At 59.7% G+C, this 40,932-nt stretch carries 39 protein-coding genes and 6 pseudogenes; 26 read left to right on the top strand and 19 right to left on the bottom strand.

Features of this window, described 5'->3' with window-relative positions; translation table 11 throughout:
* The first annotated feature begins 9 nt into the window (after positions 1 to 9).
* A complete protein-coding gene (gene tnpB, locus BN77_RS35990; protein ID WP_007538614.1) occupies positions 10 to 153 on the top strand; it encodes an IS66 family insertion sequence element accessory protein TnpB in 144 nt (47 codons plus the stop codon).
* 73 nt (positions 154 to 226) lie between these two features.
* Positions 227 to 1,662, top strand: a pseudogene (locus BN77_RS27925) (IS66-like element ISRel15 family transposase); the annotation flags it as partial.
* A gap of 28 nt (positions 1,663 to 1,690) precedes the next feature.
* On the opposite strand, the gene BN77_RS27920 reads toward BN77_RS27925, so the two are convergent.
* The 4 genes and pseudogenes from BN77_RS27920 to BN77_RS35210 form a co-directional block, all read right to left on the bottom strand.
* Positions 1,691 to 3,337 carry a recombinase family protein gene (locus BN77_RS27920; RefSeq protein WP_244426268.1) on the bottom strand — a complete coding sequence of 549 codons (1,647 nt, stop codon included), beginning with the start codon at positions 3,335 to 3,337 and terminating at the stop codon, positions 1,691 to 1,693.
* A 29-nt stretch (positions 3,338 to 3,366) separates the two neighbouring features.
* Positions 3,367 to 3,768 (bottom strand): recombinase family protein, encoded by a 402-nt coding sequence (locus BN77_RS35220; RefSeq protein ID WP_007538612.1) that lies wholly within the window; start codon positions 3,766 to 3,768, stop codon positions 3,367 to 3,369.
* On the bottom strand, positions 3,761 to 3,937 hold the full coding sequence (locus tag BN77_RS35215) for a hypothetical protein (RefSeq protein ID WP_155951253.1): 177 nt from the start codon (positions 3,935 to 3,937) through the stop codon (positions 3,761 to 3,763). Before BN77_RS35215 ends, BN77_RS35220 begins: the two co-directional genes overlap by 8 nt.
* A gap of 103 nt (positions 3,938 to 4,040) precedes the next feature.
* A pseudogene (locus tag BN77_RS35210) lies at positions 4,041 to 4,160 on the bottom strand (hypothetical protein); the annotation flags it as partial.
* Between the two features lie 77 nt (positions 4,161 to 4,237).
* Between BN77_RS35210 and BN77_RS32700 the strand changes: the two are divergent.
* Positions 4,238 to 4,423 (top strand): annotated as a pseudogene (locus BN77_RS32700) (transposase domain-containing protein); the annotation flags it as partial.
* Positions 4,424 to 5,034: 611 nt separating this feature from the next.
* On the top strand, positions 5,035 to 5,952 hold the full coding sequence (locus BN77_RS27900) for a recombinase family protein (protein ID WP_040678955.1): 918 nt from the start codon (positions 5,035 to 5,037) through the stop codon (positions 5,950 to 5,952).
* Between the two features lie 238 nt (positions 5,953 to 6,190).
* Here BN77_RS27900 and BN77_RS27895 read toward each other — a convergent pair whose 3' ends face one another.
* On the bottom strand, positions 6,191 to 7,096 hold the full coding sequence (locus BN77_RS27895; RefSeq protein ID WP_007538607.1) for a LysR substrate-binding domain-containing protein: 906 nt from the start codon (positions 7,094 to 7,096) through the stop codon (positions 6,191 to 6,193).
* 179 nt (positions 7,097 to 7,275) lie between these two features.
* Here BN77_RS27895 and BN77_RS27890 point away from each other — a divergent pair, with 179 nt between their 5' ends.
* Positions 7,276 to 8,196, top strand: coding sequence for an alpha/beta hydrolase (locus BN77_RS27890; RefSeq protein WP_157224549.1), 921 nt, complete (start codon positions 7,276 to 7,278; stop codon positions 8,194 to 8,196).
* A 54-nt stretch (positions 8,197 to 8,250) separates the two neighbouring features.
* Here BN77_RS27890 and BN77_RS27885 read toward each other — a convergent pair whose 3' ends face one another.
* Complete coding sequence (locus BN77_RS27885) at positions 8,251 to 8,748, bottom strand: hypothetical protein (protein ID WP_040678953.1); 498 nt, start codon at positions 8,746 to 8,748, stop codon at positions 8,251 to 8,253.
* 132 nt (positions 8,749 to 8,880) lie between these two features.
* Here BN77_RS27885 and BN77_RS32690 point away from each other — a divergent pair.
* Positions 8,881 to 9,299: pseudogene (locus tag BN77_RS32690) on the top strand (integrase); the annotation flags it as partial.
* Positions 9,300 to 9,303: 4 nt separating this feature from the next.
* Positions 9,304 to 9,551, top strand: a pseudogene (locus BN77_RS35205) (recombinase family protein); the annotation flags it as partial.
* A gap of 336 nt (positions 9,552 to 9,887) precedes the next feature.
* Here BN77_RS35205 and repC read toward each other — a convergent pair.
* The 3 genes from repC to repA all read right to left on the bottom strand — a co-directional run bounded on the left by repC (position 9,888) and on the right by repA (position 13,558).
* Positions 9,888 to 11,138: a plasmid replication protein RepC gene (repC, locus tag BN77_RS27875; protein WP_040678950.1), complete on the bottom strand. Its 1,251-nt coding sequence runs from the start codon at positions 11,136 to 11,138 to the stop codon at positions 9,888 to 9,890.
* A gap of 173 nt (positions 11,139 to 11,311) precedes the next feature.
* Positions 11,312 to 12,292, bottom strand: a complete 981-nt coding sequence (repB, locus tag BN77_RS27870) for a plasmid partitioning protein RepB (protein ID WP_007538604.1) — start codon at positions 12,290 to 12,292, stop codon at positions 11,312 to 11,314.
* 75 nt (positions 12,293 to 12,367) lie between these two features.
* On the bottom strand, positions 12,368 to 13,558 hold the full coding sequence (gene repA, locus BN77_RS27865) for a plasmid partitioning protein RepA (RefSeq protein ID WP_007538603.1): 1,191 nt from the start codon (positions 13,556 to 13,558) through the stop codon (positions 12,368 to 12,370).
* 388 nt (positions 13,559 to 13,946) lie between these two features.
* Between repA and traI the strand changes: the two genes are divergently transcribed.
* The 13 genes and pseudogenes from traI (at position 13,947) to BN77_RS27800 (ending at position 25,124) form a co-directional block, all read left to right on the top strand.
* The gene (gene traI, locus BN77_RS27860) at positions 13,947 to 14,573 is read left to right on the top strand and encodes an acyl-homoserine-lactone synthase (RefSeq protein ID WP_007538601.1); all 627 of its coding nucleotides are present in this window, start codon (positions 13,947 to 13,949) and stop codon (positions 14,571 to 14,573) included.
* Positions 14,574 to 14,583: 10 nt separating this feature from the next.
* On the top strand, positions 14,584 to 15,561 hold the full coding sequence (gene trbB / locus BN77_RS27855; RefSeq protein ID WP_040678948.1) for a P-type conjugative transfer ATPase TrbB: 978 nt from the start codon (positions 14,584 to 14,586) through the stop codon (positions 15,559 to 15,561).
* Positions 15,551 to 15,934 carry a TrbC/VirB2 family protein gene (locus BN77_RS27850; RefSeq protein WP_007538597.1) on the top strand — a complete coding sequence of 128 codons (384 nt, stop codon included), beginning with the start codon at positions 15,551 to 15,553 and terminating at the stop codon, positions 15,932 to 15,934. The genes trbB and BN77_RS27850 overlap by 11 nt, the downstream gene beginning before the upstream one ends.
* Positions 15,927 to 16,226 carry a conjugal transfer protein TrbD gene (locus tag BN77_RS27845; RefSeq protein WP_040678945.1) on the top strand — a complete coding sequence of 100 codons (300 nt, stop codon included), beginning with the start codon at positions 15,927 to 15,929 and terminating at the stop codon, positions 16,224 to 16,226. The genes BN77_RS27850 and BN77_RS27845 overlap by 8 nt, the downstream gene beginning before the upstream one ends.
* A gap of 9 nt (positions 16,227 to 16,235) precedes the next feature.
* Positions 16,236 to 18,685, top strand: a pseudogene (locus tag BN77_RS27840) (conjugal transfer protein TrbE).
* The gene (trbJ, locus tag BN77_RS27835) at positions 18,657 to 19,460 is read left to right on the top strand and encodes a P-type conjugative transfer protein TrbJ (RefSeq protein WP_040678942.1); all 804 of its coding nucleotides are present in this window, start codon (positions 18,657 to 18,659) and stop codon (positions 19,458 to 19,460) included. The pseudogene BN77_RS27840 and the gene trbJ overlap by 29 nt, the downstream one beginning before the upstream one ends.
* The gene (gene trbK, locus BN77_RS27830) at positions 19,454 to 19,630 is read left to right on the top strand and encodes an entry exclusion protein TrbK (protein WP_040678940.1); all 177 of its coding nucleotides are present in this window, start codon (positions 19,454 to 19,456) and stop codon (positions 19,628 to 19,630) included. Before trbJ ends, trbK begins: the two co-directional genes overlap by 7 nt.
* Before the next feature lie 4 nt (positions 19,631 to 19,634).
* Complete coding sequence (gene trbL / locus BN77_RS27825; protein ID WP_040678938.1) at positions 19,635 to 20,813, top strand: P-type conjugative transfer protein TrbL; 1,179 nt, start codon at positions 19,635 to 19,637, stop codon at positions 20,811 to 20,813.
* Positions 20,814 to 20,837: 24 nt separating this feature from the next.
* Complete coding sequence (locus tag BN77_RS27820) at positions 20,838 to 21,500, top strand: conjugal transfer protein TrbF (protein ID WP_007538587.1); 663 nt, start codon at positions 20,838 to 20,840, stop codon at positions 21,498 to 21,500.
* Between the two features lie 19 nt (positions 21,501 to 21,519).
* On the top strand, positions 21,520 to 22,332 hold the full coding sequence (trbG, locus tag BN77_RS27815) for a P-type conjugative transfer protein TrbG (protein WP_007538585.1): 813 nt from the start codon (positions 21,520 to 21,522) through the stop codon (positions 22,330 to 22,332).
* A 3-nt stretch (positions 22,333 to 22,335) separates the two neighbouring features.
* Entirely contained in the window at positions 22,336 to 22,776 is a 441-nt protein-coding gene (trbH, locus tag BN77_RS27810; RefSeq protein ID WP_007538583.1) for a conjugal transfer protein TrbH, read from the top strand.
* 13 nt (positions 22,777 to 22,789) lie between these two features.
* Complete coding sequence (trbI, locus tag BN77_RS27805) at positions 22,790 to 24,085, top strand: IncP-type conjugal transfer protein TrbI (protein ID WP_007538582.1); 1,296 nt, start codon at positions 22,790 to 22,792, stop codon at positions 24,083 to 24,085.
* 325 nt (positions 24,086 to 24,410) lie between these two features.
* Positions 24,411 to 25,124, top strand: coding sequence for an autoinducer binding domain-containing protein (locus tag BN77_RS27800; protein ID WP_007538580.1), 714 nt, complete (start codon positions 24,411 to 24,413; stop codon positions 25,122 to 25,124).
* On the opposite strand, the gene BN77_RS27795 is transcribed toward BN77_RS27800, so the two are convergent.
* Positions 25,117 to 25,437 (bottom strand): transcriptional repressor TraM, encoded by a 321-nt coding sequence (locus tag BN77_RS27795; RefSeq protein ID WP_007538579.1) that lies wholly within the window; start codon positions 25,435 to 25,437, stop codon positions 25,117 to 25,119. The two genes, BN77_RS27800 and BN77_RS27795, sit on opposite strands and share 8 nt — an antisense overlap.
* A gap of 185 nt (positions 25,438 to 25,622) precedes the next feature.
* On the opposite strand from BN77_RS27795, the gene BN77_RS27790 reads away from it, so the two are divergent.
* Entirely contained in the window at positions 25,623 to 25,841 is a 219-nt protein-coding gene (locus BN77_RS27790) for a helix-turn-helix domain-containing protein (RefSeq protein WP_007538577.1), read from the top strand.
* Between the two features lie 15 nt (positions 25,842 to 25,856).
* Here the strand turns inward: BN77_RS27790 and BN77_RS27785 are convergent, their stop codons facing one another.
* The 6 genes from BN77_RS27785 to traA all read right to left on the bottom strand — a co-directional run bounded on the left by BN77_RS27785 (position 25,857) and on the right by traA (position 33,401).
* On the bottom strand, positions 25,857 to 26,351 hold the full coding sequence (locus BN77_RS27785; RefSeq protein WP_007538575.1) for a DUF4411 family protein: 495 nt from the start codon (positions 26,349 to 26,351) through the stop codon (positions 25,857 to 25,859).
* 9 nt (positions 26,352 to 26,360) lie between these two features.
* Complete coding sequence (locus BN77_RS27780) at positions 26,361 to 27,554, bottom strand: XRE family transcriptional regulator (RefSeq protein ID WP_007538573.1); 1,194 nt, start codon at positions 27,552 to 27,554, stop codon at positions 26,361 to 26,363.
* Positions 27,555 to 27,739: 185 nt separating this feature from the next.
* Positions 27,740 to 28,357 (bottom strand): TraH family protein, encoded by a 618-nt coding sequence (locus BN77_RS27775; RefSeq protein ID WP_007538570.1) that lies wholly within the window; start codon positions 28,355 to 28,357, stop codon positions 27,740 to 27,742.
* 16 nt (positions 28,358 to 28,373) lie between these two features.
* Positions 28,374 to 29,537, bottom strand: a complete 1,164-nt coding sequence (locus tag BN77_RS27770) for a conjugal transfer protein TraB (RefSeq protein WP_007538567.1) — start codon at positions 29,535 to 29,537, stop codon at positions 28,374 to 28,376.
* A complete protein-coding gene (gene traF, locus BN77_RS27765) occupies positions 29,527 to 30,093 on the bottom strand; it encodes a conjugative transfer signal peptidase TraF (protein ID WP_051177298.1) in 567 nt (188 codons plus the stop codon). Before traF ends, BN77_RS27770 begins: the two co-directional genes overlap by 11 nt.
* Positions 30,090 to 33,401, bottom strand: coding sequence for a Ti-type conjugative transfer relaxase TraA (gene traA, locus BN77_RS27760; RefSeq protein ID WP_007538564.1), 3,312 nt, complete (start codon positions 33,399 to 33,401; stop codon positions 30,090 to 30,092). The genes traF and traA overlap by 4 nt, the downstream gene beginning before the upstream one ends.
* A gap of 255 nt (positions 33,402 to 33,656) precedes the next feature.
* On the opposite strand from traA, the gene traC reads away from it, so the two are divergent.
* From traC to BN77_RS27735, 5 genes are all read left to right on the top strand, one after another.
* A complete protein-coding gene (gene traC, locus BN77_RS27755) occupies positions 33,657 to 33,953 on the top strand; it encodes a conjugal transfer protein TraC (RefSeq protein ID WP_007538562.1) in 297 nt (98 codons plus the stop codon).
* A 4-nt stretch (positions 33,954 to 33,957) separates the two neighbouring features.
* Positions 33,958 to 34,173, top strand: a complete 216-nt coding sequence (traD, locus tag BN77_RS27750) for a type IV conjugative transfer system coupling protein TraD (RefSeq protein ID WP_007538560.1) — start codon at positions 33,958 to 33,960, stop codon at positions 34,171 to 34,173.
* Positions 34,174 to 34,204: 31 nt separating this feature from the next.
* On the top strand, positions 34,205 to 36,079 hold the full coding sequence (gene traG / locus BN77_RS27745; RefSeq protein ID WP_007538557.1) for a Ti-type conjugative transfer system protein TraG: 1,875 nt from the start codon (positions 34,205 to 34,207) through the stop codon (positions 36,077 to 36,079).
* 442 nt (positions 36,080 to 36,521) lie between these two features.
* Entirely contained in the window at positions 36,522 to 36,965 is a 444-nt protein-coding gene (locus BN77_RS27740; RefSeq protein ID WP_007538552.1) for a thermonuclease family protein, read from the top strand.
* A gap of 201 nt (positions 36,966 to 37,166) precedes the next feature.
* The gene (locus BN77_RS27735; RefSeq protein ID WP_040678987.1) at positions 37,167 to 37,427 is read left to right on the top strand and encodes a WGR domain-containing protein; all 261 of its coding nucleotides are present in this window, start codon (positions 37,167 to 37,169) and stop codon (positions 37,425 to 37,427) included.
* A 28-nt stretch (positions 37,428 to 37,455) separates the two neighbouring features.
* On the opposite strand, the gene BN77_RS34300 is transcribed toward BN77_RS27735, so the two are convergent.
* From BN77_RS34300 to BN77_RS27720, 3 genes are all read right to left on the bottom strand, one after another.
* The gene (locus BN77_RS34300; protein WP_167540388.1) at positions 37,456 to 37,629 is read right to left on the bottom strand and encodes a hypothetical protein; all 174 of its coding nucleotides are present in this window, start codon (positions 37,627 to 37,629) and stop codon (positions 37,456 to 37,458) included.
* 300 nt (positions 37,630 to 37,929) lie between these two features.
* Positions 37,930 to 38,421 carry a hypothetical protein gene (locus tag BN77_RS27725; RefSeq protein WP_007538546.1) on the bottom strand — a complete coding sequence of 164 codons (492 nt, stop codon included), beginning with the start codon at positions 38,419 to 38,421 and terminating at the stop codon, positions 37,930 to 37,932.
* 467 nt (positions 38,422 to 38,888) lie between these two features.
* On the bottom strand, positions 38,889 to 40,932 hold a 2,044-nt coding region (locus BN77_RS27720), incomplete at its 5' end, for a Tn3 family transposase (protein ID WP_040678986.1).

The raw sequence follows: 40,932 nt of genomic DNA, 5'->3' as shown, positions 1-40,932 counted from the left end.
TACAAGCGGTTGGAGAAGGCGCAGTTCTGCTGGCCGCGGATCGGCCACAACCGGGTGCAGCTCAATCACGCTCAGCTCATGGCGCTCGTTGACGGCATGGACTGGAAACGGGTGCGCTCAGTGGCGGTGAAGCCGCGGGAGATTGTTGGGTAAAGGGCTGCGGCGAAGTGAATCAACCGCCTGAAAAGGCAGGAAAACCGGAGCAAATTGTGCTCTGGTAGGCCTCATGACGCCGCCCGATCTACAGCTCCCGGATGATGTAGAGACCCTGAAAGCCATGGTCCTTGCCATGGCCGAGAAGGCAGCGCGCACCGATGCTCTCGAGAGCGAGGTCGCAGACCTGAAAGCCAGAAACGCCGATGCCGACGAACGCATCGAGCGACTGACCCAGATCCTGAAAGCCTTCGATCGCGCCCGCTTCGGCCGGCAATCGGAAAAGCTCGGCTCTCCGGGCATCGATGATGAGCAGCAGGCTTTTGTCTTCTAGGAAATCGAGACCGGTATCTCGGCAATCCGAGCCAAGGTAAACAAGGTGCCGCTGATCCCGATGCGAAACGTGCACCCCGGCCGCGCAAGGGCTTTGCACCTCATCTGGAACGAGTCGAAGTGGTGATCGAGCCGGATGAACTGCACGAACACATCGGCAAACAGAAGGTGCTGATCGGAGAAGACGTCTCGGAGCGACTGGACGTCGTGCCGGCGAAGTTCCGCGTCATCGTCACCCGGCGGCCGAAGTATGCCTTCAAGAACGAAGACGGCGTCATCCAGGCAGCCGCGCCCGCGCACATCATCGAGGGTGGCATTCCAACGGAAGCGCTTCTCGCCCAGATCGCTGTCTCGAAATATGCAGATGGCCTTCCGCTCTATCGACAGGAGGCAATCTATGCACGCGACAAGGTTGAGCTTGACCGGAAGCTGATGGCCCAATGGATGGGCAAGCTCGGCTACGAGCTCGATATCCTGGCCGACTACATCCTCGCCGAGATCAAGAAGGCTGAGCGCATCTTTGCGGACGAGACGACATTGCCAACGCTCGCGCCCGGATCCGGATCGGCAAAGACAGCCTGGCTATGGGCTTATGCGAGGGATGATAGACCCTTTGGCGGTAGTGGCCCGCCGATGGTCGCCTATCGCTTCGAAGATAGCCGCGCTGGCGATCGCGTCGCCCGGCATCTGAATGGCTATCGCGGTATCCTTCAGGTGGACGGGCATGGTGCCTACAACAAGCTTGCCCGATCTGACGGCGGCAGTGACGGCGTGATGCTGGCCGGCTGCTGGTCCCATAGCAGGCGCAAGTTCTACGAACTCCACGCCTCGGACAGCTCCAAGATAGCCAGCGAGACGGTGGAATTGATGGCAAAGCTCTGGGAGGTGGAAGCGGCGGCCCGGGGGCAGAGCCCTGACGCGCGTGTCGCGGCACGTCAGGCGACATCTGCTGCAGTTGTCACTGAGCTCTTCGCCCTGTGGCAAAAGACCCTGCCGCGGATCTCCGGCAAGTCGAAGCTCGCAGAAGCGATCCGCTATGCCACCTCGCGTCGCTCCATCTTCGAACGCTTCCTTACCGACGGCCGCATCGAGCTCGACAGCAACATCGTTGAGCGTGCCATCAGGCCCCAGACGATCACGAGAAAGAACAGTCTCTTCGCCGGCAGCGACGGCGGCGCGTCATACTGCTCATCTGATGATCTCCTTATAATAAAAGGGGATTTTGAACCAGATCCTGAGATCTCGGGCGCCGCGATCGCCTGGCATCGGCTTCGTGGCGCACGGCGTCGTGCTGGAGGTCGGAAATTCGGACGATCCAGGGCGCTCCGGTGCATAGCTGGCGCGCCGGAAGGACGCCGCTGCTGACCATCCGATAGGCCGTAGCTCGACTTACCTTCAGAATGTCCGCGGCCTCATCGAGGGTTCTCTCACCGCGTTCGACCCGCTCACCTTCTCGATAGACGGAGATACCATGGATGTTGCGAAGACTGCAGACGTGGCTTCGCGTCCAACTGGCGCCGTGCCCGGTCCGCTTGCCGGAACGGTTCAGGATCGCTGCGATTGACAAATCAGGTAATTGCCTGGCCAAAGCGCGCACGAGATCAACGACATCAGCCTCAACTGCCCAGCGGGTCTGGCCGATCTTGTTCTTCCTCACTGTCATCCGGGTATGATCGCCACCTTGCCAATGAATGATGATCGCCAATGTGTCGTCGACGATATCGACGATAATTTCCGTGATCAGTAACCGAATGATCTTTTTGCGCGTCTCGGTGGATACACTGGGGTTGTCCCATGCCTGCCCCAGGTCGCTGCCCAACTTCATCAGTCTTGCACGGTCATCTGTCGATAGTGCGGGCATGTCACGGTCGGTCGAGAGCGTCTCAAGCTCGATCTCTAGGTCACGCAATTGGATCAGCTTCTCATTCCAGCGCCTTTCCAACTCGCCCGCGACCAACCGATTGTCGGGATCGACAGCGTCATACTGGCGACGCGCCCGGGCAGCCTCGTATTGTGCTTGCTTGATTGAGTTCTCGAGTTGGTGATGCTTGTCGCTGTGACGCTGAGTGTGCGCCTCCATTGCTCGCAAGGCCGCCTCAATTCCGAGAGGTTGCAACCGTTCGAGAACCTCCTGCGCGACGGCCCTATCGACCCGCATGCCACCGAAGCCGATACAGTTGCCGACCGCCAGGTCGCCGAACGTGCCGCGACAAACATATCGCTGCGTATTGCCGCCTTTCCCAGAGTATTGAATATGCAGTCGGCGACCGCAGCGACCGCAGCGGAATAGTCCGGGCAATAAAGCTTCGCCACGTCTTATCGAACCTCGTCCCATGTAGCTTTTTCCATTCGCATTCTCGGCGATCAGATGCTGATTCCTTTCAAACTCGGCCCAGCTAATATAGCCTTCATGATGGTCGTGGATCAAAACCTCCCAGTCCTTCGAATTACGCCGCAACGTATCACGGGTGACCCGTTTGCGCCCATCCTTGATCATCACACGTGTTGCACGCCGGCCATAGGCGTAGGAGCCGGCGTAGACCGGGTTTGTCAGTATGTGATGAAGGGTGTGATAAACCGGAGCTTTCCACTCGATCGGCCGTTTGCCCCGCCCTTGAATGACAGACGGGACCAAGACATTCTCTTGCCTGAACCAGAGCAACACCTGGCGGACGGTCTGCAGTTCGGCGAATTTGCGAAAGACGAGCAGAATGCCCTCCTGAACGCGCCGATCTGGATCCTTCTCGACACGGGCATCATCCGTCTTCACGTATCCGACGGCAACGGTGAGATGAAGGTCGCCGCGCCGCGCCTTTTGGCGCATGGCCTCGACGGATCGTTGCCGAAACACGGATAACTCCATCTCGCTCATAGTGCCCTTCATGCCAAGAAGGAGACGATCGTTAGGCGAGCGCGGATCGTAAATAGAGCCTCCTCATCGACGATCAGAGTGCCGACCAGACCACAAAATTCCAGCAAGGTGTGCCAATCACGGCCATTACGCGCCAGACGTGAAGCCTCAAGCGATACCACTGCTCCCACCCGGCCCTCACATATCGCCGCCAACAGCTTCTCGAACCCCGGGCGGGCCGTGCCACCTCCGGATCGTCCAAGGTCATCGTCCACGATCTCGACGGTCTCCCAACCCAACTGTCGAGCACGCTCGACTAAGCTGTACTGCCGTCTTTGGCTTTCCAGATTATTGGCAACCTGGTAGGCCGTCGACTGCCGGACGTAGACGAAGGCGCTAAGGCTAAGATGGTCGGCGGTGATCTTACTCATTGCCCGCCTCCTTTCCGCCGTCGGCGCCCCGCTTGCCGGTCAGCTTTGACGCCGCTTCTGTCAACAGCAGTTGCAGGAGTGTTAAGGCTTCCCGGCGCTGGGTGTCGCTCATGTCTATCGGCCGGGCTGTCACGAACAGATCCAATTGCATGCGAAATTGCTTTCTCATGGCGTATCCCTTCGGCTTCTTGCACCGAGCGACAGGGTACGAGAGAATCAATGAAAGCCCGCAGTTCAATAAGCTTCGTTGCCGAAAGGCGCGGCTCGGCTACGATCTCGATCGAACTTGCCGCAGGATCAAACATCCATGCGGGGATTTGAAATGAGCCACCATGGACTTGTCGAATCAGCAGATAATGAACACCTTCGTGCTCATGGCTGCCGGTTACCAATACGGTTTGGTCAACCAGTGGATGAAAGGGATAAGCGACCTTGGATTTGAATGCCAGAAACCCGGCATTATGAACCCGGCTTCGATGGCGGGGCCGAGACGTGGGCCATTTTGGGTTCGTTGCTAACCACCGCAAAGTTGAACGGCCTCGATCCCTATACGTGGCTCAACGACGTGCTTGAACGCACCGTGTCGGGCGAGATAAAGTCGACCTCCTTGGAGCGTTGCCTGCCTTGGCACTGGAAACAAGAACATGCCGATATGGGGTCGGAACAGATCTTGTTCCGACCCCCGTTAGTGCCAACTTGCCAACTTGGTGGAGTACGTGATGTTTCCATCGCTTTAACCATTTGAATTACCGCTGTTATTTTCCGTTTTAGAAGCAATTACCACGTTAGCTTCCGTTGCCCATGACGGTGCTTTGCGCGAGGCTTCACTTCCGATAAGTGACGCTTATCGGACGTGATTGATTTCAAGCCGCAAAACAGCGATGTCGGTCGTCCCGGATCACTGGAAACAACGGGTTTTCCGGGCTTTCCGCGCGATTTCGACCGGGATGACCGGATTCCCATCGCAAAAATCGACGGCCGCCGTCGGCGCATATGGCCTACACTCTTTTCCGAAATAGAGCGCCGGCGGCTCTCAGCCGGCCCCCTGCTCTCACAGCCATCTCCAAAACCGCTGTTTTTCCGCAGTTTCCGCCACAGAAGCCCGCTGATGCGCATTTGCCTATGCCGACGCTCGGTTGCTCGTTCGCAACGGCATTCCGAGTCTGGCGGGCCGCTATTTCATGTCTAAAACACGCTTGCAAAGGACCATTTTCTCACGCATTGCTTATCTGTACAAAGCACCGAAATGGGGCAATTAAAAGCGCGATGGCGAAGCGACAAATAGCTAACGTACAACGACCTCCCAAGCGGATGATCGGTTATGCCCGCGTGTCGACGGATGACCAGGTGCACGATGCCCAGTTGGACGAATTGCGGGCCGCTGGCTGCGATCGGATCTACCAGGAACACGGCTCCGGGGCATCGCGCGCTCGACCGGTGTTGACGCGGCTGCTCGGCGAACTCACCACGGGCGACGTGCTCGTCGTCGTCCGCCTCGATCGGCTGGCCAGATCGGTGAGTCATCTCTTGTCCGTGATCGAGGACCTCGAGGAGCACGGCGTGCATTTTAGGTCACTACGTGACCCAATCGATACCTCGACGCCACAGGGAATGTTTTCCCTTCAGGTCCTTGGCGCCGTCGCGCAGCTCGAGCGCGCTCTGATCGCCGAACGCACCAAAGCCGGAATCAAGGCGGCGAGGGCACGCGGCAAACTTCCTGGCAACCCGGGCCTGCGAGAGCGGCGACCGGAGGCAATCAAGGCAGTCTCGCAAGCGCGGGAGAAACTCTATCTCGATGAACTCATTGCGTCGGCGCAGACGTGGCTGCCGGTAGTGCGACAACTTCGGCCGCAACATAGCTGGGACAATGTCGTGCGGGTGCTCAATCGCCGCGGTCACGACTGGACCATCGAGCGTCTCCGCCGCGCCGTTCATCGTATGGTCCGTGAGAAACTGGCCGAACCCGAGCTCCTGGCTCGCTCGCCTCGCCGCGCGCCGGAAGATCACCTGATGAAGCTCGTGGCGGCTATTGCTATTGCCGATCCCGATCTATCGCTTCGCGATATTGCCGCCCAGCTAGATCAGATGGGAGAGCGGCCGGCGCGCGGTGGTCGAAAATGGCAACCGTCCTCTGTTCGCCATCTGCTGGATGAAGCGCATCGGTTCGGTCTCATCCGTCATTGAGGGCGGAGAGCATCATCTGGCCCGTGCCGCGATTTCTTACCCGCCCTGATTTCGGCGGGAGGCGAGCTGTCGGTATGCGGTTTCTGGGCGAAGCTCCAAGAAGGACGTCACCTGTATCGGCAGAAGGGCATGAGACTTTGGGGCAGTTGGTTCAAGCTCGAACAACGCTTGGTGACGGACTTGGGGCCGATGTGGCGTTGCCGTTTCACAGGGTCCTGGGCGATAGGGCTTCTTAGAGCTACTGGTGATCATGTTTCCAAAAGTCCACGAACGCGCGGAGCTTGGGCAACATCTGTTTCCTGTTGGGGAAGTAGCTAAAGAACCCGGGACTTTCAGGCATGAAGCCTTCCAGGCACGGCTCCAGCAGTCCCTGCCGGACCAGGGGCTCAACAATCGAGGCAATGTTATAAGTGAGGCCGACGCCCGCCACGGCGGCGGACGTGCATGTCGCCGGCCCGTTGACAGTCAGCGGGCCCTTTACGTGCATAGTAAAAGTTCGCGGTTCACCGCGTCCGGATCGCTCCGTGAACATCCACCGGTAGAGTGCGCCCCCGAACAGCCGGACGTTGATGCAGGCATGCTCGCTGAGGTGTTCCGGACGTAGCGGTTTACCTCTCCGGGCGAAATATGCAGGAGATCCGACGACCGTCAGCGGCGATGGCTTCGTGAGCCTTACCGCGATCATGTCCTGTGCGATCATCTCGCCGATCCGAATGCCCGCGTCATAGCCCTCCGCCACGATATCGACGAAACGGTCATCAAACACCAGCTCCAGCTCGACGCCGGGATACGCAGCGGCAAAGCCCTCCAGCACCGGCTCGATCAGCGTCTGGGCGACATAAGGAACGCTGAGGCGTAGCAGTCCTGCGGGATTGGCACCCATTCTTTGGGCGGCTTCAATTCCCGCTTCGACATTGGCCACGCTGGCCAGCGCCTGCTCTAGGAACAGTTCACCGGCCTCGGTCAGTCCCACCGACCGCGTTGTGCGGGTCAGAAGCGTGGTGCCGACACGGGCCTCAAGTCGCTTGATGCTCCAACTCACCGCCGCCGTTGTGACCCCGAGTTCCACGGCTGCAGCGGTGAAGCTGCGCTTCTCGGCGACGCGCGTGAAAATGACAATCCCGTCTAATAGATCGGCCCGCATTATCAAATCCAGCTTAAGAGGGCGTCAAATGGATCGCCGATTGTCAAATCCAGCGCATAGCTTAAATTCTCATCAAACTCAATGAGGATGCTCTTGTGACCACGACACCAATCACGCGCCGGACGTTTGGCCTTGCCGTTGGGGCAACAGCCGTCCTCCTCAATACAGGAGCCTTTGCCATGGCAGAATCACTGACTGAACGGAGCAAGCCCAAGTCACAGAAGGTCAGCTTTCCGAGCGGCGATGGCACTGTGGTGGCGAACCTTTATCTTCCCGAAGGGCATGACCCTTCCCGGCGCTACCCTGCAGTTGCCGTCGCCGGGTCGTTGAGTTCGGTCAAGGAACAGATGGGCGGCAACTATGCGGGTGAACTGGCGCGTCGCGGAATTATTGCATTGGCGATCGACTACCGGAACTATGGCGAGAGCAGCGGCGCCGTGCGTCAATACGAGGACCAATCCTCGAAGGCCGAAGACCTCTCGGCGGCTTTACGCTTCCTGAAGGCGCGGCCAGACGTCAAGGCAACCGGCCTGCTCGGCATATGCACCAGCGGCGGCACAGCGCTTTACACAGCCGCCACGGATGCCAACGTGCAGGCACTGGCAACTGTCGCCGGGTTCTTTTCCGAACCGGACTTTGCGGCCAAAATGTTCGGTGGCCAAGAGGGGGTGGATCAGCGGATTGCGGCGAGCCGTACTGCCCGCAAGCGCTACGAGGAAACTGGCGTCATCGAAACCATACTGACTTATAATCCCGGCGATAAGACCGCCGTGAGCGCGAGCTCAAGCGAATATTACTTTGACAAGACCCGCGGCGGCGGTGTCCGTTCGTGGCGGAACGAGTTTGCGGTGATGGGCTGGGAGCCTTGGATCGCCTTCAATCCCGTAGAGCAGGCTCCAAAGGTCAAGGCGCCAGCGCTGATGATCCATTCGGATGGCGCGGCGTTTCCCGACCAGGCACGCAAGGTCTACAATGAGCTAGCGGGTCCGAAGGAACTGCATTGGGCAGTGGGTAAGCATTTCGACTTCTACGACCAGGCCGACACCGTGCGGCAGGCCGCCGACCGGGTTGCTGCCCACTTCCACAGCAAGCTGGTTTGACATACGACCCAGCTTTCGCGCGAAGTATTCATACCAGAGCTCGCCGGTTTGGTCCTATCCGCCACTTATGGCAGGGCTCATCAGGCGACCGGTCACGCGGTTCTTTTTGCTGCCGCTGTTCACCGGCATAGTCTTGAGAGCTTGGCTATTGAGAATCTGCAGCGCCAGGCGACGGTCACCATCGCTCCGCAGTTTCAGCTCAGCACTGTCATCCGGAGGCGCAGGCGCCGGTTCTTCCGGCCCCTGCCTGCCCTGCCCTCCCCGGAGCTTCCTGAAGGCTTCATGCAGTAAGGGCGGGACAGTTCCGACCGGACGAAACTCGACCAGACCTGCGAGCTCAGCCATGGCTACGATGGAGGCGGCCACGCCAGTCGAGAGGCAGCGTGGATAGGGGCGCGGGTGCCGGTGATGGCGGCCTCCCGTACAGGAGCGAAATCCCGAGGTGGGTGATATACGGCGATGCGGTTGTGCGGCCCAGAGAAAGCGGAAAGCGGCCATCACCTCATTGAGCTGCACTCCTTTTCCGTCGATCGCGCGACCGATCGGCGACATCGATTCCAGCGTCCTGCTCTGTCGTGGCGGCCGTCGCTCTCGTCCCGAGATCACTGTCGCATACCGGGACGGACCAGCCTGGCGCCTTCCGACAGAAACTGAAACTGGAATAGACCGCCTGGAAACACCAGTCTCTGGGATCCGGCCCGGCTCGAGAGCGATCCCGAGCGCGGCATACCGGTGATGTCGACCAGTCCTTGCGCGGCGGCTGGTTGTTTCGGGCAACTGGGCCGCACGCGCCGGACACATGCCGACGGCTTGCCAAATGGTTGACGCTGACCAAGTGGCGCGGCCTTGGCGGAGCCTTCGCCTCCCCTGCCCTGAAGTCGGCGCTTCGGCTGGCGATTCGCGCCGTGCCACGGCCACGCCGGCGCAAGAGCGCCAAGGCGGCAACATCAGACGTGCTGGCGTAGCTGCTGGCGGCCTATCGCGACGACAGCCTGCGCGATCTGCGCGACCGCGCCATCTTGATGGTCGCCTTTGCCTCCGGTGGCCGCCGGCTGGGCAAGGAGCAGCTGACGGTCGAAGCGCCGGTCGCCGACGAGGACGGCAACGCAGGCGATTAAAGCAGTCTCGCAAGCGCGGGAGAAACTCTATCTCGTTGAGCTCATTCCGTCGGCGCAAACATGGCTGCCGATGGTGCGACAACTCCGGCCGCAACAAAGCTGGGAAATTTCGTGGGGGCGCTCACTCGCCGCGGTCACGACCGGACCGTCGAGCGCCTCCGACGCGCCGTTCATCGCCTGGTCCGCGAAAAGCTCGCAGAGAAAGAGCTCCTAGCCCGTTCGCCGCGTCGCGCCCCGAGGTCCGTCTCAAAAAGTCGGTGGCGGCTATTCCATAATATACAAGATCCGGTGCAAAGCTGTTTCGACCTGCCAAACGAGACCCAGCGTCTTGCGGTCTGTCGATATCGACAAGGGCAATGTCAAAGATCTGCTTTATGGGACCGGCAACATCCTCCCCAATCCATTTCGCTCTGGTTTAGGTGCTTGTAAAGGTTCAACGCCCATAACCCCTTGTATCCTATGGCAAAACGGCGAAAAAAAACGGCTGACAATATCGTGGTATCGTGGGAACTCCAAAGATCTAACACTCGGGAGACCTTGACCCCCAAACACGAACCGTGATCGTCGCTGCCGTCAGCCTGCTTTTCGAGATCCCTCCCCGTTCCCCTTCAACAACGCCATCAGCATCGGACCCAACGAAAACTCCCCGCGCTCCGTGCGTTTCGTCAAATCTCGCAAATATCCGCCGGCCGAGTTGATGAAGTTCGATCGCTCGAGGATGCACGCGATCGCAACGGCAGCGTTTTCAGGGCCCATAGCATGGCAAGCCTCCTGATAAGCTGACGGACTCACGCCCAGCATCGAGCGCACCAAAACAGCAGCCGCCATCAATTCGCGCCAATGCGCAATGCCGCCGCCTGGCCCGTAATCGCTGATCTGCGGGCAAGCCCGCAAGACCATGCCCAAGGGGAAGGATTTGATCGACTCTGCGTTTGCCTTTGCCTTCGCTCTTGCATCCTGCTTGCGCATCGTTTCCGGTTCAGTCCACGCCGGTTCGCCTTGCTCGTTTTCAGAGCTAAGTTCAAGTTCATAGATAGATTCGGGTTTTGAATTCTGTATGTGGCACCCAATTTGGATATCATTGCCATCCTTTTTTTCAGGATTTATCTTGGTTCCCAAACGGTTGAGCACCTCTTCGCGCAATAGGCCCATTTCATCGAGCGCCGCTTCGACCTGGGCGTAGACGGGATATCTCGGTAGCCGTCCGATAATGCCTGCGTAGACAGCCTCGACGGCGCCCCAGTCGCCCTCAACTCCCTCCTCTATTGCGGCTGTGATCAGCTTGCGGACGTCCCGCCGGCAAATAGTCAGGGATTCTTTGGCGCGGCGAAAGCGAATGCGCTCGGCCGCAACGTCCTGCGCAAGCGATGCAAGTTCTGCTGCGCGAGCTTGAAGCGGGGCGAGATCGAAACCGTAGGCCTGCTCGATGTCCCCGTCTCCATTGCGGTGTGCGTAGCGCTTCCCATTCGGACTGTCCCGGCGCTGGATGAGGCCAGCGTCGACTAGAGATGCCAGGTGTCGCCGTAGCGTGGTGCCCGCAATCCCGTGGGCCCGCACTGAAAGCTGTCCGTTCGAGGGAAATACCACTAGGCCTTGCTCCGCCTCGAGTACCGACCCGGGATAGAACGTCAATAGCGCGTCAAGAACAGCCAGCGCTCTGTCCTGGAGGCCGAGGCGTTCACGAGCTTCGCAGATGTCACGAAACACTTTCCACTTTTCAACGCGTGGAGCAGGCTTTGCCGCGGCGACCTCGAGTTGTCCCTTGACCAAGGCAAGCGTCATCGGTCGCCGCCCGAAGGGCGTCGTCACATGTCCCGTATGCATTTCTCTCTTACCTTTCTTCAGGCAAAAGAAATCCGCTCACCAAATCGGTGTCAAAGACTCTTGACTGTGATTCCGGGAAATGCGATTCTCGATCTTGCTAAGGATAACGAGAGAGGCTTCCACGGTTTACCGTTTGGGGGCCTTTTTCTTTTGCGGTTTGATCTCCATTAAGTTCAGGTTTTGGACTGTCTGTATTCGTCGTACAGGCGATCCATCCGGCTCGAAAGCCACTCGCTGAAGGGTTTGGCTTCCGCGTTTGCAAGCTCGATCGCAACCTTCTTTGACCTGGCGTTCATTGTGAAACTCAGCGAGCTATCGGTCGACGTCCACTCGTTCGATGATGAAGAACTTTTCGGCTTCTTGGCCGCCGACTTGTTCTTGTATCGCGTCAGATATCCGTGGAGATTGTCGAATCTCGAATCTTCCTCAAGCTTGAGGAACTCCGCATCTCCCGCATATTCGGTAGCTACCTTAAGAAGGGCAGGGGCCAGCAGAATCTGGCGCAAGCTCAACCACTTGTCGCGTCCAATCTTCTTTGATGCGCCGAGGGCCTTCATAACGGAGGCAGGCACGACCTCGACGACGCCAAGCATTTTCGACAGCATGGCCTCGTCGATTGCGAGAGACGACCGGATGACGTCTTTTGTCATACCGGAAGCAAGGAGGTTTTGAGCGAAGTATGCTCGCTCGATGAATGATAGATTCGAGCGAGCAGAATTTTCCTGGCCTTGTGCAATCGCAGAAGCAATGTCGTCCAGCTTCTTAACGACGGCCTTGACCGGAATGCCGAGTTCTCGTGCCACCTTCAAACGCCGATGACCAAAGACCACCATGTACCGCTGGGCGTCTTTAGGATTGGTTCGAACGAGGATAGGGGTCGTTTGGCCAGCGTCCTTAATCGCCTGCTTGAGCTCCTGATATTCCTCGTCGTCATCGGAAAGCCGGTCGGCAACGAATGATACATCCAGCAATCGCGGATCCAGCTCGACGATCACTTCGCCTTCCATGAGCTTCTTGCTGTTCTCCGCCAAGTCCTCGATCGATCGTACGACGGTCTTTGCAGCACCCGTCATGCCGTAACCAGGTTTGGTCGGTGCCTTGTCTGCCGAGATCGAGGCTAGGTCCAGTTTCGCAAAGGGATTTTCACGCGACATCGCAAGACTCCCTCAACTGCAATAAGTCACTGCAGTTGTTGTTCAAATGGAGGAAAAAAACGGCTGACAAGGCAGTCATTTCCGCCCCCAAACATTATGAACCAGCTCCACAATTTCGCCGTTGGCTGCATTCAGGCTGTCAATCGCGCGGTCGTATGTCGATCGGACAAAATCGCCACGCTCAACTTCGTATAGAGTTTGCTTCTTGATTGACGCGTCCGAAATTGCTGTCGACTTCAGTACGTGGTTTCGAAGCATATGCTGGGCGAACATTGACTGCATAAAACCGACCATCTGCGTTTGCGGAATGTCCGTCGGCTCGAAGCGTGTGACCAGATAACGAAACCATTCGACACGGATTTCGGCACCGGCCTCAGCGACGGGGGTCATAATGCCGCCAAGCATCATTAAGAACTGGCTCATGGACATGATGTCCAACATCTGCGGGTGGATGGTAATCAGTATGCCGGTCGAGGCCATGAGGGCGGTGATGGTCAGATAGCCGAGTTGCGGCGGGCAATCGATAACGACCACATCGTACTTGTCGTCAACTTCCTTCAATGCGCTGACAATACGCATGTGAAACAGCCTGCCTTCATCTCCCTTCTTTGACGAGATGGCGAGCGGCACATCATATTCGTACTCTTGCAATTCGAGGTTAGCCGGAACGACGTCCAGGCCAGGAATATTCGTAGGCTTGATTACATCAGCGATCGACTTTCTTTCATCATCGAACCGCAGCGCCTCGTAGAGAGAGGCTGTTTCGTCCAGCTCAGGCTGAATTCCGAACAAGGAGGTCAGCGACGCTTGTGGATCAAGATCGACAGCGAGAACTCGGTGGCCTGTGAGAGCCAGATATTGAGCAAGGTGAGCAGCCGTCGTCGTCTTGCCACTACCGCCCTTAAAATTGACGACAGATACAATTTGCATCGGCTCGCCTTCGCGCCGCTTCGGAACATAGTATCTCTTGTCGGACTTCTTGTTGGCTTCAAGATACTCCCGAAGTTCGAGCATCTGCTCAGCCGTATAGTAGCGCCGCCCGCCAACCGTTTCGATTTCGGGGCCCTTCCCCTCCGAATGGATCTGTCGGAGATGGCTCTGGGTAACACCCATGAAGTCAGCGACCTCTCCGAGTTGAAACTTACGCAATCCCTTGCGAGCATCAGGGGGATATTGTTGGCTGCGCAGCATATGCAGCGCGGTCGAGATCTTCGAGCCCTGCTGGGCGATCTCATAGTCGAAGCGATTGGGCTGCGGCTGGGTCATTTTGCAAACTATTTCCGAGGAAAAGACAATTTCGAAAAAATGGCTCTGTCGCCATGTTTTTCGCAACTATCGTCCGATTCCCGATGCCCGGCAAGGGATTTAAGGTTAACAAAAGGTTAACGCCGAACAGGTGACGGGTGGAACGCTTTTCCATTTTTTGTTTGTTTTCCGTGACTTAGTGATCTTAGTGGCTGTCCATGTTCTCTATCTGTTTATCTGTGAATCCTGCAAAGTCGGGGCGCCGTTTGTGCCTTGCAAGAACTGAACATGGCAAAGACGAAGATCTTCACTGTCCGACTCACTCGCAAAACATTGCAGGATCCTCCAACTACCGCGCAATTGCGTTCCATGCTGACTTCTCCGCCGATCAACGACGACGGAGAAATTCATGCAGGTTTTCGCGCTCAACAAGCCGCGCAATGTTCACGAAGCTCGCCTCCTCCAGCAACATCACCAGCTTCGCGCTCGCGTCTTCTCGGCGCGACTGGGCTGGGAGGTCGACGTTGTTGATGGCCTGGAATCGGACCGCTTCGACACTCTTTGCCCAACCTACGTCCTGGCCGTTTCAAACGCCGGCGATGTGAGCGGCTGCGCACGGCTTCTGCCGTCCGTTGGTCCGACGATGGTGACGAACGTCTTTCCTTCGCTTCTCCCCAAGGAGGGGCTGAACGCGCACGCGGCAATGGTCGAGAGCTCTCGCTTCTGTGTGGATACGACGCTTGAGGAAGGCAGGGGGGCAGGCTCGGTGCATGAGGCAACGCTCACCATGTTTGCTGGCATCATTGAGTGGTGCCTCGTAAACGCCATCACCGAGATCGTTACCGTGACGGACCTGCGGTTCGAACGCATCCTCGGTCGTGTTGGTTGGTCGCTTCAGCGCATAGGCGATCCGAAGCGTGTCGGCGTGACCACAGCCGTTGCTGGCGTCCTTCAGGCAAACGCGGAAGCGTTCGAGAGGCTGCGCCCGTCCAGCTATCGCTCTCAATTCAATGATCCACTCAGCCAGGCCGCCTAAGGAGAAAGCCGTGAACCAGCTTCGCTCTCATCCTCGACTTGTCCGCAAACTCCAAGAGGCACTCGGCGACCAGCTCTGCGTCGCTCTCGATGATTCGACCGTTGTCGAAATCATGCTCAATCCGGACGGCAAACTATTCATCGAACGGCTTGGCCATGGCGTGGCGGCCGCCGGAGAAATGTCGTCGGCCGCGGCGGAAATGGTGATTGGAACGGTCGCCCATGCGCTCCAATCCGAGGTCGATACCGAGCAGCCGATCGTCTCCGGGGAGCTGCCGATCGGCGGCCATCGCTTCGAAGGACTGTTGCCGCCGGTGGTCTCCAAGCCGGCTTTCACCATTCGGCGTCGCGCCTCGCGCTTGATTCCGCTCGAGGATTATGTGCGTTCCGGCGTGTTGAGCGAACAGCAAGCGTTGACGGTCCGCAGCGCAATCTCGTCCCGGCTCAACATCATCATCTCCGGCGGCACCGGTTCCGGCAAAACAACGCTCGCCAACGCCGTGATCAATGAAATCGTCAAGTCGGCGCCGGACGACCGCCTCGTCATCCTCGAAGACACCGCAGAGATCCAGTGCGCAGCCGAAAACGCCGTGCTTCTCCACACCAGTGATACTGTCGATATGGCGCGGCTGTTGAAAAGCACGATGCGCCTGCGTCCCGACCGAATCGTCGTCGGCGAGGTCCGTGACGGCGCTGCGCTCACGCTGCTCAAGGCCTGGAATACCGGCCATCCGGGCGGCGTTGCCGCGATCCACTCGAATACCGCCATGTCTGCGCTTCGCCGTCTTGAGCAACTGACAGCTGAAGCCAGCCAGCAGCCGATGCAGGACGTGATTGGAGAAGCGGTCGATCTCATCATCTCGATCGAACGGACGGCAAGGGGTCGGCGCGTTCGCGACGTCATCCAGGTCGAGCGCTACTCACACGGTCAATACGAAATCGAGTCCGACGATCTCACGGAAGAACAGGAGGCGCGCCATGTCGCCTAAGAATGCTGCTATCGCCATCGTCCTTATTGCAGCGCCCATCGTCCTGGCGTCGGTCGCCCCTGCACTCGCGAGCTCCGGCGGCAGCCTCCCATGGGAAGGGCCGCTGCAGCAGATCCAGGAATCGATCACCGGACCAGTCGCCGGCGCCATCGCCCTCGCAGCGGTCGCGATTGCCGGCGGCATGCTGATCTTTGGCGGCGAACTCAACGATTTCGCGCGACGCCTGGTTTATGTGGTGCTCGTCGCCGGTATCCTGCTCGGCGCAACCAATATCGTTGGTCTTTTCGGCGCCACGGGCGCCTCGATCGGGCTCGCCGACGAGCGAGCCACCTCGATCGATGCAAGCGGAGAAGGGGAGGGGGCTCATGGCTGAGTCCCTGTCCGGACTGCAACGCAACCGCATCCATCGTGCCCTGTCGCGCCCGAACCTCTTGATGGGGGCGGACCGGGAATTGGTGCTGCTCACCGGGCTTGCTGCCGTCATCCTAATTTTCGTGGTGCTAACGGCATATTCCGCCCTGTTCGGCATTGCCATCTGGATCGTCATCGTTGGTTTCTTGAGGATGATGGCAAAGGCAGACCCGCTGATGCGGCAGGTCTATGTCCGCCACATCTCGTACCGGCATTACTACAAGGCGACCTCCTCGCCATGGCGCCGGTATTGAGGAGGAGACATGGTCGCTCTCAAAAGTTTCCGGGCCACCGGCCCATCCTTTGCGGATCTCGTCCCCTATGCCGGTCTGGTCGACAATGGTGTGCTCCTGCTGAAAGACGGAAGTCTGATGGCCGGCTGGTATTTTGCCGGGCCGGATTCCGAAAGCGCGACCGACCTCGAGCGCAACGAACTCTCACGCCAGATCAATACAATCCTGTCGAGGCTTGGAAGCGGCTGGATGATTCAGGTCGAAGCGGTTCGCATCCCGACATTCGACTATCCGTCGGACGACCGTTGCCATTTCCCCGATCCGGTTACGCGCGCGATCGACGCCGAGCGGCGGGCACATTTTGCGCGTGAGCAGGGGCATTTCGAAAGCAAGCACGCGCTCGTCCTCACTTATCGGCCGCTCGAGTCCAAGAAAACGGCGCTCAGCAAATATATCTACTCGGACGAGGAGAGCCGTAAGAAGAGCTATGCCGATACGGTGCTGTTGGTCTTCAAGAACGCTGTCCGCGAGATCGAGCAGTATCTCGCCAACACCCTTTCGATCAGCCGAATGGAAACGCGCGAAGTGTTCGAACGGGGAGGGGAGCGGGTCGCCCGTTACGACGAGCTGCTGCAATTCGTTCGCTTCTGCATCACTGGCGAGAACCATCCGATCCGGCTGTGCCGATGTATCTCGACTGGATTGCCACCGCCGAGCTCGAGCATGGGCTGACCCCAAAGGTTGAAAGCCGCTTTCTCGGCGTCGTTGCGATCGACGGCCTGCCGGCCGAGAGTTGGCCGGGGATTCTCAACAGCCTTGACTTGATGCCACTCACCTATCGCTGGTCATCGCGCTTCATCTTCCTCGATGCGCAAGAGGCGAGGCAAAAGCTCGAACGCACCCGCAAGAAATGGCAGCAAAAGGTAAGGCCATTCTTCGATCAGCTCTTCCAGACACAAAGCCGTTCGGTCGACCAGGACGCGATGACCATGGTGGCCGAAACAGAGGATGCCATCGCCCAAGCGTCCTCGCAGCTGGTCGCTTACGGCTACTACACGCCTGTCATCATCCTCTTCGATCACGATCGCGAAGCCCTCCAGGAAAAGGCGGAGGCCATTCGTCGGCTGATCCAGGCCGAGGGGTTCGGCGCGCGGATCGAAACGCTCAACGCGACCGACGCCTTTCTCGGCAGCCTGCCGGGTAACTGGTACTGCAATATCCGCGAGCCGCTGATCAACACCAGCAACCTTGCGGATCTGACCCCGCTCAACTCTATCTGGTCCGGCAGCCCAGCAGCGCCATGCCCATTCTATCCACTAAACTCGCCTCCTCTGATGCAAGTGGCGAGCGGCTCGACGCCGTTCCGACTGAATTTGCATGTCGACGATGTCGGTCACACGTTGATTTTCGGGCCGACGGGTTCGGGCAAGTCGACACTTCTGGCGCTGATTGCGGCCCAGTTCCGGCGCTACCAACACGCCCAGATCTTCGCCTTCGACAAAGGGAGCTCGCTCCTGCCGCTGACGCTTGCGGCGGGCGGCGATCACTATGAGATCGGTGGCGAAGCTCACGAAGAGGGAAGGGTGCTGGCCTTCTGCCCGCTGTCCGATCTTTCAGGCGATGCTGACCGCGCGTGGGCGGCGGAATGGATCGAAATGCTGGTGGCTCTGCAGGGTGTCTCCATCACCCCCGATCATCGCAATGCCATCTCGCGCCAGGTGGGGCTGATGGCGAGCGCATCAGGGCGATCGTTGTCGGACTTCGTCAGTGGTGTGCAGATGCGCGAGATCAAGGACGCACTGCATCACTACACGGTAGATGGACCTATGGGGCAGCTGCTCGATGCCGAACAGGACGGTTTGACGCTCGGCGCCTTCCAAACCTTCGAGATCGAACAGCTGATGAATATGGGCGAGCGCAATCTTGTGCCCGTGCTCACCTATCTGTTCCGCAGGATTGAGAAGCGTCTCGACGGTGCGCCAAGCCTCATCATCCTCGATGAGGCGTGGTTGATGCTCGGCCATCCGACCTTCCGTGACAAGATCCGCGAGTGGCTGAAAGTGCTGCGCAAGGCCAACTGCGCCGTCGTGCTTGCCACGCAGTCCATCTCCGACGCTGAGCGCTCCGGCATAATCGATGTCCTGAAGGAATCCTGCCCGACGAAGATCTGCCTACCGAACGGCGCCGCTCGTGAGCCTGGGACGCGCGAATTTTACGAGCGGATCGGCTTCAACGAGCGCCAGATCGAGATCGTCTCGAACGCCACTCCCAAGCGCGAGTACTACGTCGTCACGCCGGAGGGCCGGCGGCTCTTCGATATGGCGCTCGGCCCGGTGGCGCTCAGTTTTGTCGGCGCCTCCGGAAAGGAAGACCTGAAGCGTGTCCGCGCGCTCAATGTCGAACACGGCCGCGAGTGGCCGATCCATTGGCTTCAAACGAGAGGAGTTCACGATGCCGCATCGCTGCTCAACTTCGAATAGATTGCTCACTGGTTTGGTGGCTGTCGCATTGGCGGCCGGCGCTGCAGTGCCTGCAAATGCCGGAACGGCTACCGGTGCCGCCACCGAATGGACACAGGTTCTAAACAACGGCGAGCTGGTAGCCCTGGTCGGAAAGTCCGGCGAGCAGATCCAGAACCAGCTCACCCAAATCAGCCAACTGGCGCAACAGATTGAAACCCAGCTCAATATCTACCAGAACCTGCTGCAAAACACCGCGACGCTTCCGTCGCACATGTGGGGGCAGGTCGAAAGCGACCTCAATCAACTTCGCAGCATCGTCGATCAGGGCCAGAGTATCTCGTTTTCGATGGGCAATGCCGACGATGTGCTGCAGCAGCGCTTCCAGAGCTACTCGAGCCTTAGAACCAACCTGCCCGACAATGCTTCTTTTTCGACCACCTATCAGTCCTGGTCGGACACCAACCGGGACACGATTGCGAGCACGCTAAAGGCAGCAAGTCTAACGGCGGATCAGTTCGATAGCGAGGAAGGCACGATGTCTTCACTGCGGTCCATGTCCGAAACCGCTGACGGGCAGATGAAAGCCCTGCAAGTCGGCCACGAGATCGCCGCGCAGCAAGTTGCCCAGATGCAGAAGCTGCGCGGCCTCGTCTCCCAGCAGATGACGATGATGGGGACATGGCTCCAGACAGAGCAAACAGACAAGGATCTCGCACAGGCGCGTCGAGAAAAATTCTTCAGCGGAACGGCCCCATCCACGTCCGGCGGCGAGAAAATGAAGGTGGAATGGTGAAAACGAAAATCATCCTTCTCGCTATTGCGATTTTCTTGATGTCCGGAAGCGTCGGTATCTGGTTTTTCCTCCCCGAAATGCAGGCTGCGCGAGAACGCCGCGAAAGCTTTTTCGGCTCGTCGAAGGACTATCCTACGTCAGGCGGCGAAAAGATGAAGGTCGAGTGGTAGGCGCATGACAACAGCATCCCATTGGCAGCTTCGAGCCACAATGCTGCTTGCCGCCCTTTGCATGCTCGCAGCGCAGCCAGCGCTTGCCCAGGAAGGTTCAGTGCTCACCTCGTTGCAAATCCAGATCACGACGGCCGCAAAGGGGTGGGAAACCACCGTCATGGATGCAGCGAAGTCATTATTCTGGATCCTGGCGACGATCGAGATCGGCATCGCCGCTGTCTGGCTCGCAATCCAAGCCGCGTCGCTCGACAGCTGGTTCGCCGAACTCGTCCGACGGATCATGTTCGTCGGTTTCTTCGCCTTTGTTTTGGCGCAGGGACCCACCTTTGCAAAGGCCGTGGTCGATAGTCTGTTTCAGATTGGCGCTGGTGGCGGCACCGCCTCGCCGGCCGACGTCTTCAACGCGGGACTCGCGGTTGCGACCAAAATGTCGGAGAAGATTCAGTTCGGTCTGTTTGAGGACAACGCGCTGGCGATCTCTGCGGCCTTCGCTATGGTCGTGGTGGTCATTTCGTTCTCGCTCGTCGCTGCAATCTTCGTTTCGGTGATGGTCGAAATGTACATTGGCCTGCTTGCCGGCATGATCATGCTTGGCCTGGGCGGCTCGTCGTACACTAAGGATTTCGCGGTCCGATATCTGATCTATGCCTTCTCGGTCGGAATGAAGCTCATGGCTCTCGTCATGATCTCACGGATCGGATCGGAAGTTCTGATCGGACTGGCAAACCAGCCTGACATTGGGGACCAGTTCCAAACTGCACTCGCGATCGCGGGCATTGCTGTGGTCGTCTTCATCATCGCCATCTATGTTCCGAACATTATGCAAGGGGTGGTCCAAGGGGCATCCGTCTCAGGCGGAATGGAGACCATCCGTCACGGCGGCCAGGCGGCATCGTTCGCCACGGGCGCAGGGTTCCTCGCAACCGGCGCGGCCGGTGCAGGCTTTGCGGCTGCCCAGGCCGCTCGCGCCGCAGGTTCGTCCGTCGCCGGCGCCGCTCTTCGCGGTTTCGGCGCAGGAATCGGGTCCGCGGGAAAAGCGGCCGGATCAGCTGCCAAAGAGAAGGCCATCGGTTCTCCCGGCGCCTACGCCGGGTCGATCCTCGGACTTGCGAACGCAAAGCTCGACCAGGCGCGCAGCGGGCATAGCGGGCCGAAGCCACCTCCCGAACGCAAAGACTAACAGCAATCAGAAAGTGATCGATCGATGGCAGCGAACCGCGCCCCCGAAAACCCGTATCTTGCCGCGCGCCAGGAATGGAACGAGCGATACGGGTCCTATGTGCAGTCGGCAGCCGCTTGGCGCATCGTCGGCATACTCGGCCTGACCATGGCCGTGATCGGCTTTGGATATGCGATGTATCTCAGCACCCAGGTCAAGCTGGTCCCCTATATCGTCGAGGTCGACAAACTCGGGACCGCGGTGACGTCTGGTTACCCGCAACAAATTGAATATGCCGATGTTCGGGTGGTGCGCGCCACGCTCGGCAATTTTGTCTCAAGCTTCCGTTCGATCACGCCGGATGCCGTGGTGCAGAAGCAGTATATCGATCGAACCTACGCACTCCTTCGAACATCGGATCCCTCGACCGAGAAGATCAACGCCTGGTTCCGCGGCAATTCGCCGTTCGAAAAGGCGAAGTCCTCGACCGTTGCGATCGAGGTCAACAATATCGTGGCGCTCTCCAACCAGACTTATCAGATCGACTGGACGGAATACGAACGCGACCGCAAGGGCAAGGAAATCGGCACCCGCCGGTTTCGTGGGATCGCGACCGTGGCGCTCACCGCACCGCAGGACGAGGCGACCATCCGGCTTAATCCCATCGGTCTTTATGTCCGGGATTTCGACTGGACAGCACAGCTTTAAGGGCAGGGGATTTCACTCAATGCACAAAACGACACTATTTGCAGCCGCCGGCTGCCTGGCCGGACTCGCGTTTGTGAGCGGTGCGCAAGCACAGGGAATGTCGAACCAAGAGGTGAAGGCTACAAGCATCTCAAGAAAGTGGCGCGGCACATCCGGGCTTGTCACGACCGGCCCGGACGGCAAGGTCATCTTCCTCTTCGGCGAGACGCAGCCGTCGGTCGTCTGCTTACCGCTGCAAGTGTGCGATATCGAACTCCAGGGCGGCGAGATCGTCCGCGACGTGCTTGTCGGCGACACGGTCCGCTGGAAGGTGGAACCGGCGACATCGGGCGCAACCGGTGGGCAGGCGATCCACCTGATCGTCAAGCCATCGGAGGCGGGTCTTGTTACTTCGATGGTGGTTACGACCTCGCGGCGGACCTATCACATCCAGCTGAAATCGCATCCGAGCCAGTACATGGCGCGTGTTGGTTTCGAGTATCCCGAGGACGTTTCAACAAAACTGGCCGACATCAACTCCCGGCTGGAGACCGGCGGCATTCCTGGAACCGCGCCCGACAAGCTGAACTTCTCGTATTCCATCACCGGGAGCGCGCCTTGGCGGCCAAAGCGGGTCTATTCGGATGGCGCCAAAACCTACATCCAGTTCTCGAAATCAGTCTCGAGCCAGGATGCCCCGGTGCTCTTCGTCGTCAGCGGCGGCCAGAACCGCATCGTCAATTATCGGATGAAGAACGATATGATGATCGTCGACTATGCGGTCGACAAAGCGATCCTGGTTTCCGGCGTCGGCTGGCGCCAGCAGAAAATCACGATACGGCGGGGAGGCTAAACGATGCGCAAGCACCTCGCCATCATCATCACCGCCGCCGCCATGCTTTCCGGCTGCCAGACTGCTGAGGACGGTCTGACCACCAATTCGACGCCCACCACCGTCACAGGTCCGGCCGCAAGTGCCATTGCAGGTGACTTGGCCAGCCGGCTCGCCGAGCAGATCGGTCCGGCAGGCACGACGACCATAAAGATGGAGAAGGACTCTACGGAATTCGCCACGGCACTCGAGGCGGCGCTGAAAGGGTGGGGCTATACGGTCATCACCGACGGCAAGGCCGGAAAGGACGTGAAACCCGTCGAGCTTGCCTATTCGATCGATGGAATAGATGGCCAGGTGCTTGCAAGGTTGTCGACGCCGTCCATCGCGCTGGGCCGCGCTTATACGGCAACGGCTGCAGGTGCGGTGCCCGCAAGCCCGCTCTCGATCATGCAGCGCAACTGAGGAGGACGCGAGCATGGTGCAATCTCTGCAGCTGGGCAGCTCCAGCCATGCCGACGATCAGAAAGGGATGCGGCGCCTTAATCGGCTGCCAATCATCGTCGCCATCATCATCGTCGCGCTGTTTGTCGGCGTCGTCGTCATCGGACTTTCATGGCGCGGGCTTCCCTTCAATCGGAACAATGATCTCGACAGCGCCTCCAATACTCCGGCGACCAACTTCGGCGATCAGCTCAAGCGTGGCGTCACCGACGGGATCATCGGCGATCCGGAACAGCGCGAAGTGTTCCAGCCGACGCCCGCCGTCGAACAGAAGGTCACCAAAGAAACCGCCGTCGTCGACCGCACGCCTGAACAGCGAGAGGAGCGGCGCCCGAGACTTGAATCGGAAGCGGAATGGAAGGCGCGCCTGAAACGGGAGCAGGATGAACAGTATATTCGTGAAGCCCAACGGCAGCGCATGGCCCGGCTTCAGGCGCGGGCGACGGCCCTGGACTCGCCGCTGAAGGTGGATATTTCCGACGTCGAGAAGGCCGCCAATAACGCCTCAGACACGAACCGACCGACGACGACCGCCAACAGCGCCTCGGACCTCTATGCCGCCGCCATGAAGTCCGGTCTGATGGGGCAGAACGTCGATGCCAACGCGCAGACATCAAAGGAGGATTTCTTCAATCAGGACATCAAGGATCTCGGCTATCTGCCGAACCGGGTCGTGCCGCAGATGTCGGCCTACGAACTCAAGCGCGGCTCGGTCATTCCCGCCACATTGATCACCGGTCTCAACTCCGACCTTCCGGGACGGATCACCGCGCAGGTTAGCCAGAACGTCTATGACAGCGCCACTGGCTACCGGCTTCTCATACCGCAGGGGGCGAAACTGTTCGGCCGTTACGATTCCAAGGTTTCCTTCGGCCAGGAACGTGTTCTCGTCGTCTGGACCGATCTCATTTTCCCGAATGGATCAACGCTACAAATCGGCGGCATGGCCGGCACGGATGCCGAGGGCTATGGCGGCTTCAAGGACAAGGTCGATCGTCATCTCTGGCGCACATGGAGCTCTGCGGCACTCATCGCACTGATCGGGACCGGCATCGACATGTCGATGCCGCAAAGCTCAACGCTCGCCACCCAGGAGACCGCGTCGGATGCGGCACGCCGCAACTTCGCGGAATCCTTCGGCAGAGTTGCCGAACAAACCATTTCCAAGAACCTGAATGTGCAGCCGACCATCCAGATCCGCCCCGGCTACAAGTTCAACGTGCTCGTCGACCAGGACATCATATTTCCGTCGACCTACAGCAGAGACTGACGATCAGCGTCCGGCAGCTTTGCCGTATATCACATCACTTCGCTGGCTTGCTGCGGCGCGTCGGGTCGACATTGCATCGCGCAATAACTTTCCTCGGCTACTCATCTTTTTAGTTCAAGGGGACTTGAAACTTGTCTTTTCGCAGGTAGTGCTAGACGTACACGGCCAGAGGGACTGCTCCGAGCTCCTCTGGTACCGTGAGTTGCGTCGAGATGCCCGCGGCTGATTTTGGCTATGGCTTTGCCGCCGGGCGGCAAGGCACGTTCGAGCGTCTCGATGTGCCAGATCATGACCGACCCAGGTCGAAAAGACAGGAGAAACGCTGGTGGATGGAGAATTTCGCTCTCTCGTCGACATGTTGGAAGCTGCCCAGGACGAGTTCACAATCAAGGCCGCCATGAAGCGCTTCGCACAGTCCTGCGGCTACGAGCGGTTTGCCTATCTGCAAAAGGAAGGCGCTCAGATCAAGACATCCAACACCTATCCAAAACCATGGGAACGCATCTATCTCTCGGCCGACTACTCCAACATCGACCCCGTGGTGACGCAGGCGAAACGAAAAGGCGATATTTTCTGCTGGACGGCGGACGATTGGAAGCCACGTGGCTCGTCTGAACTCAGAAGGTTTCGCGATGCGTCGATCGAGCACGGAATCCGTTGCGGTGTTACCATTCCCGTTGAAGGCAGCTACGGCACATCGATGATGCTGACCTTCGCATCGTCCGAACGGCAAGTGGACCTACCGGTCGCTTTCGACTCTAAAAGAGCGGTTCAATTGGTAATGATGATCCATTACCGCTTAAAGATGGTTGGCGGCAAAACTACAGTCAATCCAAAGCAGGCATTGTCGCCTCGTGAGATGGACTGCTTGATCTGGGCGGCAAAGGGAAAGAGTACCCTCACGACAGCCAATCTGGTCGGCATCGCTTTCCGGACAGTACAGCATCATCTCGACAAGGCGCGCGGGAAGCTCGGCGCCGAGTCGGTGCCACAGCTCGTGGCTATCGCCAAGGATCGGGGTTTGCTGCCTCCTAGCTAGCTTCGTCATCGACCGGCACTGCCGGCACGAAACCGAGTGCGTCGAGCATATCCGAAAGCTCATCCTGCTGAGCTGCGGCCCTTTTCTGGCGCGCGAAATGCTCTTCCTGGAGGCTCTCCAAGACCGAATTGGCGATTGAAGAATCCTCGCTTGCGCGCATCCACTCGTCATACACGGCCTGGTCGGCTTCAAGGAGACGGCGATGTTCGCGAATGGCGGACACGGTCAGGGCCTCCAATTCCACCTTATCCATCAAAGCATACCGAGATTTCCTCTGATCTCCTTCGGCTTGCGAGGAGCCCGCATCTTGCATTTCTTTTCCTTCCCAGACCGATAGATTTGGCACGATCTCTTCGTGTTCGCGTTCGGCCTCATGTCTCCTATGTCAGACGATCTCTCGAAGAGTAAACAGTCGATGATCCGGCAATATCACAGGCCTGGTCGAATCGGAACTATAGTTCCTAGAACAATAGTTCCGATTCTGGTTCCGCTGGCGTCATGGATCTCAACGAGGTCATGGCGGTCAATTTGCGTCGCATACGCCATGGCAAGAAGCTGACGCAGGAAGAGCTGGCGCACCGCACGGGCTTGAGCACACGCCATATCGGTGCCATCGAGCGCGCCGAGATGTCGGCAACCCTCACGGTACTGGGCCAAATATCTGAAGCGCTGGATATCGACCCAAGGGAGTTCCTAGCGAATACGAGCCCGACCTAACGATATTCAGGCGTATCAGACCCGGGCGCGCCAACCCGTCGTAAAGTTCAGCGCGTTCATCATCTCAAAGCTATTGCACCACTCAACACCGAGATCCTTGCAAACGTCGGGAATGCGGCGATTTGCGCGCTTCGCGCTCGGCTTCGAAGCCTCGACCGTCACGACAATTCGATCGGCAGGCTGCGCCATCGCATAGGCAATCAGGAAGGGATCCCGACCGATCTCGATGATCTCAGCGTCGTTCAGATCGGGCGCATATTTTTCGATGACGGCCTGCACCAAAGCCGGGTCGACTTCTTCGTCAAGCCTGAGGCTTTCGTAGTTGTCACCCTCGCTCAACCAGCGACCGATCTCCGAACCCTCGGTGATTTCCTCGAGGATTTCGAGCGGGATTTTGATCTCGCCGGTATTCCCCATATGAACCAGCCAATCCCAGAATTCCGGAAACCGGCCGATCGGGTAATAGAGATTGTGCGCTGTGATCAGGACGTTTGCGTCGAGGAGATGCACGACCTCTCCTTACGCCGCGCTATCGGTAAGGGAATAGACGATGCTGGCCTTGACCCCGAGGATGGCAGCCGCCTTGGAAGGTGACAACGCGCCCTCCGCCAGCATTCGCTTGGAGAGTTCGACGAGCCGATTGCCGAGCTTATGGCGCTTGACCGTATAGTAGCTAGGCCCACCCTCGTTTTCCCGGGCGCGATCACGTTGCGCCGCTCGGTTTTTCAGCCACTGTTGGCGAAACAGTGTCGTCACCGAAGCCCATGTTTCCTGGTCGATGATGCCTTCGCGATGGAGCTTATAGGCCACCATGGAGTGGCTGACCTGGCGAGCGTCAGCAATTGCGGAAATCCGCGCTATCACCTGCTCCTGCGACGCACCGATGAGCGAAGCCTCCTGGGCGATCTCTGCGCTGGGCAGCAGAATGCGCCCCGCGACATCGTTGCAGAACGTCTCGATCGCGCTCGCCGGCCGTCCGCCGCTGACCCCGGTCTGACCCAGCCAGATATGCGCAAGCTCGTGGAGAAGCGTGAACGACCACGCCTGCTCGCTGTCCTGATCGTTGATCACGACGAAAGGCGCGACGGGATCGGCGAAGGCGAAGCCCCTGAAGAGCTCGACATTCAACGTGCTGTGATGACTGCCAAGGTTGCCGATAAGCAGCACGAAAATGCCGGCCGCCTCGGCCCGTTCTCGGAGATAGGCGAAGCCTTTGGGTGTTCCCCGGCCGCTTCCATGCCGGAAAGTCTGCAGGTCGAAGGCAAGGCGCGTTCGAATGGCCGTTGCCAAAGCCTCGGCACCCCCGCTTTGGTCGAACGACCCGACGAAATCAAGCGAGGTTGCCTCGTCCTCGGTTTCGAGCACGGCCCTGACCATTTCCTGACGCGCGCGCACTTCACGAAGCAGCGTGTCGACCAATGCCGCATCGCGCTTTGCAAACTCCGCCGACAAGGTCCGAAAATCTTCGCCGCGCGCAGCCACGGACGGTGGCTCGGCCAAATAGAACGTCAACAGAGGCCTGCGATATTGCGCAGCCATTTTCAAAAGCATTTGCCGTGTCGGCTCGCCATTCCCGGCCTCGAGCATGGCCAGGCGATCGCTGCCCGCTACTCCGCGCGCATCGCCAAGTCCGACTTTCTCAGCGGCATCCTCGAGATTGAGCCCCGCGGTTTCGCGAGCCCAACGAAGGATCGATGGATTGACCTTAGGCACCGTTTTCCTCTGTTCGAAGCAGGCGATACTCGGATTGATATGATCATGCAATCGTTACGAAAGATATAGGAAGGGCCGAGCCGGTGGGCGAGCAAGAAGCATTTCCCCAGTCGCCTGCTCGCCTTCGATAGGCCCACGAGGCCGCGTATCGATCGCGTCTCATCGTTCTGGACAAGGCCGGGATGTTACTTTTGCCCACCAATCCGCGAAAGATCGATACGCATTCCCGCTTCGCCTACTTGCCTCTCATTTTGAGGTTCGGTCTCGGTCCGTGGCGAAGCGTCCTCGTCCACAGTATCGGTCTCCTTGCCGACGATTTGATCGCGCTGATTTGAGATAGCCCCGGCCGGGTCCTGCGCCTGGAAGACGCTCACTCCCTCGAACTCGCCGGTCTTCCAGGCATAGACGGCATCGTCGAAAATCTGCGGGAAGACATCGTCGCTCTTCGGATTGCCGTACCACTTCGCGACAATCCGCAAGACCTTGGCAAACATGGCCGTTCCCTTGCTGAGGTTTTCGCAAGGATCGACAAGATCGGGCTTCAGATCGGCGGCCTTCTTCACACCGATGCCCGCCGGAAACTGCGTCAGGCCGACGCGCACCACGGCCTGGCCGACATACTGCCGAATGATCGCCATCGCCTCATCCTGCGTTGTCGCCTTCGGAACGAGGATCAATCGGCCACCTGATTTGACGGTGACGGCCAGCGGATCATTCGTGCCGGCCGCGGTCACGAACTGCTCGACGATTGCGGGCTTCAAAGAGGGGTCGGCGCATTGTTGGATCAGGGCAGCGTCGAGCATACGGGCTCCTTGGAACTCAAGTGTTGAAGGAAAGAATGACGGGTTTGTCGAATAGGCGCGCCCAAGCTTGCGTGCTGGCGCGCTGGATAGCCACGATCGATGTCCCCTTGGTCCACCAGCCGTTGCCGACGGCAATGACGACGTCGGGATCGTGGACCATGGATTGGAGAATGGGCCAGACGATCAGTTGCTCGTAGCAAATCAGGGGTGCGGCGCGACTGTCGTCGACGGTCACGATGGGATTGGCGAAGAAGTGCGCTCGCGCGCCACCGCTCTCACCGAGCAAGGGACGCCAAGGTTGCCACATCGAGCCTGGCACCGGCATGCGCTCGCGATAAAGGAGCCGAGCCCCGTCGCCGGAGATGGCGATCAGAACATTGTCGTATCCGCCCGCATCGACAACGGCCGCGCCGGCGATAATGGTGGCATCAGTTCCCCGCAGAGCTCGCACCCAGAACCGTTCGACGGTCGGCGTCCAGAAGCCGAGCGCGCTTTCGGGAAGAACGATCGTGCGGACGCCGCCCGATGCCCGATCCGTCATCGTTGCAATCAGATCACGGTGGCGCTCGATGCTGGTGTCCCGCCCGAGCGATGCGCCCATTTCGAGGTCGACCCCCTGCCAGGATTTCGGTAGTTTCGGTTCGTCCCAGGTCGCGGCGGACCCAATCCAAAAGCCTGCCAGGACAATCGCGACAGCTGGCCACATGCGGGTTACGAGGCCCATGAGGCCGGCTGTCGCCGCAGCCAGTCCCCACCATCCCCATCCTGGAAACAGCACGCCCGCAGCAGTGATTGGATGAGCCCAGCCGGTGATGCCGAATGGCGGAATGGCCATCAGGACCGCTGCCAGCAGATAGTGGCACGGACGGGCGCCCTTCCTCTTCGTCCAGAGGACGGTATGCACGATGACGAAGCCGGTGGACGCAGAGAGCCAGAGCAATAATCCAGGCCAAAGGTCCGAGGAATAGTAGGTCGCGACGCCCTGCGGCAATCCCCGGGATGCGGCCAGGAAATAGCCGGCCGAGACAGCCGCGGCCGTCCGCCTCGTTCGCGCAAGCGCCCAGAGAACCGGAAACGCGAACGCGACCGGGAGAAGCAGGACATAGCCACTCCATCCCAGCGTCCCGGCGACGATTGAAACGGCAATCAATGTGGTCGGTTGAAGGTGCTCACGGCGCATAGGTGAGCACCGGTTGCGCCATGCCGAGGATCCCGGAGGCGGGCAGAGGACCGAAATAACGGGAGTCATAGGAGCTCCTGAAGGGTGAATGGAGAAAGACGCTTTCGTCAGGCACGACGCCGCCTGAAAACGGTGTCATCGGCCGGCCATTGCCGTCCCGCTCTGCCAGATCGGAAAATGGGATCGGGCGCCCATCGATCGTCACGCCGGCGCCGATTTCGACATGCTGCCCGGCGACTCCGACGACGGTCTTGATGAGCGGCGCGACGCCGCCCGGGCAGGTGCCGGAGCGGAGATAGCCGCGCTGTCTTGCCTCCCGCATAACTGTCGTTTGCGGCGGACAAATGAAGACAAGGTCTCCAGGGGCCACCGGGCGATCGGGTGTCAAGATACGCCACAGTCCGAGAGGTTCGCTCGGTGTCAGGTTGATGCGAAAACCGCCGACGATTGCCGTAGCAACACCGGTGCCAACGATGGACGTCACCAAGGACAAGAGCACGATTGCGTTCGTCCTCTGCGTGCGTCGCGTCCCAAACGCAGAAACGTGTGTCTTCATTTGAGCGACAGCCCCTGGCTCTTCGTCTGGCGAAGCGTCTCTGCCTGTTTCAGCGCCTCGGTCGTGCGCTCATGTGCGGCCAGTTGCTGCACCGTCCGCATCGAATTCCACGCCCCTTGAACCTCGGCCTTCTGTCCGGCTGTCATTGCCGACGTGACGGCGTTGAAGGTCTGTCCGTTGGGGTCCTTGGCCGCAAGCGACAGGAAGGTTCGCTCGCCGAACCGCTCGGATACCGCCTTGGCAAAACCCTCCAGTTCCGCCTTCACCATTTTGTCGGCGAGCGCATATTCGAGGCCGGCGGGCAGGTCGTTCCGGTCGATCGCATCGCGAACGCGTTCCAATGTTTGTTTTGCGTTTGGAGAGAGTGCGGGAATATCGATCGAGACCTTCAGCCGGACGGCGCGCTCTTCGACCTCGAACTTACGTTCCGCCTCTGCCCGCTGGCGCAGATACCGCTCCAAATTACGGGCCAGCGCCGGCGCATTCGTTTGTGCCTTTTCTCGCTCCTGCCTGTCGGCGCGGCTGGCGAGGATTCCGGTTTTGCCCTTCAGCGCACCGAAGTGTTCAGGGTTCGATCCGATCGTCGCCAGCGCGGATTTCTGAGCGGCCTCGTCCTTCAGCATCGCGTCGACATTGACTGCCTTGAACGCGCTTTCCGGCTGGGCATAGACGAGATGGAAGCGGGTCGAGACCTCCTCCCACTGCTTCTTCAATCCTGGATCGGCGGCAACCTTGTCCTCGATCGCCTGATCGACCGATTTGGCGAAGGTTGTGATGCCCGAGACCATCGGCTTTGCCTCCTTGGTGCTGGGTTGGGTTGGGGACTGCGCGGCGCCGCGGACGAGCCGGAGCCTGCCGGCAACAGCGGCAAGGCGGACACCGAGATTGGCAAGTTTTTGCTTCTGACTGACGAGCCATTCCATCCGGTCGCGAACCAGGGTCCGGGCGACGTTGACGAGATTGAGACCGCGCGTTTCGGCAAAGCGAAGCGCCTCGCGGTAGAAGGCACTCTTCTCGTAATCGAGCGTCGTTTCCTTCGCGTCCCTCCGCGACAGGATCGGGATCAACCCGCCGTTCTTCGCGAAGGATCTGCGCCCGTAATAGACGGCCAGGTCCTCACGATGACGGGTCATGGCGACATAGGTGAGATGGCGGTCAAGCGAAAGGGAAGCGAGCACCTTGACCTTGTCGACCGTCGCGCCCTGGCTCTTGTGGATGGTCGTGGCATAGCCATGATCGAGGTTGTTGTAGAAGCGCTGTTCGACCAGCACGTGGCGGGCATTCTCCCCATCGCCGATCCGCGCGGTGATGTGTCCCGGCCCCACTCCCACGACCTTGGCCAGCATACCGTTCTTGACGCCCAGTGATCCCTCGTTCTTGAGGAATACGATCTGGTCGCCGACGGCAAAGTTGCGTTCGCCATCGGCGGTCTTGAACATGGTTCCCTCATCGAGAACCCCGCGTTCGATGAGTTTGATACGCGCCATCTGGTTGAGCATGCGCACGTCCCGGCGCAGATGAGCGAGGATCAGCGAGGTCTTCGCGGGATCGTAATCGCGGTCCCAGGCGGTGATCAGCTTGTCGACCGCCTCGGCCTTGAGATCCCATCCGATCACCTTGCCATTGGCGCGGTAAGCATCGACCGCCTTGCCGACATTGCCGCGAGCAAGGTCGAGCGAGGCGTCACGCATCCATTGCTCGCGCTGGCGATAGATGGTTTCGAGTTCGGCATAGCCGATGCGATCGGCGATGGCGCGGAAGGCGGCACCGGCTTCGATCGGTTGAAGCTGTTCGGGATCGCCGACGAGAACGAGCTTGGCGCCGGCTTTCGTCACGGCTTCGACGAACAGCGCCATCTGCCTAGATGATACCATGCCGGCCTCGTCGAGAACGAACACAGTCTTGCCGTCGACCTGATCTCGGCCTTGGTTCCAGCGAAGCTCCCACGACGCAAGTGTGCGAGAGATGATGCCCGCTTCCTTCTCCAGGCCCTCGGCCGCCTTGCCGGCGAGCGCGCCTCCGACAACACGATAGCCTGCCGCTTCCCAGGCCTCACGCGCCGCCTTCATCATCGTCGTCTTGCCGGCGCCGGCGCGGCCGATCACGGCAGTGATCCGCTCCGGTCCCGCCACATGTTCGATCGCGGTTTTCTGCTCGCCCGACAGACGCTCGTGACGCGCAAATGTCGCCGCCAGCACTGCGTCGCGAAGGCCATGAGAAGAGCGCTGGGACAGCCAGACGGCGCGATTGGCCATCTCGGCTTCGAGCCGGATCATGTCGCGCGTCGTGTACTTGGCAGGCATTCGGATGCCGCTGGCAAGGTCGACCCGCTCGCGCTCGATGCGGAACGTGTCGGGGTGCAGAATGATCCGGACCATGAGGCTTCGGAACAGATCCGCGTCATCGACGTAGCGGTGCAGGATCTTCGCCACGTCGCGCTCGTCGAACACGCTCTTCTCGCGCATGATCAAGGCGAGGACCAGTTCAGGATTTCGGTCGATCCGTTTCGCGTTCTCGGCCCTGCGAGCGTCCTGCAGTTCGAGGCGCTCGAGGTCCAACGGCTTGGAGGCTCCATCGGCTTTGCGCTCGATCGCCTTGGTGCCGACGCCGAGATGGATGGTCGGTTCGAGATCAATCCCTTGCTTTTCAAAGGAACGGCCATCGACGCGAATGTCGAGACCGGCGAGCGCCAGATGCCTGTTCTGGCAGGCAAACCAGCCATCACGAAACGCGTTGAAATCGTCGATGCTCCCGGCCCAGAGTTCATAAACGATCTTGCCGGCGTCGTTGCGGATCGGATTGCCGTCCGGTCCTGTCACCGCAATCTTCTTGGCGCCGAAACCGTCCGCGGTCAGCGGACGCAAGGTGGTCATGAGATGCACATGCGGATTGCCGGGAGCGTCGTGATAGACCCAGTCCGCCACCATGCCCTTCGTCGTGATGTGCTGCTCGACGAAATCCCGCACCAGCGCAATATTCTGCTCGGGCGTCAACTCGATCGGCAGGGCGATCGTCACATCCTTTGCGAGTTGCGCATCGGCTCGCTTCTCGAACGCTTCGACCTTGTTCCAAAAAGCCTCGGAGGCATCGGACACCGACCGGTCTGATATCATCGCGCGCAGCCAGTCCGGCGCATCGGCGGGAACGACGAACTCCTCGTGAAGCAAGCCCTGCTTGCGCGTGTAATCGATCGTCCGCGCCTCCCGTTCGTATTCCATCTTGGCGCAGTGCCGGTAGGCCGCCGACAGCACGGCGCTGCGGCCGGAGCCGCGGGCAACAACGCTGACGGAGAAATGAGGGACGGCCACGGCGAAATTCTTTCCCGGTTGCAAACGATATCAATGGTTTCGGTCCAAGAGCCCAGGCCCCGCCAGGGCCCTCAAGCAGGGCGTCGCGACAGCGACGTATAATTGCGCCCTTGGAAGCCGTCCTTCGAACGGCCGGGATCATTCACCAAAGCATCGCCGCTGGCGATTGCATGATCCGCCTAGTGCGTTTCGCACGTCGATCGGGAAGACTGGCCCTCGCAAGACGCGCTTTCTCACCCAGGAGACATTAGCCAAATGAAGAAGCCATCCTCGAAAATCCGCGACGAAATCGCCAGGCTCCAGGAGCAGCTCAAGGCAGCCGAGACCCGGGAGGCCGAGCGCATCGGCCGGATCGCGCTCAAGGCGGGTCTCGGCGAGATCGAAGTCGATGAGGCAGAGCTGCTGGCAGGCTTCGAGGAACTGGCGAAGCGGTTTCGCGGAGGAAAGGGCGGTTCGAACGGAGGGAAAAGGGCAGGTGCCGCCGGAGAGGCCAGTACGTCCCCGGCGCAGAACCCACCTGGCGCGCCTGCGGGCGGGACTGCTGAGGCTTGAGCGGATGGCGCGTACGGTAACTTCCGACGCCCGCAAAAAGGACACGCGGGAAAAGATCGAGCTAGGCGGCCTCATCGTCAAGGCGGGGCTTCGCTACGAGAAGCGGGCGCTGCTGCTCGGACTTCTCATCGATGCCGCCCAGCGTCTGAAGGGCGATCAGCAGGAGCGCACTCGCCTCACCGCGATCGGTGCTGCGGCGTTTGGAGAGAGCGGTGACTAGGCTCCTCCTCCTCGTTGCACCCTGCGCATTGATGATGCTGACGGTGAGCGGCCTGGCGGGGGTCGAACACTGGCTGTCCGCCTTCGGCAAGAGTGACGCCGCAAGACAGATGCTGGGCCGGGCGGGCATCGCTCTACCCTATGCCGTCGCGTCCTTCGTCGGCATCGTTTTCCTGTTTGCGAGCGCCGGCTCGGCAAGGATCAGTTCAGCCGGTTGGGGCGTCTTCACTGGCGGGGCAGCAACGCTCTTCGTTGCGACCCTGCGTGAGGTGATGCGCCTCTCCGCGTTTCGAGGCGAGGTGCCAGCCGGCAAGTCGATCCTCAATTATGCCGATCCTGCGACGGCGATCGGCGCAGCGGCGCTACTGATGTCTGCGCTGTTCGGTCTGCGGGTGGCGGTCGCCGGCAATGCCGCCTTTGCCAAGGCCGAGCCGAAACGCATCTCCGGCAAGCGGGCGCTGCATGGCGAGGCCGACTGGATGAAACTGTCGCAAGCCGAAAAGCTGTTTCCCGAAGACGGCGGCATCGTCGTTGGCGAGCGTTACAGGGTCGACCGGGACAGTACCGCTGCACACTCGTTTCGCGCCGACAGCGCCGAGACGTGGGGAGCGGGCGGCAAGTCGCCGCTCTTGTGCTTCGACGGCTCGTTCGGGTCTTCGCATGGCATCGTCTTTGCCGGCTCCGGCGGTTTCAAGACGACGTCGGTCACGATCCCGACGGCGCTCAAATGGGGCGGCGCGCTCGTCGTCCTCGATCCATCGAACGAGGTTGCCCCAATGGTGTCGAAGCACCGCAGCGATGCCGACCGAGATGTCTTCATCCTCGATCCGAAACACTCGGAGATCGGCTTCAACGCGCTCGATTGGATCGGCCGGTTCGGCGGGACGAAAGAGGAGGATATCGCCGCTGTCGCCTCATGGATCATGAGCGACAGCGGCGGCACACGTGGAGTTCGCGACGACTTCTTCCGCGCCTCGGCCTTACAACTGCTGACAGCGCTCATCGCCGACGTCTGCCTCTCCGGCCATACCGGCGAAAGCGACCAGACGCTTCGGCAGGTGCGCAAAAATCTCTCCGAGCCGGAGCCGAAACTGCGCGAGCGCCTGCAATCGATCTACGACAATTCGGACTCGGATTTCGTCAAAGAGAACGTGGCAGCCTTCGTCAACATGACGCCGGAGACCTTCTCCGGCGTCTACGCCAATGCGGTCAAGGAGACGCACTGGCTATCCTATCCCAACTACGCCGCCCTGGTCTCGGGCTCAAGCTTCACGACGAAGGATCTCGGCGAGGGAAAGACCGACATTTTCATCAACGTCGATCTCAAGACGCTCGAGACGCATTCGGGCCTGGCGCGCGTGATCATCGGCTCGTTCCTGAACGCAATCTACAACCGCAATGGCGAGATGCAGGGGAGGGCGCTCTTCCTTCTCGATGAGGTGGCGCGCCTCGGTTACATGCGGATTGTGGAGACGGCCCGCGACGCCGGTCGAAAGTACGGCATCACGCTTGTCATGATCTACCAGTCGATCGGCCAGATGCGCGAGACCTATGGCGGCCGCGACGCCGCAAGCAAATGGTTCGAAAGCGCGAGCTGGATATCGTTCGCTGCGATCAACGATCCGGAAACCGCCGACTACATCTCGCGCCGCTGCGGCATGACGACGGTCGAGATCGACCAGGTCAGCCGCAGTTCCCAGGCGAGAGGTTCGACGCGCACGCGATCGAAGCAGCTGGCCGCGCGACCGCTGATACAGTCGCATGAAGTGCTGCGCATGCGCGCCGACGAGCAGATCGTGTTCACGGCCGGCAACCCGCCGCTCAGGTGCGGCCGCGCGATCTGGTTCCGGCGTGACGACATGAAGGCGTGCGTCGACCCGAACAGGTTTTCGCGAGCCGACAAGTAGTCGTCGACCTCTTCGATCGGTCGGCGCGCAGCGCAGCGAGCAAGGCCGATCGAGGACAATGAAGAGTATCGGAGAAATCAGCATAGCGGCCGCACGAAAGGGCGGTATTTCGGGAATTCTCGTCGTGCGGGAAGCGGGAGAGAGCACAGCCGCAGGAGCCTCAACATCGTGGCCCGAAGGGGAGGCGGGACCGACTGCGCCCCGCTTGCGCACACCATCTTACCGGCCCGGCCGAAGGTCGAGACCATAAACGCGGATGTAACCGGGGCCGGGATAGGTTGAGCTCAACAGAAAGGACGGGCAAGTGGCAAAATCGAGCGTGGTTCCGTTCAGAAGACCGCGGAAGAAAGGTGGCCGGGATGATCGACATCGGCAGCAGGGAAAGTCGCCGCGATCCGGACGGAGCATCTCTCGCGGATCGATAACGGCGCTCCTTGCTGCCATGATCGTTGCTGCGGGAAGCTGGCTTGTCTTCGGCGCCGCGGGCAATCTTCCCGGACTGCCGATCTTGGCCAAGACACCGACATCAGACTCGCTATCGGCCTCGTTTTCATTCTGCGGCGAAAGCACGCGAATGAACTGCGTCGTCGATGGCGATACGTTCTGGTTCAGGGGTGAGAAAATCCGCATCGCGGATATCGACACGCCGGAGCTCAGCCCACCGCGCTGCGAGGCGGAACGGATCAAAGGCGAGGCGGCGAAAGCACGCCTGCTCACTCTGCTGAATGCAGGCAACTTCTCACTTGCCGCCGGCTGGCGCGACGAAGACAAGTATGGGCGCAAGCTTCGGACCCTATCACGATCGGGACAATCGCTCGGCAACACTCTTGTCGAGGAGGGCCTCGCCAGGCGCTGGGATGGCGCAAGGCATGGATGGTGTGGCTGAATGCCGCGAGAGGATCGTCACCCCTTGGGGCGGAGACCATCTGTGGGCTCCGTGAGCGGCGCGAATAGAGCCGTGCGCCACCGGCGTCTCGCCCAAGCCCCTAGCGATCTTTGGCCTGTTATCACGAATATGAATCGATCCTCCCTGACCGATTCATAACTGTCGTTGGACGCGATTCCGGCGATCGGCGATTCTTGCGTCATGATCGCGCAGCCCTACCATCTATATGTCGAACGCACGGACGCCGCAAAGAACATGGCGCGCTACTATGCAATGTCGATCGAGCCGAACCTCTTTGGCGATATTTGCCTGCTCAGGAAGTGGGGCCGAATTGGCGCCAGAGGCCAGATGATGGTCCATCATTTCGGACGGGAAGAGGAAGCCGTCCAACTGTTCCTCGATCTGCTTCGACAAAAGCGCAAACGCGGCTATCGTCCACGCGCCTCGGTGCCGCCACAATAAGGGCCCGACCAAGCGGGCCTGCGGGGGCTCATCGGCGCCGGTTCCAATCGGTCTCGAACGAGACCTCGATCTCGACGAAGAGTGGGATCTTCACGGCAATTTTCAGGGCGAGCTTTCCCTTGCGGAAAAAGTGGCTGATCACCTTGTTGAGGGCGCCGAGCCGGCGGCCGGTGGCGGCGAGAAATTGAGCGAGCTGTTGCATGTGGATCTCCTTGTCGATTGCGTTATCGCGGGGATCGAAAGCAGACCGGAAAGGAGAGATGCACCTGGCAAGGCCGGAACGGATGTGGAGGACCTGGCGATGGCTGAATTTTGATCCCGCGAGGAGCCGGAGAAAGCGGCGGGGAAAATTACGGCGGCGCCAGGTTGCGTCCCGACGAACGGGCTGCAACATCCCGATTAGAGATAACGCCCTGCCGACAAGGAGCATCTGCAATTGATCGGTTTCGCCGCAATCGCAAGCTCCCGGCCCCGCATTTGAGAAGATCGGCCAAGGAGGCGCTCAGGCGCCACCTCCTCTCGTGTAGACCACACGCACCGCCTGAATGGAGATGCCTGTTTCCTGGCGGATATCTCTGATGATGGACGCCAGCGAGCCGAGTTCAATGTCGCTCAACGCGACTAGCTCCGGATAGTCGATCTCGATGCCGTCGCAGTCCGCCGACAAGGCGTTGATCCATTCGCCGCCGTTGATACGGTATTCGTGCGTGTCGAAATCGATGTCGAGCTCATCCAGCAGATTGACGGCGAAGCGCCCGAAGATGTCGATCTCACCGTCCAGCCGGTACGCGACATATTCGTCGTCGCCGGCAAGAACGCTCCGCTCCAGTCCCATGATGGCCCTGACGCGTTGGCTTGCCGCCTCCAGGCCCTCAACCAGGCGATCGTGAAGCTCTCGGGAGAAATCGCTGTCGCAGTCGAGGCGATTGGCGAGAACAAAGAGCCGGAAGCCGGCAAGCTTGGTGTAGAGCGCAAGGTTTTGATCGGTTGTCATTGTGTGATCTCCTTCGTTGATGACAGAGATCGGCCACTCCGTGGCAAAGAGGGGTCAAGGACCGCGGCACGCGGCTCGCAAGCGGGGGAGCCGATTTTTCCAAAGCGCAGTGGCGGAAAAATTGGGGAGACCGCGCCGTCCTTGACGCCGGATTTGCTGGAGTAAAATTGGACGTCAGAGAGAGAAGAGACCCGCGGCCCTAGAAGGGGCGCGACCGTATCCGGCGCGAGCCGGCGGGAGTGTCGAGGGATGAAATCCCTGACAGCCGCGAGGCCGGTCGATCCGGCGGACCGGCTCATGATCGAGCAGAAGAAATGCCGCCTCAGAAAGGCGGCTCGGCTTCGATGATGCCGTCCTGTTCGGCAAGCGCCACGGCCAGATCGGCCTGGGCGAGCTGAAGCTCCGCTTCGAGGGGCCAGAACAAGAGCAGTGCGGAATCGTACGCTAAGGGCGAACGGAATGAGAACTTAAGCGACCCACCGCAGCCCGGCTGGCAGACGGAGCGGTCGAAATCCGTTGGGCATCTGATGTTCGGCATCCCAGGTGTAGATGCCGGTAAGGTTGATATGCTCCCAACTGAGCGGCGAGATATGCTTCAACAGAGTATCAGGAATATCTCGACCCGCTCGCTTCAGCTGTGTGATTGCACGGTCGAGATAGACTGTATTCCAGTGGACGATCGCACTGACGACGAGGTTGAGACCAGAGGCGCGGAACGCTTGGCTCTCGAACGATCGATCGCGGATCTCGCCTCGCTCGTGGAAGAACACAGCGCGTTTCAGCTTATGGGCGGCCTCGCCCTTGTTGAGACCGGCTTGGCATCTCCGCCGGAGTGCCGGACTTGAGTACCATTCGATCATGAATAGCGATCTTTCGATACGGCCGAGTTCGCGGAGTGCCGTCGCGAGATGGCTTTGCTTCGGAGATGCGGACAGTTTCTTGAGGATCGTAGACGGCACCACGGACCGCGTCGTGATCGACGTCGCGAGATGGAGCAGATCGTCCCAATGATCGAGGATCAGACTGGCATTGATCGGCGCCCCGATGTGGTTCGACAGCGCCGGATATGCATCGCTTTTCTCGAACGTGTGGAACTTCCGGTCTTTGAGATTGCGCAGTCGCGGTGAGAACCGCTTTCCGATCAAGGCGAACAGCCCGAAGATATGATCATTCGCACCGCCGGTGTCAGTAAAGTGTTCCTGGATGTCGAGGACCGTGTCCTGATCGAAGAGCCCATCGAGCACATAGGCCGCCTCGCTCTCGGTCGGACTGATGGGCAAAATGCTGAAGTAGCCGTATTGATCTGACAGATGGCTATAAAATTTTGATCCGGGCTCGCTGCCGTAATGCAAGTTGATTTCGCCGCGCTTTGCAGCTCGGTCGCTCGCACGGAAGAATTGGCCATCGGACGATGACGTTGTGCCATTGCCCCAAAGACGGGAATACGGATGCTGGGTGTGGGCATCGGTGATGCACGCTTGCGCTGCGCGGTAGGTTTCCGATCGAGCGTGGAATGTGCGCATCCAGCCTATCTGGTGGGCGCTGATCCCCTTGGATGCGCCCGCCATTCGCTTCGGACCGAGGTTCGTCGCATCGGCGAGTACACCAGCGAGCATGGCAGAGACATTTTTCGGGACGTCGCCGGTGCGAACATGCGTGAAGTGATCCGTAAAGCCGGTCCATTCATGCACCTCCCTTAACAGGTCCGGAACCTCGACCAACGGATACATGTCGCTGATCTCGGCATTCAGTCCCTCGGCTGCCAAGGGGACTTCGCCGACGGTTGGTGTGACGATCAACGTTCCGGCCTCAAGGCGAACTCCTTCGAGCTTTCCAGATCGTGCTCTGTGCGCCAGACGCGTCAGGTTGAAGTCGAGCATCTGACGCGCTTCGGTAAGCCACTGCGCGCCGTCGCCCTGGACCCCCAAACCGAGACGATCTTCTTCCTTCATCGTGATGAATATCGACCGCGGCATCAGATGCTCGTCAATCGGCCGGAAAGATCGGCTGCCGTCGACCCAGATCTCCGCAGATCTAAGGCGGTCTCGCAAAGCAGCGAGCGTCGCGATCTCGTAGAGACGGCGATCGGGTTTTTCCTGTTCGAAGATGAGCCGTCGATCAGTTTGGCTGAGGTGGGTGAGCGGCACGCGATCCGGGAGTGTCCGCCGCTTCTCGACATAAAGCCGTTTCAGCAGCGCAATTGCCGCCAGAAGCGGATCGTGGCGATGCGCCGAGCGGAACGTGAAAGCCAGAAGGAACGCACCAGCGTATTTGTGGACGGTCGCGTATTGCTCGGCTGCCACGGTCAACGGCGGTGCCTCGTTGTCGTCGACCATCGACTCGAGCTCAGGCTTCATCCGAAGCAGGCGGTCCCAGCCGACTCTTTGGTCGAGAACATCCAATGCGTTCCGACCATAGTCGTTGGCGGATTGCAGTGCGGTGATCGTATCTAGAAACATGCGCAGCGCTTTGGCGGTGTTCGCTCTGCGGTCCATCTGCCGCTGCTTCTTT

Source organism: Rhizobium mesoamericanum STM3625 (assembly GCF_000312665.1).
Taxonomy (GTDB): Bacteria; Pseudomonadota; Alphaproteobacteria; order Rhizobiales; family Rhizobiaceae; genus Rhizobium; species Rhizobium mesoamericanum.
This window is presented reverse-complemented; position numbering and strand designations above follow the sequence as displayed.

Excerpts from the sequence above, each read along its gene's own strand:
- BN77_RS35220 (WP_007538612.1), bottom strand. The coding sequence starts at position 3,768 with ATGAGTAAGATCACCGCCGACCATCTTAGCCTTAGCGCCTTCGTCTAC.
- BN77_RS35215 (WP_155951253.1), bottom strand. The coding sequence starts at position 3,937 with ATGAGAAAGCAATTTCGCATGCAATTGGATCTGTTCGTGACAGCCCGG.
- BN77_RS27900 (WP_040678955.1), top strand. The coding sequence starts at position 5,035 with ATGGCGAAGCGACAAATAGCTAACGTACAACGACCTCCCAAGCGGATG.
- BN77_RS27895 (WP_007538607.1), bottom strand. The coding sequence starts at position 7,096 with ATGCGGGCCGATCTATTAGACGGGATTGTCATTTTCACGCGCGTCGCC.
- BN77_RS27890 (WP_157224549.1), top strand. The coding sequence starts at position 7,276 with ATGGCAGAATCACTGACTGAACGGAGCAAGCCCAAGTCACAGAAGGTC.
- BN77_RS27885 (WP_040678953.1), bottom strand. The coding sequence starts at position 8,748 with ATGTCGCCGATCGGTCGCGCGATCGACGGAAAAGGAGTGCAGCTCAAT.
- repC (WP_040678950.1), bottom strand. The coding sequence starts at position 11,138 with ATGCATACGGGACATGTGACGACGCCCTTCGGGCGGCGACCGATGACG.
- repB (WP_007538604.1), bottom strand. The coding sequence starts at position 12,292 with ATGTCGCGTGAAAATCCCTTTGCGAAACTGGACCTAGCCTCGATCTCG.
- repA (WP_007538603.1), bottom strand. The coding sequence starts at position 13,558 with ATGACCCAGCCGCAGCCCAATCGCTTCGACTATGAGATCGCCCAGCAG.
- traI (WP_007538601.1), top strand. The coding sequence starts at position 13,947 with ATGCAGGTTTTCGCGCTCAACAAGCCGCGCAATGTTCACGAAGCTCGC.
- BN77_RS27850 (WP_007538597.1), top strand. The coding sequence starts at position 15,551 with ATGTCGCCTAAGAATGCTGCTATCGCCATCGTCCTTATTGCAGCGCCC.
- BN77_RS27845 (WP_040678945.1), top strand. The coding sequence starts at position 15,927 with ATGGCTGAGTCCCTGTCCGGACTGCAACGCAACCGCATCCATCGTGCC.
- trbJ (WP_040678942.1), top strand. The coding sequence starts at position 18,657 with ATGCCGCATCGCTGCTCAACTTCGAATAGATTGCTCACTGGTTTGGTG.
- trbK (WP_040678940.1), top strand. The coding sequence starts at position 19,454 with ATGGTGAAAACGAAAATCATCCTTCTCGCTATTGCGATTTTCTTGATG.
- trbL (WP_040678938.1), top strand. The coding sequence starts at position 19,635 with ATGACAACAGCATCCCATTGGCAGCTTCGAGCCACAATGCTGCTTGCC.
- BN77_RS27820 (WP_007538587.1), top strand. The coding sequence starts at position 20,838 with ATGGCAGCGAACCGCGCCCCCGAAAACCCGTATCTTGCCGCGCGCCAG.
- trbG (WP_007538585.1), top strand. The coding sequence starts at position 21,520 with ATGCACAAAACGACACTATTTGCAGCCGCCGGCTGCCTGGCCGGACTC.
- trbH (WP_007538583.1), top strand. The coding sequence starts at position 22,336 with ATGCGCAAGCACCTCGCCATCATCATCACCGCCGCCGCCATGCTTTCC.
- trbI (WP_007538582.1), top strand. The coding sequence starts at position 22,790 with ATGGTGCAATCTCTGCAGCTGGGCAGCTCCAGCCATGCCGACGATCAG.
- BN77_RS27795 (WP_007538579.1), bottom strand. The coding sequence starts at position 25,437 with ATGCAAGATGCGGGCTCCTCGCAAGCCGAAGGAGATCAGAGGAAATCT.
- BN77_RS27790 (WP_007538577.1), top strand. The coding sequence starts at position 25,623 with ATGGATCTCAACGAGGTCATGGCGGTCAATTTGCGTCGCATACGCCAT.
- BN77_RS27775 (WP_007538570.1), bottom strand. The coding sequence starts at position 28,357 with ATGCTCGACGCTGCCCTGATCCAACAATGCGCCGACCCCTCTTTGAAG.
- BN77_RS27770 (WP_007538567.1), bottom strand. The coding sequence starts at position 29,537 with ATGCGCCGTGAGCACCTTCAACCGACCACATTGATTGCCGTTTCAATC.
- traF (WP_051177298.1), bottom strand. The coding sequence starts at position 30,093 with ATGAAGACACACGTTTCTGCGTTTGGGACGCGACGCACGCAGAGGACG.
- traC (WP_007538562.1), top strand. The coding sequence starts at position 33,657 with ATGAAGAAGCCATCCTCGAAAATCCGCGACGAAATCGCCAGGCTCCAG.
- traD (WP_007538560.1), top strand. The coding sequence starts at position 33,958 with ATGGCGCGTACGGTAACTTCCGACGCCCGCAAAAAGGACACGCGGGAA.
- traG (WP_007538557.1), top strand. The coding sequence starts at position 34,205 with ATGATGCTGACGGTGAGCGGCCTGGCGGGGGTCGAACACTGGCTGTCC.
- BN77_RS27740 (WP_007538552.1), top strand. The coding sequence starts at position 36,522 with ATGATCGTTGCTGCGGGAAGCTGGCTTGTCTTCGGCGCCGCGGGCAAT.
- BN77_RS27735 (WP_040678987.1), top strand. The coding sequence starts at position 37,167 with ATGATCGCGCAGCCCTACCATCTATATGTCGAACGCACGGACGCCGCA.
- BN77_RS34300 (WP_167540388.1), bottom strand. The coding sequence starts at position 37,629 with ATGCAACAGCTCGCTCAATTTCTCGCCGCCACCGGCCGCCGGCTCGGC.
- BN77_RS27725 (WP_007538546.1), bottom strand. The coding sequence starts at position 38,421 with ATGACAACCGATCAAAACCTTGCGCTCTACACCAAGCTTGCCGGCTTC.